Genomic DNA, 56,092 nt, shown 5'->3' with positions numbered 1-56,092 from the left:
CACCACGGACACCCTTGCTCTTGGCTAACCTCTACTTCTGTCTTCGGGGTTCGGGACTTACACCCTATAGTTCATACGCATGCCGGGCGCACTTAAAAAGATGTTCAAAAAGGAGAGCCTTTTTGAACATCTTTACTTTATTTCAATGGAATATTCAGTTCGATATTTTTTCCTATAGGATTGAAGTAATAGTTTATATATATTTTTGCTTTCCCATTATAATTTTCAAAGTTCTCCGTCGCAAATAGGTATTGGTCATCATCTGAAAACGTGCTACCTGTATAATTTAACGGCGTGCCATCAGCTTTTACAGCACTATTTAAAAACGAATATGCCCTTCTATCATCCCATTTCTTTGCAGCAACTGATACACCTTGCTCCGTTACAGAAATATCCCAATCCAAATATTCAGGCTTCGCGAGTACTTCTTTTGTGCCAAAATCAACTTCAATAAAATCCTTGCCCTTTGGAACAGCATGAACAGCTCCAATTAATAGTTTGAGTGAATCTGTATCATGGAAATAATTACTTTGTAAATTTAGCGTAAATTTGCCGTCGCGACTTTTTCTGCCAAGGGACAAGCCTTTTTTAACGACTTCTTCTCTTCGCTCTCCATTTTCCGTCTCGACCGCAATATTTTCAAGTGATAAAATTTGCATCGTATTCGCTTCATCTAATTCAATATCGATGGCCATTCTTAATGGAGAATGGCGAATTTTTGTAATCGTAAACTTCTGACCATCGATATTTACAGTACGATTCACAGTAATAATTTTCTCCTTTGCGATTTCATTTTGCAGTGAAAACGGAATCGAAATTTCAACGTTCCCCTTATCTTTTTCATAAAAACGAAAAACTGCTTTAAAATCCTTTGAAGTATAAGCGAAAGGCTCTGAAAAACTATATTTCACTGAAGAAGAGATGCGTGTTTGATTTGATTGATGAATTGTAAATGAACCCCCTTTAATTTCTATATCCCCTTGAAACAAATGAACTTCCTCCAAGTATAATTCCGACATATCAAATGAGGCATCGGCGTCATAGTAAAGTACTAATCCCGAATTATCTGCAATCACGCCCTGCAATGTAAGCGATAAGTCATTTTTAGACTCCGTCACATTAATTTCTTCATAGTAGTCATTGTCCACAATATCTTTTATCCCTTTATCTCTTACAACCTCTAATACAATTTCTTTAAAGCCAGGTATTTTTGCAACATAGCTAGCAATCGTTGGAGAAGCACGAATTGAAAATAAAAAGCTTAAGCAAAACAAAAAGGCTATTGCAACCGAAACGATGCGCTTCTTTGCTCTTTTTTCTCGTTGAACTTTCCGAAACATATCCATACGTACTTGTTGAAGTTTCTCCTTTGGAACGTCAATCTGTAATTTACTCATAGCCAGTCCTCCTTTTCTCCAGCGAAGTTTCTAAGCTTCTTTAGTATGTGATGAAGCTTAGACTTTACAGTACCCTCGGGAATTTGATTTAGCTCAGCAATTTCTTTGTTTTTTAGTTGCTGAAAATATTTCATATAGACGAGTTGTTGCTCCGATAAAGATAAATGTTCCAATAACCGCTCCATATCAGAGTAGATGACCCATTCAACTTGGTGATGTTCCTGAATTGAAACGGTTGGTTGACGTTTTCGTAAATGGTCTTTACAACAATTGATTAAGACGCGCACGAGCCATGTTCTGGCATACTCGTGCTGTTTAACGGTATGCATTTTTTTCAGTGCCTTGTAAACTAGGTCCTGCATCACATCTAAAGCGTCTTGCTCATTTTTCAGATATGTAAAAGCCATGCGATATAAAATATCTTCATCCATTTCAATAAGTGAAAGTATCGCTTGATGATCCCCACGAATAGCACGCTGCACGATTTCCATTTCCATCCTTTTCGCCTCCTTCCTCCATTAGACGGAGCGATGCTTCATTTCGTTCAAAAATTTTAAAATTATTTAGGAAACTGTCTATGTAATTGCCTTTACTCTTTGCATCAAAATAAATGTTTTTAATTCCTTCTTCACCGAATCTACGCCATTGGATGAAAAACAATCTTTACGAAAACAGCATTTGTTAAACAAGGCATGAAAAAAATAGGTGGCCAAAGCAGTATTTTCACTTCTTTGACCACCCATATTTATTTTATAGATATTTCACAAACCAATCCCTAATATATTCTAATCTATTGATTCTTAACGCTGGTTTTCCGCTTCTAGAAAGTTCATGATTGGATTCTGGGAAGCGTACAAATTTAGTTTCTTTTTTGCGGTGTTTCAAGGCGATAAATAATTGCTCTGCCTGTTCAATCGGACAGCGATAGTCTTTTTCGCTGTGTAAAATTAACAGTGGCGTCTCCACATTGTCAACATATTTAAGCGGCGAATGATTCCAAAGCTTCTCTATATCGTTTAGTCCCGCTTGGATTTGCCAGTCATTGAAGTAATAGCCGATATCACTTACACCGTAAAAGCTAATCCAGTTAGAAATACAACGTTGCGTAACCGCAGCTTTAAAGCGATTTGTATGTCCGACAATCCAGTTTGTCATGAAGCCCCCATAGCTCCCACCTGTAACTCCTAGACGGTCTTGGTCAATGAAATCATAATGTTCCAATGCAAAATCCACAGCGGCCATGAGATCATTGTAATCATTGCCTCCATAATCACCACGAACCGCATCCACAAATTTTTGACCATATCCATGGCTTCCACGAGGATTCGTATAGAGGACCGCATAACCTTGTGCAGCAAGGATTTGGAATTCGTTAAAATATGAGTTGGCATACATAGCGTGAGGTCCACCATGGATTTCAAGAATAAGTGGATATTTCTCCCCTTCTTTATAGCCAATAGGCTTCATCATCCAGCCGCTTACTTTCCAGCCATCTGCTCCTTGATATTCAACTGCTTCAGGAACAGACAATTCTTTCGTCTTTAAAAATTCTTCATTAACGTTCGTAAGCTGTTCTTGGTCACCATTATTTAAATTTACGTAAAATAGATCGCCAGGATTTGTAGTAGTGCTAATTGCGACTACCGCTTTATCATTTTTTTGATCAAGCGAAAAACCATATACGTATTGATCATCATGAATCGCTGGATATAATTCTCCAGAAAGATTACCAAAATAAATCGCTGTATTTCCATGATCAGTCACTTGGAAGTAAAAGCTTTTATTATCCTCCAACCATTGCACACGCGGAGCAACGACACCTTGAAGGAAATCACCGACGACAAAATCACCGACCGGCGCATCAAATTCGCTCGTTACACATGTCGTATCGTTATTTTCCAAATCATAAATCCATAACTTTGCTTGTGTTGCATTTTCAAATTCTCGTTCACTTCCAACATAAGCTACGTAGCGACTATTCGGGGACCATGAAGTTTGGTAATACACCCCTGTTCCTTCCGTAAGCTTGCGGCCATGTCTTGTTTCTAAGTCCAATAAATAAATATCAACCACGAATGAAAAATCTAAATCCTCTGCTAAGTTAGCAATGTAAGATAGATATTTCCCGTTTGGAGACCATGCACAAAGTTGTAAATTATGTTTTCCTTCTGTAACTAGCTCTAATTCTCCAGATTCAAGATTGACGATGGCAATTTGAGAAAATTGCTCCATATCAATAAACCCAGCTGCATCTGATTTATATTTCATTTTTTCTATTTCAAGTGGTTTAAGTTCTTTATCGTCTTTCTTATCATTTTCAGCTTTATCATAAATGCTTTCATTTTCACCTAGCTTTACTGAAAATGCAATATTCTTACCACACGGAGACCAAACAGGTGATGTCGCACCGTTTTTACAATTAGTAACTTGCTTCGCTTCCCCACCTGCTTTAGAAAGCACAAAAATTTGTGGCTTACCCTTTCTCGTTGATACAAATGCAATTTTACTGCCATCTGGTGACCATATAGGCGAACTCGTTTTATCTTCACCAAATGTCCATTGTTGAGGCTTTTTTTCATTCAAGTCTATGTAAAATAAATTAGATACGTAGTCCTTTTTCTTCTCATCAATATGCGTTTCTATATACACTACTTCTGTTCCGTCAGGTGATACTTGTGGATCTGCCACTGATTTTAATTGATATAAATCTTCTGGTTGAATCCCTTGTTTCAAAGTCATATTTTAAAAATCCCCTTTGTGTTGAAGTTTCATTACATAGTACAATATTTCGACACTCTAAGTATTATTCCTTCTTTTAAGAAGAAATTATTTTTTATCAGAGAGAGGATTTAATAGTGGCGAGCAATTAGTGACCGCAGAGAATCAGAAACTTCGGAATATTCAGAGTTATTGTATATTAAATGTGCTAAAATAATAATAGGGAAATTATTCAATTGGGAGGCGTTTTTATGGCTATTAAAGCAATAGAGTTATTTTTTGTGATTGGCTCTATTTATTTCTTTTTTGTAATTTCATTCTTTTTTAGAAAAAGAGGTAAAAAAATTTTGTATAGCCTTATAGTTATAATCCTTTTAAGCTATGCATTATTCCTAACTGTTCGTCCACATATACAGAACGCAAAATATGATAAATATACTCAAATGGTTGAAGAGCATTTAGAAAAGAAATACCCAAATGCATCTTGGGAAACTAGTTTTGATAAAGAAGAATTATTAACAACGGCATTTGGATACGAAATAAAAGTTAAATTTGCGGACGAACCAACAGTACTTTATGGATATAAAATTGAAAATGGTAAAGTTATTCAAGCCTATTATTCATATTTAGAAAATTCCCCTCAAAATGACGGCAAGTATGTGGAACGAGATTAAAGATTTTTTATCTATCACTTGATATTTGGAAATCAAACAATTCAACAATGCAAAAGCTTATCTCCGCTTCTTGCGCCACTTAGAGCCAAGCGACGTCTCCAAAAAAGCACCCAGTCCTAACGGAAATTCCCCCCAATGGTCAAGATTAGGTCTTTTATCAGCAATTCTTTTCTGCTGTAAAATATATAAGAGAGATCATTCGGGCGAGAATGTTCTTTATCAAGACTAATAATTTTTATTAAAATACCTTCCATATCCCTTTTTTACGAACAAAGTCTCAGCTTATGCTTTTCTATCATTGGGAAGCCCCTCTTTTTGATAGACATAGGCATAGACACAGTCCTATATGTTAGAATATTGATAAAAGAATGAATAGAAACGAGGATTTTTTATGCATGTAACAATCGGAGTACTCGCTCACGTGGACGCAGGAAAAACAACATTTTCTGAGCAGTTACTATTTCACACAAACAGTATTCAAGCCCGTGGACGAGTGGATCACCAGGACACATTTCTAGATAATCATGAGCTCGAGCGTCAGCGAGGCATTACGATTTTTGCGGAGCAAGGTCGCATGACGATTGAGAATGATACATATACGTTAATCGATACACCTGGACACGTAGATTTCTCACCAGAGATGGAACGTGCGATTCGGGTTATGGATTTTGCCATCATTATTGTTAGTGCAGTTGAAGGACTACAAGGTCATACGGAAACAGTGTGGCAACTTTTACGTCAATACCACATCCCAACTTTCTTCTTTATTAACAAAATTGATCGTGAAGGGGCAGATGTTCAAGCCGTTATGGCACAGCTTGAAAAGGACTGTTCTGGGGATGTATTATTCGTCGATGAACCGCTCCGTTCAGACTATGTTTCAAATCGCATGATGGAGTGGCTTGCTGAACGTGACGAAAAGCTTCTCGACGATTTTCTAAATGAGACATTGGATTGCTCTAGCTGTCTTACTCGTTTACATACGATGATTCAACAGGAAAAAGCCTTTTTATGTTTTACTGGCTCTGCTTTAAAAGATATTGGGATAAAGGAATTTATAACACAGCTCCCCCTACTTACTAAAACACATTTTCATAACAATGCTCCGTTCCAAGGTGAAGTGTTTAAAATTCGTCATGATGGGCATCAACGCTTAACTTTTATCAAGGCATTGCAAGGAACGTTACATGTGCGTGATGAATTTTCCTTTGAAGATAAAACAGAAAAAGTGACTGAGATTCGACTTTACAATGGCAGCCGTTATGTAACAGTTCAAGAGGTCGAGGCTGGGGAGATTTTCGCAGTAAAGGGGATTAGCGAAGCAAACATCGGCGATATCATTGGTTATGCAGGTAACCCACAGCCCTATGAGTTAGTACCAACTTTACAGGCAAAAGTACAATATGAAGGCGATCAGCATATAAAGGAAGTTTTAAAAATCTTCCGCACGCTTGAAGCAGAAGAACCATCATTACGTGTGCTATGGCATGAAAAATTCCAAGAAATTCATGTACATATTATGGGTGTCATCCAACTCGAGGTTCTTATCGACGTGCTGAACAAACGCTTCTCACTAAACATTTCATTTAGCGAACCACAAATTTTATATATGGAAACGATTGCAACAACGGTGACAGGCTATGGACATTTTGAACCTTTAAAGCATTATGCAGAAGTGCATTTATTAATGGAGCCAAATACACGGGGTACTGGCAATACATTTGTCAATGCTTGTCATGCGGATGATTTATCGGTTGGGCATCAACGACTCATTGAAAAACATCTATTCGAGCGCGATCATCATGGGTTGTTAACTGGCTTCCCTGTGACAGATATTCGCTTCACTCTCTTAAGAGGACGCGCACATATTAAACATACCGATGGTGGCGATTTCCGAGAAGCTACATTCCGTGCATTACGGCAAGGGCTGGAGCAAGCAGAAAATGTATTACTAGAGCCATATTACCGATTTAAACTTAAAGCTCCAAGTGATTTTATTGGTCGCATGATGACCGATATTCAATCAGCTGCTGGTAGATTTGACGCGCCAATCTTAACTGAACATGATGCGATTTTAACTGGTCGCGCTCCAGTCGCAACATTTATGAACTACAGTACAACCTTTGCAGCCTACACTAATGGTAAGGGCGTACTTTCTCTCCAATTTGATGGTTATGATGTATGTCACAATACAGAAGATATCATTGCACAAATTGGCTACGATAAAAACGCCGATCCCGAATATACATCCTCTAGTATTTTTTGCGCAAAAGGCAAAGGTTACTCCGTTCCATGGCATGAGGCAGAGGCGGCAATGCATTGTATTGACTGAAATCATAAAAACAGGACATGATTATCTATCATTGTCCTGTTTTTTATATTTCATCGATTCTCCGGCTTCGCACAGATTTGCTCTACTTCCGCGAGTATTCCGGCTTCGCGCGAATTCGCTTTACTTTCTGAAGTATTCAGCTCCGCGCGAGGATTTGCCCTACTTCCACGAGTATTCTGGCTCATACGAATAGTTACTCCCTCCGTGAATATTCCACCCCCATCCGCTCATATTCCCCTTCACCCAACGCGAAATCAATTTACAAAGCTTGTACGGCCTTCTGTGCCTGTTTGAAACTGCGATATGAAGGATCCACTACAACGTAACTATGGGGTTTAGAGAAATTAATTAAAACCTTGCCAGGTCGACTTTTCAAAAGTTGTAAATTATCAATTAATTCCAGTAATAGTTCATGACCGTTACCACGTGGGTGCCAGTTTAAATGATATTCATTTAGTTCCTTTACAGCTTCTAAAAATTGATGATTCTCGTGCTCTACAAAATTAATCAATTGTTTGTTTTTAGGAGCTACCTGTGATAAATCCTCTAAATATGTTTCATAAAAGCGCATCACTATCGAGCATAATAAATCATTGACTCGAGCAGCACTTAATATTGGCTTAGGAGCTTGGGATAGTCGCTCTAAATTTGGCTTTGCACGAGTCGAATCAATGCGTGTAATTAAATGATAATGCTCACCGTTCACCTCATAGATAATTGGATTTGTCGGCATATACATCATAAAACTATTTGTTTTTGTTTTAAGTTGATCTGTAGTATCCGCCTTTGCAAAAAGATGGCCATTAATATTGTCATTTTGAATCCAAATAATATCTTTGTTATATAAAATTTGCTCAAACAAGCGTTCATTACTAATTAGTTTGCTAGCTATTAATTGGTCGACAAGTGATTCTACAACCATTCTTGTTGCAGCTTTCTTGGTAACTTCAATGCGTGGCAGCTTACATATTTTCATATCTACATATTGCAATTCCTGTGCTGTACATACATGAATATTCGTCATATGTGCATCCTCTTTTCGTACATATTTTCAAAACGGAAGTCATCAGTAAAAAAAGGATTTCCCATTAAAGCGAGGAAATCCTTCATTCTATCCTTGTCGTTCATCATATAATGTCAAACAATCCCCAAATAAGAAAAAATTAGCACGATAGCTAATACCTCCTTTTATTTTGGGCGTTTGACGTACAGTGACGAACAGAGCATTCTGTTTTGTCAACATGCCACCTCCTATTCCTCGTAGGGTTATGGTGTGTACTCATAATAGGCAGGTATCCTGACTCATGATCATCGCTACTTTTCCCCTTCCCGTCGTTAAACAGTGGTCTATGAAAAGTCGCTCACATTTACAGTTGCGGGACAGTGTCGGATTTGCACCGACTTCCCTTTTAAGTAAATTGCACACAATTTACACCTATTACTCCAAGCTATTCAGTTGTTAAGAAACTGGAAAATACCGAATTTCTTACCCTTAATTGTAAAGTACTGTATTTTTAAAGTCAATTGAGCTGGTAGAATCTTAATACAACTTCGGCGCTTTTCGTAGTTTAGTTGCTTGCTCAAATGAAAATGCAAGTTTTATTAGTACATTCTCACTAAATGCAGTTCCTGCAAATGTTACCCCAAACGGTCTCCCATCTTTCATATACCCGGCTGGGACGGCAATAGACGGGTATCCAGCTTTCGCACTAATTGTTGAACCTATATATGATGGAAAGATAATCGCATCTAATTCATATTTTTTTAATGCATAATCGATTCCTTGCTCTTGAGAAAAATACAAATCCTCTAGTTTTGCATTTAAATAGTCAGAATCTCTTAACGTATTCGATAATTTCTCTCTCGATTCCAATTTATCCTGACCATATTTTAACGACTTTCCTTTTGATCGTTTATTAAATTGGATCAACTCAGAAATAGAATGGACAGGCATGTGGGAAGGTAGATTTATAAGGAAATTATTTAAACTATGCTTAAATTCATATTGCGGTACTCCCCATTTCCAGTCTCTATGAAAAGAAGGGATTTCGATGCCTTCAAAAATAACGGCTCCTTGCTCTCTCAAAACTTGAATGGCATTATTAAAAAGTGTTTCGTCATATTCCACTGAGTCATAATAATCTTTTGAGGCATTATTATAAACACCAATTTTAGCACCAATTAATCCAGTTGCATCTAAAAAATTGGTGTAATCTTTATATAACTTTCGTTCACTTTTATATGTAGCGACGTCGTCTTGATCTACTCCTGTTAATACGCCCAATAAAATAGCTGCATCTGTTACAGTTCTAGCCATTGGTCCTGCCGTATCTTGAGAGTATGTAAACGGAATAATGCCCTGTCGACTAATGAGCCCAACAGTTGGTTTTATGCCAACTACTGAATTTTGTATAGCTGGACTTAAAATCGAAGCGTCTGTCTCAGTTCCAATTGATAAAACAGAAAAATTCGCCGCAACCGCTACCGCTGAACCTGAGCTAGATCCTCCCACATAAAGTTCTGGATCACCATAAGGATTAAGTGTTTGTCCACCTCGAGAACTATAGCCTGCCCACATCGTACTCGACATACCGTTTGCTAATTCAGTCATATTTGTTTTTCCTAAAATAACAGCCCCTGCTTCACGAAGCTTTTTTACTAAAAATGCATCCTGCTTTGCTAAATAATTTTCTAATGCTATTACACCTGCACTAGTGTGCATAAAATCTTTCGTTTCGATATTATCTTTTAACACCACCGGAATTCCGTGTAGTGGCCCTCTAGCCCCTTTTGTTAATCTTTCCTCATCTAATGCTTCAGCAATAAATATCGCTTCAGGATTAATTTCAAGCATAGAATTAATTTTCTGTCCACCTTGATCATACTTAGCAATTCTGTGTAAATAATACATAGTTAATTCTTTTGATGTTATATCACCTTGTTTCATTGCTGTCTGAATATCATTTACTGACAACTCTTCTTTAAGAAAGCTATTAAAATTTATCCCCATTCATATCCCCTTATCTTTCAATATTATACCAAAAATATAAACTTATTCCTAAGTCATTTTTAACTATTGAAGTTTCAAAGTCGTACCCTCAGGATCGTTACTTCGTATATCTCTGTCCCAGTATTTGTAAATATGTTATAATTTAAATAAATAACTAATTATTCTGTTATTTAATTCGTTTTTGTGAGGTGAAGATTTTGAAAAATTATATTTTTGCAGGAGCTTTACTGTCAACTTTCTTTTTAACAGGGTGTATTAATGAAAAAACAGAAAATGTAAATTCATCCAAACCATCGACCGATGAACAAACAGTAGAAAAAGAAATACTCGTAGCTCCAACTCCTTTAAAATTAACTCAGGAACAAAAAGCAAAGTATTACAAGGAATATATTTCTCTTGTAGAGAAAGTGAATGAAGAATATCATGAAAACTTTGAAATAGAACCTATATCAAAGTTTACTGATGAATACTGGGTTGAAGTTAAGGATTTTAAAAAGATGCTAATAGAAAGAGTAAATGCTTCATTTACTGTGTTAAAAAATAAAGATGCGTATGCTCCAACTTCAGTCCCGAAAACAGTGGAAATACATACAGGTTCAAAGCTAGCGATTATTAGTTTTGAAGGCTCTTTTGAAACACAGTTAAATGCAAATACAACTGAAAGTAGGCAGTTGTTTTCAGCTATGAATTCTCTATCTTCGAAAATTGAAAATGGTAGTGGTAACTGGATCCAAAAAGGATACAAATATTCAATTAACGATGATGGTCGCTCTTATATCATTACTGTGGGTGGAAAATATTCTGAAAGTGGTGTTACTTCTTCTCATTTAATTGATGTAAAATTTTATTGCAATAAGAATGGTGGTATTTTATAACCCACAATATTTAAGAAAAGAGCATGCCTACGAGGTGATTGAAAATTGATTAATATCGAATTTGGAATATTAATACTTTTACTAATTATGCTTGTTTTAGTAATTAGTATTTTTGGATTTGTCATTAGAAAATTGTTAGGTGTCGAGAGAAAGAAATGGTTTTCTTATCATCACCTTAACGAAAGACATAGAAAACTCGATTGGTCGTTACGATTAATTACGATTCTATTTTTAATTAGTTCGTATTATATGATAGACAATAACAAAGTTGAAATTCCCTGGTATTTCAAAACATCGTTTATCATAATTGTCTTTTTAATAGTGTCTGAATTATTACGAGCATTTATGGAATGGAAATACGCGGAAAATAAAAGAGATTTTGTTGCTACTATCGCAGAAATGATGTTTATGATTGGCATAGTATTTTTGACGATAACAACAGATTTTTTCGGCTTACTTAATATTTAATTTCCGGCTCTACGCTAATCAATGCACCTGATAAAAAAATGGCTATTTTGCAGAAAATTTATTCCTGCAAAATAGCCTTTATTTATGGGTAATTTATTTCTTTCAATTATTGTCCACTAAATCTCTGTGTAAGCTTTTGTAAATTTTCAGCTTGTACACATAAGTCTTGCGACACCACCATGTTGACCGCTTGCATAGAGGCACTTTGCTCATCAACAGACTGCAGAATGACCCCTGTATAATTAGACAAACTATCCATTTCGTTAGCGATTGTCGATACTAAATTTGTAACCTCATTCGCACTACCTGTAAGCTCTTCTGCTGTTGCGGAAATATCCTCTAACTGGTTCGTCATTTTGCTAACATGCTGAGAGATCGTACCGAATGACTTTGTAGCCTCATCAATGACGTAGACACCCTGTTGAACATTTTTCAAGTCCTCTTCGACAGAGGTAGCTACTTGTTTTGTATCGCTTTCTATACCAACTACAAGCTCGACAATTTGAATAGCCGAATGCTTAGATTGCTCAGCCAGTTTTCGAACTTCCTCTGCTACTACTGCAAAGCCTTTACCATGCTCGCCAGCACGCGCTGCTTCAATTGCTGCATTTAATGCTAGCAAATTTGTTTGATCAGTAATAGCCGTAATCATATCTGTCATAGACTTGATATCAGTCATTTTGCTTGTTAATTGCTGCATTAATTCACTTGTTTTTTCAGTAGAAGTTGAAATAAACTCCATTTGATTTTTAGCTACATGTAAAATTTCCGCACCATTGCCTGCAATGTCATTTGCTTCTTTTGCATGATCGAATACATCTTGCGTTGCCACAGTAATACGTTCAATGCCATCTGCAGTTTCTTGCATAGCAATCGCACTTTCATTTGCAGATTGTGCTGCTTTCTTAAGACCCTCAGTCGTATTCTCCATTTGTGAATCAACTTCGTTAACTGCATCTGTAATTTCATTTGTACTTGCTGATAGCTCCTCTATGCTCGCTGATAAATCTGTAGAACTACTCGCAATTTTTTGTGTCATTGTATGTAATTGTTCCTTCATCTTTAAAAACGCTTTAGCTAAGTCTGATACCTCATCATTGGAATTAATTTCAATCGGAGCAGTACTTAAATTTCCATCAGCAATTGCTTGAGCGGATTCAGCTAATTGATTAATAGGCTTAATAATTTTAAATTTCACATAGAAAATACACGATAATGTCATAGTAATTCCTATTACTGTTAATAAAGTGGATAGCCATTTTAATGAAGTTACATTTGCTAGGTCAATAATTAAAATAACACCCATAAGAACATTTAAAGTAGAAAAGCAAATTATACTTCTTTTCCGTAAAGTCATACTAAATTCCTCCAACTATAATATTATTCCAACGTAGTTATTATAGTTTAATTTTACTGAAATTCATAGAAAAAAGACCAACTTTTGTAAGAGAAATGATATAGAAAAGTGAAAGTTCTTTCGCAGCATCTAAAAACTGTGGTTACTCAACGTATGATCTAAAAGTACGACACCTTCAAATATTAGTTTTTTTAAAACATAAAAGAGGCTGGGACATAACTAGCTTCAATTCATGAGAAATCCGACTTTGAATTCATTCAAAGTCGGATTTCTTTATCTTTTATGTTGTCTTCAGATAGCTTTTAGCTAATGGCTGTGAATTTTCTTAAATTCACGGCCATTAATGCGATGCCCATCTCGTTTTCCACCTTCGATTTTCCTCGTACAGAAAATCGAGTGAAACGCAAATTAGCCTTCAAGAATCCAAAAACTGGTTCCACGTCAATTTTGCGTTGACGATAAAGGGTACTCGTTTTTTCTTCTGAAAGCTTTGCTCTCACATATTCTTTTTGTTGTTCCCACTTCTCATTCACCATTAACTTACGATTATTTCCTTCTTTTGCTTTTGTACATAATGAACGGAGGGGACATCCGGAACAGTCTTCACATTCATATACTTTAAACTCACGCGTGAAATCATACTTATCCGTTTTCGTGGTACGATATTTAAATACAAGATGTTGTTGGTTTGGGCATGTGTATCGATCATTTTCTTCATCATAATCCCAGTTCGCTATATTGAATTCGTTTTGCTTATACTTTTTCTTCTGTTCTTTTATATACATGTTGTACGTGATTAAGGCTTCTCGCTTACGATTCGAAAGGATATCATCATAATTTTGTTCACTGCCATATCCAGCATCTGCGACGATATGTTTTGGTAGTTTAAAATAATGTTGTTCGATTTCATCTAAAAATGGGATTAATGTACGTGTATCCGTTGGGTTTGGAAAAATGCTGTAGGCAAGCGCATATTGACCTTCTGTTGCCACTTGTATGTTATAACCTGCCTTCAATTGACCATTTTTCATATAGTCATCTTTCATACGCATAAATGTCGCATCTAGGTCTGTTTTCGAATAACTATTTCGTTCGTCAAAGATTTCGAAATCTCTTTGATATTTTAGTTTGCGTTCAATATAGTCGATTAATTGTTTGCGGGCTTGCTTTGGGAATTTCCGTTCCGTTCTTAAAGCCTTTCGCTCTGCTACATTCGATGAGTTCTCAATTTTTTGATCATATTCAGAAATCACTTCATCTACTTTTTCGACCATTTGAGCGAGGTCTTCCAATGCCAGTTCCTTTTCATTTTCCCGTTCAATTTCTGGGATGATTTCTTTTTCAAGCAGCTCATCGTATAGCTGGTTTGACTTTTCAATTAGTCCGTTATGATATTTCTCAATCGACTTTTTCCACACGAATGTAAATTTGTTCGCATTTGCTTCAATCTTCGTTCCGTCGATAAAAATGGCTTCATTCTCAATCAGCTTTTCTTGCACAAGCTGACAACGAAATTGGACAAAGCATTGGCGTAATAATTCCTTTACCTCTGGATGAACACGAAAACGATTAATTGTTCGATAGCTCGGTTCATAACCTTGAGCTAACCACATCATTCGAACACTGTCTTTTACGAGATCTTCAATTTTTCTTCCAGAGAAAACAGATTGGGTGTAAGCACACAGAATAATTTTTAACATCATTCGTGGATGATAAGCTGGACAACCCGTGCTTCTAATAAATAAATCCAACGCTTCATTTGGAATACTTTCCACTAAATCATTGATGGCGTAGGCGATATCATTTTCTTGAAGTTTTATTTCTAAATCTAGCGGTAAAACAACTTGATTCATGTTATAATTTTTAAACATAAGGACCCTTCTTTCTGAGATTTAGTATGTGGTGTACTTTTATCTTACCAGAGGTGGTTCTTATTTTTATGTAAAAACAATCAAAGCCGTTGAAATTTTACTTGTCGTAAAATTTCAACGGCTTTTTAGTTTAGAGAGGGGTTTTGTCCCACCCTCTTTCATAATAAATTATTTTAATTTCATAATACTTGATCCAGCAATACCAGGATGTGTCATCTCATAAGGATCCAAAATTAAATCTAATTGTTCTTTCGTTAGTACGCCTTCTTCAATGCAAAGTTCACGAATTGAACGTCCAGATAAAATTGCTTCACGCGCAATTCGTGCAGCTACCTCATAGCCAATATGCGGGTTTACTGCTGTTAACACACCAACGCTTTTTTCCACATATTCTTTCATGCGGTCTTCATTTGCTTCAATATCCTTCAAGCAATTTTGTGTAAATGCTCGGAACACATTATTCATAATGCTAATAGATTGAATTAAGTTAAAGACAAGCACAGGCTCCATAACGTTTAATTCTAATTGTCCTGCTTCAGATGCTAAAGAAATTGTATGGTCATTACCAATTACTTGGAATGCCACTTGGTTAAGAACCTCTGGCATAACAGGATTTACTTTCCCTGGCATAATAGAAGATCCAGGTTGACGAGCTGGTAAAATGATTTCCCCTAGACCCGCACGTGGACCGGATGCCATTAAACGAAGGTCATTAGCGATTTTCGACATATTAATCATACAGATTTTTAATGCGCCTGATACTTCTGTATAAGCATCTGTATTTTGTGTTGCATCCACAAGGTGTGTAGCGCCTTTAAGCGGCAATCCTGAAATTTCAGCAAGATGTACATCAACTGATTGAATATAGTCTGGGAATGCATTTAATCCTGTACCAACAGCTGTTGCTCCCATATTTACATCATATAAATTGGGGCGAGTTTGACGAATACGCGCAATATCACGAGTGATAACACGGCAATATGCTTCAAACTCTTGTCCTAATCGAATCGGTACAGCGTCTTGTAAATGCGTACGACCCATTTTAATAACATGTGCGAATTGCTCCGCTTTTTGATGGAACACTGCTTGCATGTTTTCCATTGTAAGAAGAAGTTCATCTATTAAATTCAACACAGCAATATGAATTGCTGTAGGGAAAGCATCGTTTGTTGATTGTGACATATTAACATGGCTGTTTGGGCTAATTGATTTGTAGTCCCCTTTTTCTTTACCCAAAATCTCTAAGGCACGGTTAGCAATAACCTCGTTGGCATTCATATTAATAGATGTGCCAGCTCCACCTTGGATTGGGTCAACGATAAATTCAGCATCCCATTCGCCATCAATAACTTCTTGTGCAGCCTCGACAATTGCATCCCCGATTTCTGTTGAAAGTAGGTGCACTTCCATATTACTCAAAGCAGCTGCTTTTTTTACAATACCCATTGCTTTAATAAGAGCAGGGTGAATTGTATATCCTGTAATCGGGAAGTTTTCAGTAGCACGAAGCGTTTGAATCCCGTAATAAGCATTGCTTGGTAATGCACGTTCACCTAAAAAGTCTTTTTCTATACGTTGTGTGGACATAATTGTCGTCTCCTTTTATGTAATACTCACACTTGATAGTAGCTAATTAATGCAGTATTGTAAACAGTCATTTGTCTGGAAATTGAAAATTTCACAAACTAAGCGTTACTATTAACATTAATGACCAGTAAATACAGCTTATAAAAGAAGATTTGATGAGGAGTTTAAGCAATTGAACATTACGTTGTAAGACTAAGTAAGATTTCAAGCGAGTTGACACAAACTAGTCAACTCGCTTGAAAATTGCGCATCGTTATTGATTAGAAGAAACTGTAAAACGGCTGTTAACATGCTGCGGATTTTCAATTTCATCTAATACCGCAACAGCATAATCTGCATAGCTAACATAACTTTCACCAGCAGCATTTACTAATAAATGATCTTCCCCAGTTGTATAGCTACCTGTACGTGGACCTTCTGGATCAAAGAAAGCAGAAGGACTTAAAAATGTCCAAGTAATAGTTGATTGTTGTAAGTCACGTAAATTTTCACCTTGGTTTTTAGCTGTCGCATAGAACATTTCTGGAAAATCTGGTGTATCCATTACTCGAATAGTTTTTTCAGGGTCTACAAAAAGACTACCCGCACCGCCGACAACAAATAATTTAGTAGGAATACCAGTAAAAATATCAATTAAATGACGGCCAGTTTTCACATGTAATTCCTCCTGACCAGAAGGAGCCCCAAATGCATTTACGACTACGTCAAAGCCTTTCACATCTTCTTGAGCTAATGCAAATACATCCTTTTCAATTACTGGTATATTCGCTGTTATTTTGGAAGCTGAACGAACAATCGCAGTGACATCATGACCACGTTGTAGTGCCTCCTCTACAATTTTTTGTCCTGCTTTCCCTGTTGCACCAATTACTGCTATTTTCATACTTATAATTCCTCCTATTTTTCATTTGTAACCATTTAAGTTACAGGTTGGATACAAAAGACCGACTTCGTTGATTTTAACGAAGTTGATCTAGCACATTCTGTAAAGTTTGTGCTTGTAGTTGTTCTTCCATTGCATGCCAAACGGATGTATAAACACCCTCCAATGTCCGTTGGATTTTTCGACCAACCGCACATGCTGGATTTGGCTCATCATGAATCGCAAAAAGCTGCTCTGGCCCATCAATCGCATGGTAAATGGCTAATAGCGTTAAATCTTTTGGCTCCACTAATAGATCATAGCCTGCAATTCCTGGTTGTGACGAAAGCAAGCCTGCTTTTTTAAGCACCCCGATCATTCGTCGCACGACAACTGGATTTGTATTGACACTACCTGCGATGAAATCAGACGTCAGCTGGCTTTTATCAGATGTTGTTGCAATGAGCGAAAGTATATGGATCGCTACCGAATATCGACTGTTCACCATATGTATCACCACCTGTTGTAACTATTATAGTTACAGGATTAAATAAAAACAAGCAAATTGCTCTATTTGCACCTGTATTTATTTTTTACCATTATCAGAGTATTATACGATAATTATAACTGCTTTACGTAAATAACTAATTCTTGTCGTATTTCTCCATCTTCCTCATAAAAGTCTAAGTTATGAAATTCATACTTAAAATGACCAACTGGAAACGTCACACTTTCACCTTGTGCCGCAGCCAATATACCCGCCACATCGTGTGACACCATTTGCAAAAGCTCTGTACCTAAAACCGAATCTACAAAGATCACGTTCATAATAAAACACCTCCTCAGCTATTATAGCTTAGAAGGCGCTTACATTTATAGTCTTTCTTTATAAGGTTTCAGGCGAATTTCCTCAACGACTTGCATCATTTTATGTATTTGCTCCTGTGTTAATTTTGTAGAGATGTGTGGTAGCTCATGTTGAAGAGTAAATTCCTCTTGTTGTTGAGGAGTATTGGTCAGCAATTTCGTCCTTAAACGCTGCTCACACCCTCTTCCGTCTATTTGAAAAATCAACGATCTCCTCACATCATTCACCTCTAAATTTTTATTAGGACTTCCAGATTAAAACTTATATCGGTAAAATTTTCATGAATTTAAATATCCTTCATATAAAGTGCTTAGGGTTTTAGCTTAAAATAAATTAAGACTCTTTCTTTTGGCGGTAATATCCTGCTATTTGATAGTTCTATCCGTCGATTGGCTAGTTCTTTCCGTCACTTCGACTCTTCTTTCCGTCGTTTGAGCTATTCTTTCCTTCGCTCTGATCTCTTTCCTTCGCTTGGCCTCTGCTTTCCGTCGATTGGCTGGTTCTTTCCGTCACTTCGGCCCTTCTATCCGTCGTTTGGGCCATTCTATCCACGCTTCGGCTCTTCTATCCACGATTCTATTGGTTCTATCCACGACTTCAACTCTTCTATCTATCACATTGCACTTTCTTTTCGTGACTCTGATCTCTTTCCTTCGCTTTGCCTCTACTTTCCGTCGCTCGGCTAGTTCTTTCCGTCGCTTCGACTCTTCTATCCGTCGCTCTAATCTCTTTCCGTCGCTTAGCCTCTGCTTTCCGTCACTCGGCTGCTTCTTTCCGTCGCTTCGACTCTTCTATCCGTCGATTGAGCTATTCTTTCCTTCGCTTTGCCTTTACTTCCCGTCACTTCACCTCTACTCTCCTTTCGCTCTGCCCGCTATTCCTCACTCTGCCAGTTCTTCCGTCGCCCCATCTATTCTACTCGACGCTCGTAGTTAGTTTGTTTTAAAAAAACAGCAACCAAAATGGCTGCTGCTTTAGTTTAAACGGCAATTGGAGCTTTAATTGTCGGGTGTGGATCATAGCCCTCAATGGAAAGATCTTCGAGTTCCATGTCGAAGATTGACGTTTTATTTGGATTAATTTTTAAGGTTGGTAGGTCCTTAGGCTCGCGCGAAAGCTGTTCTTTTACTTGCTCCACGTGATTTAAATATATATGAGCATCCCCAATGCTATGAATAAATTCGCCAACTTCTAAACCACATTCATGTGCAATTAAATGTGTCAGTAATGCATATGAGGCAATATTAAATGGACAGCCTAATAATGTATCAAGGCTTCTTTGCATTAGCTGACAGCTTAATTTTCCATTTGCGACATAAAATTGGAACATTACGTGACAAGGAGGTAAGGCGGCTTTACTGCCTTTTGCTCCTGCATTAATAACATCTTCTGGATTCCATGCATTGACAATAATGCGTCGTGAATCTGGATTGTGTTTGATTTGATCGATTACATCTTGTAATTGATCGATGCTTTCCCCAGTTGATGTTGTCCAATTACGCCATTGCTTGCCATAAACATTCCCTAGTTCTCCGTATTTACGTGCAAAGTCATCGTCTGTTAAAACGCGCTCACAAAATGAGGCTAACTCTTTTTTGTAGTCTGCATTGAAAGACTCGTCCACTAAGCAACGGCGACCAAAGTCTGTCATGTCAGGACCTGAATATTCATCGGACTCAACCCATTTTTTAAAAGCCCATTCATCCCAAATATGATTATTATTTTGCAGTAAATAACGAATATTTGTGTCCCCTTTTATGAACCAAAGTAGCTCACTTGCTACAAGTTTAAATGGTACACGTTTAGTCGTTAAAAGAGGAAAGCCCTCGCTTAAATCAAATCGCATTTGATAGCCAAATACACTATATGTACCAGTACCTGTTCGATCTTCCCTTTTAACGCCACTCTCTAATATATGTTGTAGTAAATTTAAGTACGCGATTTCTGGATGCGCCATGTTAATCAACAGCTCCTTCAAGTATGCTGTTGACCATTATAACATCTAGGACGCCCAAATATAAAAACAATATTTACATATCAGAGCCAAAGTAATTGTTTTCTAGCTCTTTTGCGATTTCACGCTCAATTGTGAAAAAAAACGTTGGTAATAAAATAATATTAAATAAAATAGGGACGATAATCAGTAAAAGATCTATCCCTGGAGTAAAGTAGACACTAAATGCAGTCAATAAGCCTGACATGACTAGAAATATAATTTGCACACCGATAATCATTAACGGAATGATTTGGTACATATAGTTAAGCTTTCGAAACTGATGCATGTTTTCTGGATCTTCTATAATTTTCTTTTTTAAACGTCTTGATAAAAATATACAGGCGAAAAGCTGTGCAATAATAAAGCTAAAATAAATAACACTATGTAGAACCATTTGCCCTTTCATAACCGTGCCATTAAAATGTCCGACCCGCTGCAGTAGTAGGTTGTTAACCGCTCCCTCATAAACATATTCCTGCTTACTAAAATTAGTGGGCGGTTCCACAAAGCCGAGCGTTGCCCAATCCTTTGAGTTGGCTTCCCAGTCGATTAATTTGCTTGCCAAAATGCGTAATTGAATAGCATCATTTTCACCAAACATCCCTACTAAAAAAGTATAGGGTATCGCTACCTTCATTTGCCCATTGTGTTTTTCATTAATTAAATCTTTAATGGAAAAAGTATACGTAACATCTGTTTGGTGAGCTTCATAACGAGCATCCCCGATCTTCCAATGACTTTCTAAGGAAGATTCAATATTATTCTTCATCTCAGCATACGGCGTATCTTTATGTAAATGCTTAGGAATCTTATAGACAAAACGATTGTCCCCCCCAATAATGCAAACATCAACTTTCACCGCATCATTCTCAAAGTCCTTAGCGATTATTGTCATCGGGTACGACATTATGCCGACTAGAAAAAAAAGGATTATTGGCAATCCTTTCTTTTTCATGCAACGCTCCTCCTTTTCGTCACATATGCTAGATTTAAACTATCATAGGCAACACCGAAAAAACTACTTCGTTTTTCCGAAAAGGCAATAGTGGTTTTCCGAAACTCCTTATTTCGGTATTCCAAAATTACCAAAAATTATGGATAATAAATAGTAATTAAGATTGAAATGGGGCCATATTATCATGCAAATAATTGAGAGAAAACGATGAGTAAATGGACTTATAGTATTTTCATAACCTACCTATTACTAGGTATTTATGTGCTCATAGTGGCAATGCGAATCCCTTTACTTGGTATTTTAGTGGACACAACTAGCCAAAAACCAGTCATAACTGAGTTCTATTACCCAACATGGGCACAGCAAAATAACATTGAAAAAGGTGATATGTTACTGACAATTGATGGCATTCCTGCAGAAAATATACGTTCAATCCAACTCGATTCAATCGTTAGAGGTGCTAAGGAATTAACGTTTATGAAGACGAATGGTGAATTTCATTCGGTTAAAGCTAAGCATAAAGATAATCCGGAAGAATTTTATTTGCAAATTATTTTTCCGCTGTTTTATTTTGTTCTTTCTTTAGGTGTTGCCATCTATTTATTGCAAAAAAATAAAGAAAATCAACTAACTAGTCTACTAACATTATTTTTATTAACTTGTTCTTTGACCTATATAAGTTGCGGGGCCTCGAGTAGAGGAAATTTAATTGGAGAAGCAGTAATAAGTATTGGTATCGTATTATGCATATTACTTTTTATTCACTTTTTACAATTTTACTTCCGATACCTACATCTAGAATGGCCGTACCTCAATACCAAATGGCTTTATTTATTACTACTTATTATACCTTGCTGTAATTTCATAATGAGAATGAATTCTGATTTTCGGGTAATAACAGCATTAATTTATTTAACGATATTTGCTGTTCTTGTTCTTTATGCTATCTATATTTTACTAACGAGTTATTTACGAACTAAACTGGCAAAAATCCGTCTAATCACCATTGCATTTATTACGCCTTTTTTGCCATTTTTACTATTATTCGTTATACCCGAAATTTTAGGTCAAAACCCTATTTTACATGCTGAGGTAGCTGCATTATTTTTATTGTTTATTCCTTTTTCTTTTATTTTCATTCAAGTGAACGAACGATTATTCGATATTGAATATCAATTATCTCGTTTGCGCTATTATTCAACACTTGCTTTTTTCAGTGCATTAATCTTAACAACAGGCATTACCATATTGGTTATTGACACATTATCAATTATTCAAATTACGAGCGTCTTTATCCTTATATTCCTCATTATCATTGCTAGTTTTTATATAAAGGAGCAGCTTGATTTTAAGTATCGAAAGATTATTTTTTCATCTACTGGTAATTATGTACATAATTTATATGCTGCCGTTAATCGTATGGGTAAGGCAAAAGATCAGCAAGAATTACTAGAGCAATTCAAATATGAGATAACAGAAAAGCTCGGTACTACAGCTTTTACGATTACAACAATAACAGAAGATACGCCATTCTCTCGCGGTGAAGTCAACTTAGTGGATAACATGACGCATCTGTTATTACATGATTCAGGTGAAGAGAAAATCATGTTAACCATTCGACATGCATTACAAAAAGAGGAGCTTCTTTGGTTAGAGTTACTTGCGCTCTATGTTTCAATGTTTATTGATAATTTAAAGCTCATTGAAGATTTAATAAGTGAAATAAGGCTTATGAAGGATAGCAATGATACTCAGCTTCCTTGGCTCGATAAGTTATTATGGAATATCATTGAAAAGGAAAAAAGTATTTTAGCGCAAGAATTACATGACACTATATTACAGGAACAACTTCATTTAGGGAGAGAGTTAGATGTAATTGCTAGTGCGCCTATTATCAATAAAGAAAAGGTATTAGATATTCGAGAGCAATTGCTAAATGCATCGAAGGATTTACGTGAGTATTGTGAGAATTTAAGCCCTCCATTACTGGATACATTTGGGCTTCAAATCGCCTTAAAAAAACTCATTCAAAAGGTAAAAATACGTGCCGATTTTTTATTAAACGCCCAAATAGAACGCGTCCAATTTCAGGATGCAACCTTACATTTAGTTGTCTATCGACTTGTGCAGGAGCTTTTAAATAATGCCATTAAGCATGCCGAGGCAACTGAAGTATCACTAAAACTACAAGTGATCGATCGCGGCTTTACCCTTCAATACGAAGATAATGGTATTGGCTGCGATATTGAAGATTTAATGCAATCTTCCGCTTCAATGGGCATTAATGGAATTCGAGAACGAGTCCGTGCTTTTAATGGCGACATCACGATAACCTCCAGTCAAAATGAAGGAATGCAAATTTTTATTCAAATACAAGAGGACGTGGAATCATATGATTGATATTCTTATTGTAGATGACCATCCTGTCGTTTTAGATGGTACAAAAACATTATTACAGGATTTAACAAATGTCCAAATAGACACAGAGCAGGATAGTGCCGCTGTTCTGTCTAGAATGGACGCTCAAGCTTTTCAATTATTTTTAATCGATATAAATATGAAGCCAGTCAACGGTATCCAGCTTTCGGAAATGATTAAGAAAAAGCAACCAGAAGCACTGATTATACTCTACACAGGCTATGAGCTTTCCGATTATTACGAATTACTAATTGAAAAAAAGGTCGATGGATTATTATCAAAGCTTGCCACGAAACAGCAAGTTATTCAAACCATTGAAGCCGCACTAAGAGGCGAGATCCTGCTAGCAGCTGATTTTTTAGATTTTGTACAGCAGCGCATCAATTTACCAAATATGCAGCAAGAGATTTTACTAAGCGACAAGGAGCAAGAAATATTACAGCTTGTCGCACAAGGTTGTACGAATAAAGCAATTGCTTCAGCTATTGGGGTCACGCAGCGCACTGTTGAAAACTATTTATCCAAACTTTTTGTCAAACTAAACGTAGAATCACGTGCTGAGGCAGTCATTGTCGCTAAAGAGAAGGCGTGGATCAACTAATTATATTGAAAATAGCTTTAATGTAAATTTTTTCTTACAAAAAGCGGAATATACTGGATAAATATTGGGTACTGTTATATAATAAAAACAATAATTACATTACTTCATCTTAGCCGTTAAAATCACGTATTCAAAAGTAATACGAGCTTTTGAATACGTGTTTTTTTGCAAGTGATCGAAGCAATATGATTGTTTAATTTTTTTGGGAGGTTGTTCACATGACACAAGGTACAGTAAAATGGTTTAACGCGGAAAAAGGTTTTGGCTTTATCGAGGTAGAAGGTGGAAATGATGTATTCGTACACTTCTCTGCCATTCAATCAGATGGCTTTAAAACTTTAGAAGAAGGCCAAAAAGTAGAATTTGGCGTTGAAGAAGGAAACCGCGGACCACAAGCAACTAATGTTGTAAAGCTTTAATTTTAGCTTTAGAATAAACAGTGCAAAATCCAAGAGACATCCAAATTATGGATGTCTCTTTTTTACGGTTATTTTATTTGTACAGCTTCAAATTTGAAAGATCGTATATCATAGTCAACGTTCCAAAATGCAGAAAGAATTAGCCCTTATACAAGTGCAGGCATATCTCCCTAATGCGCTATCCACTTAAATGAAAGCTACTATAGCACAATCGTTGCTACAACAAAGACAACACCATGTACAAGTAATGCGAAATATTGACCTTCCGACCGTGTGAGACTCACAATGCTTAATCTTGCATTTCATGAGAAATACAGAACATTAGCCCATTCAACATATTCACTACATTCCATTTACAACATCCTTACGCGTAAGAATGTAAACCTGCAATGATTAAATTGACAAATACTTGATTAAACACGATAATGCCAAAGCCAATAATCGCTAACCAAGCTGTCCTTTCCCCTTCCCAGCCTTTGGAAAGACGGAAATGAAGGAACGCTGCATAAAATAAAAATGTAATAAGTGCCCATACTTCTTTAGGGTCCCAGCCCCAATACCTACTCCAGGCAATTTGCGCCCAAATCATGGCAAACAAAAGTCCACCTAAAGCAAACAGCGGAAAACCTATCACAACAGCTCGATATGTAATTTCATCCATTAATGTTGGTTGTACACGATTGGTTAATGGCTTTAATAAAACAATTAACGGTTTTCTCGTAATGAGGAAAATCACTGCATATAAAATTGTACCGGCGATAAATGCCCATACGATTGAATTTAATTTCTTCGCATCTACCTTATTTGTAATCTGTAAAAGGCCGACCTGATCCCCACTAGTTGTTACTGCATCTTTATTGACAATTAGCGGTGTCATCGTATAAACGGCTGTTTCCACCTTATCTAGCTTATTTTCAAATTGAACCTCGACTTTATCTACCGCTATGTCACAATATGTGGCAACAACTATAAAGCCAATCACAACAACTAAATAATACAGAACAATTTCTAAGAAGAGTGCACTAAGCGAGAATTTAGAAATATCTAATGTTCTTAATAAATAAATAATACCAGTTGCGAACGAAATCGATAAAATAGCACTTGAAAATGCAACTGTCATAACATGAATCGTTAACCAATTGCTTTGCAGTGATGGAACAAGTGGTGAAACCGTTTTTGTAAAAACACTTCCATAACCGATAATAATTAATGACACAGGGATGGTAAACAAACCGACAACAATTTGCTTATATAAAAAATGAATGATTAAATAGCTACCAGTTAGCATGATACCAAAGAACGTCATAAACTCATACATATTACTTACAGGTGCATGATCAACAGCAAGCCACCTTAATATGAAATACACTAGTTGTAAAGCAAAAGCAATATATGTAAGTAGAAGCCCGACTTTTCCAAACATTTTTCCTTTTGATTTTACGGCAAGTCCAATCGGTATAATAGCGATTAGTAGTAAAATAAATGCCACGAACAATGAATTACTACTTAAACTTAATAATGATTCTTTACTCAATGCAACATCCTCCAATGTATTTTTTGGGAAACCGCATAATTACTCCCAATAAAAATAACGTGATTCATGAAAATAAGTGCCATCATTCTCCTTTAAATAATATTATTTTTCAGAATTGTTACATTTTTGTGGCGAAAATACAGAAAAGACTTCTTCATATCAAAAAAACCATCTATACAATCCGATAGATGGGAAATTACAAAAGTTGGCATCATTCTACCTACATCTTACTAAAAATTGAAATAATAGTCTATTTCTTTTTTGGTTAATATGTGACAATAAATATGCGCAAATGTTACATAACGTTATGTGAGACAAGTGGAGGTATACCATGAAACAAAATATATATGACCATCCGGAATTTTTCCATCAATATAAAAAGCTCCGTCAAGCACCGTATAACTACAATAACTTGCTTGAACAACCAGCGTTAAAATCCTTACTTCCTAATTTAACTAATTTACAGATACTTGATATCGGCTGCGGAATGGGACAATTTGCATACTATTGTATAGAAAATAACGCACAGCATGTAACAGCTATTGATGTTTCAGAAAATATGCTGGCAATCGCTCAATGTGAACATGCTCATCCGCATATAGACTATTATTTGCGAGCAATAGAAGATTATCAGGCAGCTCCTGACAGCTTTGATTGTATAACAAGCTCTCTTTCCTTACATTATATAAAGGATTTTAGTGCAGTCATTGGTAAAATCGCTAGAATGCTTCGTCCTGGTAGCATTTTTATTTTTTCTGTAGAGCATCCGATTGTTACTGCTCGTAAAACAACGGAGGATAATTGGCTTTATGATGACAGCGGCAATAGGAGCCATTACGCAATTGACAATTACCATGATGAAGGTTTGCGTGAGCGGCCATGGCTTGTGGATGGTGTTGTTAAATATCACCGTAGCATTTCCACAATCATCAATACATTGATCGAACATGACTTGACGATAGAAAAAATGCTAGAGCCAATTCCTGATTCAGAGGCTGTTGAAAAACTGCCTTCCTTAGAAAAAGAGCATCGTAGGCCTTCTTTTTTATTAATAAGAGCAAGAAAATAACTTTTCAAGTCTCGTAGTCGTAACTCTACTGCGAGACTTGCCTTTGTCTAGTCTTTACTTAAATTTCACAAAAATAATTTCTGGGTCACCATCATCTAAGTTTTCAATATACCCACTTTCTATAAATCCCGCCATTTCAAATACCTTTTGCATACTAGTATTTGATTGGTTAGTAGAAGAAAAGATTTTTGGAGTGGCTGCCATTTCCACATAAAAGTTTAATAATGTTGTGGCAATACCCTTTCTTCTCTCAGTTGGTTTGACAATAACTAATGAGATGAAGCTATTGTCAAAAAAATCATTTGTAAAAATGAGAAAACCCGCAATACCTTTTTCAGTTTGTTGAATGATACATCGTTTTTCATTAATAGCTGTATGCAAATAGTCCCTTCGCGAAAAATCTCCAATTACTTCTTGATCAATTGCACAAATTTCATCAAAATGCTCTATACGCGCTTCCAGCAAGTCTGTCAAATCTGTCCCCTCATTTCTTTTATATACGAGAAATTTTTTAAATTAATTAGACTCCTTCCTCTTACAAGTACAGCATTTTTAATCAAGCGTGTCTCTACTATTTTTACTTATGTAATAACTCATCACTTTAATCTCACCCCTAAACCCCTTTGCCAGCTTTCCTTCATCGACAAATCCGCATTTTTTATAAAGTGACTGTGCAGCAGTATTCGGCAAATTAACCCCTAGCACAAGCTCATTGATATAAGGAAAATGCGTCAACACAAAGTCCGGCAAAAGTTGTAATGCTGCTTTCGCATAGCCTTTCCCTTGTTCATAAAAGTCTGTCGAAAAGGCACGGATTAAAATCGCCTGTTCGTTAGAGGAATATGGCTTGACACCCTCATGTTCATGCAATACAAAAAATGTCACAAGCCTGTCTTCATCTAATACAAGAACGGCATGACGATTTTCATCCTGCATCACTAGTTCAATGCTCTCTTTCGGAGACATCGTATAACGAAGCTGCTCCTTTGTAATCGTATATCGTTCAATTAAATGCTCATCTTTTTCTTCATAAAATTGTAATCTCATCAAAGCTCTCCTTTACATCTTTAATCCTAGTAATCTACCTCATTAATCTCCCCTTTAAAAACCGCTCTTAGTTCTGTTTCAACACGTTCATGGGAGATTTTACCCTATAATAAATGACAAATATAATGTATTCTAACATGATTTACAATTTTATTGTGAGAGTAGGTGTAAATTTAGAGAGAGCTTTAAAGCGAAAAGAAACTGAAAATAGCATACAATTGGTCAAATGTAGTCGCACTACAGCGTATGATTTACTAGTAGATTAAGATATCGATATCGAAACATTTTGTGTTTGTCCAAATGCAGTGGAAGCCATGTCGATATTAGCGGACGAAAAGGTCCTCTTTCAAGGAATTTAATGTCGTTAATGAACGACTTCTTAACAATAGTGAGTCGAAAGAAGAACTACTTAAGAATGTCTGTTAGATTGAGATACTTGGTGCATAGACGATTTTGTGAATTGGAAATGATAGCCAAACGCATTAAGCCCTACTAGCAAAGCTATAATTAATAGATTCATCACTAAAGAGATTACATTTATTTACGCTGATTAGGATGAAGACTAGGCTACTCCTTGAGAACAGATCTTAGCGTCACAGATGAGACCGCCTGTAGCGAAGCAAATGTTTTCTGTGTAAAAGTTTAATGCTAACGCAGCGTCAGTACAAAGCACCAGTTCGAACGGAAATCAAGTCCACATGATGGTAAAGAGCATTTAAAAACAATTGTTTCTACTAATTACCAAAAATGCTACTATAATGATAGCTAAACTAAAGGAGTTGGGCATATGAGCGCAGAGATTGCAGTAGATGTTTTGTTTATACACCAAATAATCCAAGGGATGTAAACTCTAACTGCAGCCCTTGAACAAGGGAGAAAACAAATGGAAAATTATTTTAATGAATTTCTTACAGGACAATCTATTACTTTACAGCAAATGACTTCTTCGGACTTGGAGGCATTTGTAAAAATCGAAAGCGAAAAAAATACGTTGTTACTTGCCAATGATGATATTCCCTTTCCAAACACCTTTGAGGATCACGCTTCATTCTTTCAAAGTATTAGTGGAAAAAAAGAGGAGTTTATTTTCGGTATATTTGAAAAGTCTTCAAATGAGCTTATCGGCTCCTGTGGCGTCTATGGAATCAACTGGAAAAACAGTACTTGCTTTGTAGGTATCTCGATTGGCGAGCAATGGCACGGCAAAGGGCTTGGAACCGATGCTATGAAAACTCTTATTCATTTTATTTTTAATTATATTTCCATTAATAAAATTAAGCTTCAAGTTTTCAGCTTTAATAAAGGAGCTATTCGTTCCTATGAAAAATGCGGCTTTACAAAAGAAGGTTCTCTACGCAATGAGATTTTCCGCTTCGGTCAATTTCATGATGTAGTTTTATTTGGTCTATTACGAGAAGATTGGAATCAAATAGGATAATAGTTGTTGAATATATTTTGTTTTCTCGGTAAATTTAGAATATTTCTCAATAAAATGAACCAAGAGGCCGAAATGGATCCTTTATTAAGTCGAATAATTTCTAAATTCACACAACACGATAACTAGAAAAACCGAACTATTCCGAAACCCTTCATAAGAGTTTCATTGGATAGTTCGGTATTTTGTCGGCTTAAACACATTTGTCCCAGCCCCTCCTACACGAAATGGATTGAAAGTTTTTTTAAAATAAACATCCCAAATATTGCACCATTAAGACCATAATATTGCAAGGTGGTAATAGCTCGTTCCTTTGCAATTTCATTGGATTCTCTACCCTCAAATGCGAAATTCGAGTGACTCCTCACTTGATGAATGGCAGCGTCAAAAATCAAGGGCCCTCCATCGTCTGAATGGCCATTTTATATGATTGAATATATCGTATGAATATTTTTATTTTCAAATAATCTAGGTACACGATCCCTATCCTCAGCCCTTTACTAGAAAGCGGGTGATTGACCTCATCAGCGTTATAGTGAGAATGCGCATGTCTTACAAAATATAGGCAGTCATTGTAGTTCCCGCTATTGTTCTTCAGACTTTGCCTTCTTTTCTTTTATATAATTGTATAGGTCAACCTTCCACATACCATCCTCTCTTAATAAGGCATATGTCTTACCGTAGTGCGAGCTTCCAAAAATTATCTCTAATTGAACAATTGCTATACTTTCAGTGCTAGAATCCTTATTCAAAGAAATACTATCGTAGTATCTGTACATTAAATAATTTTGAATATCCTCATCTAATAAATAATCTATATATTCTGCTATAAAAGTTTCTTTATCTGGTAGCTCATTGTTATTGTAAGTAATAGCATAGAGTTTATCAAAATTATGCTCAAATATTAAATTCATCATAATTAACACTATTTCCTCTGGTGTAAAAGTCTTTAGACTATTACTATTTCCTTTCTTCAAGAAGTCTTCATATAACACTCTTTTTTCCTCCGGCAATTTCTCTAAATATGTAAAATCATAATGCTTATCGATAGTTGGAAGCGTTTGTTTTGATTGTTCCACGTATTGAACCGAATCGTTAGTAACCACTGTTGATTCTGAAGATTCTCCTGCTTTTCTTTTCTCTTCTGAACATGCTAATAGCATTAAACTAGTAACGATCATAATACTTAATAATGGCAACCTTACCTTCAACATCATAAACCTCCCCTATCATAGCAATTATGCAAACTCTATTCACCCATCATTCCATTTATTTCGAAAATTCTCAACATGATCAACCAACATGAAATCTCCTCAATAACAAACAACAAAGAAGTTTATTTGATAAATTGTGACAAGATACGAAATGCATTAAAATTCCAATAAATATCGACATAGTTTTCAATAGTAAAAAAGGAGCAAATCTATTAAATTTCAACCATTGCCTATTCTTGAATACAGCCAAAAAAAAACCGTAATATTTTAATGCTATGGGTAATGAAATATATTATTAATACAATAAAAGGAAATATTTATAGACCAAAATACTCAGTACTGGATTTCCTTATTTTTCGACTATATAATTATGAATATATTTTTCTATGACTAAATTACGAATTTCTCAACCTATACACAATGTGACATATTTTTCGTTTTAGGTGAGATACAATGAAAAAGTTGAATCGAGGTCAATGTATTTCAAGAATATGAAGAAAAAATTATAGGGGGAAAAGATTTTGGTTAAGATATCGTTTAAACAATTCTTGAAGATGGAGATTGAAAATAAAAGGAAAGATATGTATAAAAAGGCTATGGATTTAGGTTTTACCCATCCTAGCGTGGTAGATTGTAGTCAAGAATTAGATGTCCTACTAAATAAATATTCAAAAGCGATCAATAAAGCTAGCTAAAACTATTTTCAATAATCTGTATAGTAGGTTCCGGGTTAAAACACCCAATTCCTATTGTTGTTGTAAAGATACGTATAAGTAACATAAAAATGGGATATCTTCTTTATGACAGGAAAAGGAGGCCGAAAAATGCAGATGTTTTTATTATCATTGGTCGTTTCAAGCTTTTTACTACAGCAGCCTCAAGATTCAGTAGAAAATTCAGCACCGATTCTTTGCAAATCTTCTGGAACTACATCTTATAAATATCCTAATAATCAATATCAGACATTTCGTACTAAGAATGATTTTTACCATCAGTTAGACAGGACAATCTATGAGGAATATAACGATGCTACCTTAAACATTCGTCAAAAAATAGCCTTTAAGGACGTACCGAAGGCTGAAGAAACATTTCATCTAAAAACAAATTTTATACGTAAAAAAATAGACCTCTCTCAACATACTTTTATTCATCCCAATCGACAAGTATATTTTTTAGCATCCTTTAAGCAAAATAATCAGGAGACTTATCATAAATACCTGGTCATTGACGCTGAGACACAAACTATCCTTTTAGGAGAAAGTAATTATCAAAAGAACAGCGCCAATTAAATCTATTTCGTTTGTTGTTTAATTTATTGTATGCTTGAAAATTGATTAATAGTAGCAAAATCTAAGAAAAAACCAACATTTTTAAGTAAATTTTACAAAAAACAAATATTACAACATTTATTTCATATTTTTAGCTCGCCTTTAGAGGGTTATGACTTCCCTCTAAAGGCGAGCTAAATTGTTTAATTCCCTTTGCTTTTGCTGTTGCAATGGTTTTTCAATTAATGCTTGCTACCCATATTTACGGAACAGTGACATGTTGACGATCCATTTCTTTATTACTAAGCACTAAAATATAAAGTATTTTTTCATTTGAGTTTCACAAATTTTATTTCCATGTCGATCGTCAATACTTACACGGATTTGTTCATTTTGTAAAGCTTCCACTTTATGCTGTACATATTCTTATGTGTATATCTTTTACTTGTTGAGGTGAAGCCACGATCCCATAATGCTCAATTAATATTCTTTTTGTGTAACAACCATGTACTTGCTGCATATTCTATTTTTAGCACTGTCTGTGTTCAAGCGAAGGTATATATCACAGAGCTCATCTTCATTTCGCTCCCCTCATTCTCTATACTAAGTTTTCATCCACTTCGTACTTCTAACGTCTCATTGTGAGACTGCCACTTAATGTGAATGGTTGGGGCAGCATCCTTTTTAAATATTTTCGCACTTTCTTTTTTCTTTAAAATTAACTGTTTATCTTTATTTACCTGGTAGTCAATATAATTTTGTGATTCTTTAGACCCTTCTATCGTTATTTCTAAACCACCTAAATCTCCCTCTTCCCCAAGATAGAAAAGTTGTAAGCCCTCGTCGGTATTACTATGATATACGGCCTTCCAGTGCTCACTTTTCGCTATGTAATGGATCTCTTGTTGTTGGTTCATACTACAAGCAACTAACACAAACATCATTAAAATTAGGAAGCATAATTTTTTCATTAAATATCGATTTTCCTTTCTTTGAAAGTTATCTTATTAACTTCGCTTTATCCTTCTTAATTCATAGAAAAAGCTGTTATTAGGCTTGAATAATTATCATCAATGTATATCCCCCTTACATGAATTGTGTAAACCAAGCAATATATTTTGCTCCTGGTAGAAATAATAGCTGTGCCAAAAATGTGCCTAGCAGTCTTGATGCCATCATCATTACAGATGCTCGTTTAAGACTCAAGTAGCTGCCTCTTTGATTGATCACATCATCTGCCAAAATGGAGATCTTAGGGTCAATAAATATAATGAGCAACATTGTCGCTATACCATTAATAAGTCCTGATGACATCACAGCAGTATTCGATCTTTCAGGAACTAATAAAGAGGCGTAAAGTGCAGACAAGACACCAATTGTATAGATGGCCGTTATAACGACATTCACGATAAATAATTTAATGGGGATGTTACGCCAGCTAATCTCCTTTAAATAAGAAAAGCTTGGCAAATGAATATGTTTTATTCCCCGTTTGAGATAGTCAATACTAAAACCCTTTTTAAATAATGCTGGAATGGAGCCTCTTTCCTCAGACAAATGAATAATAGCCCTTGAAAATAGCGCTACAAATGTTGGCAATAATAGAATACCTACCAATGTACCTAATGAAGCTGCGCCAATAAGAATACGGAATTGCTGTTCCACAAATGCCAATGTGTTTTCCTTTGATGCTGTGTCAGTCAGACTTCCGGTAAAAGGCTGCTGCATCATGTTTGCTAGCCTTGAAAACATGACCATGACATTGAACAATGATAATGCAGAGGCTAATAATTTTACACGTGCACCCGATAATCGCACTGCATACGCAAGTGTCTCTATCGAGTGAATGATGAGAATAAACAAACCAATCATTATTAATTTATCTGTCAAAATATCCAAAACTAGTCCCTTCTTTTCGGTTGATGATTGGTATTCACTCTTGTATTATTTTTAGTAATCGTTTAAGCCAATCTCGTACATATACTTCCGATTCTTCACGAGGAGTTGTCGCTGATAGAGAAAGCGTTTGCATTTTACTTCTTAACAACTCCCTATCATCTGACTCCTCTTCCTTAAAAATATCTCCCTTCTACTGGCTCTCAGTCCTTTGTGATGAATTCGGACATGTGTACCATCTAAACATTGGATCGTCGCTTCAAAAAGCTACTCATCGTCCATCTGAATTCAAAAATTTAATTTTTTCCTTTGGGAACTTTTCACATCGGCATGGATATGTATCGTTCCTTATATTAAATTTATTTGAGTCGTCGCAACTTTCCTCAGTTGCAATTAATTCATCTAACTGATTGCCATAAATTAAGATAGCGATGTGCTTTTGAACCTCAGCAGCATATTTTATAATTACTCTTAATTGTCTATTTCTCAAGGTTTTTCATGATAGTAGAGGACCGAATACAACAAAGATACTCCTTCCTTTTAATATTCTACGAAATTAACTTGAATAGGTTTCATTATTACCCTACCAAACATAAAAGCTATTCATTAGGTACTTTAATCCTAACGAATAGCTTTTTTAGTTTTCGTATAGATTGTTGCTCTCTTGAAAATACTGAATAATGCATTTTTAGGAGGCGTTCAGTAATGGTCTTCTTTGTGGAAGTACTGCCGTAAATCGTAATGGTAAATATCGTTCTAGACAAAGATATTTATGTAATGATTGTGGAAAAACATTTATTGATATGACAAATACACCTTTTTCAGGTTCGCATTATCTGGAAAATGAATTAAGTACATTAAAATGATGATAAACGGTGTTACATTATCGAAGATTTCAGTCTCTTTAAAAATTCGTATATCTACCAATTGAAGCAATAAGAAAAGGCAAAGAGCACCATTTATCAGATGCTTTTGAAGCGGATTCAGTGGTTTACTGTTATTCAATTAGCGAAGCAAAAAGAGATTTTCGCTGAATTAATACGGTAAATTTGCTAAAAGGTGGAATTTTTTATTGTTTCTCCTTTTAATATAATATACAATATGTTTTTATACTACTAGATTTTTTGTAAGTAAAAGTGTGGGGTGGTTAATTGAATTTTATTACTTGGTCAATTATCGCAGCAGAAATTGGTTTTTGGATTGTTATAATACTCGGTCTAACTTTACGTTATGTATATAACTTTAAAAAAATGGGATCGTTCTTTTTACTTCTAACACCCGTGATTGATTTGTTTCTGTTAATCGTAACCGCTATAGATCTATTAAAGGGTGGAAATGCAACTACGTCTCACGCAATTGCTGCTATCTATTTAGGTGTGTCGATTGCTTTTGGAAAGAGTATCGTTCGTTGGGCTGATGAAAGGTTCTTATACTACATAAAAAAAGAGGGAACAAAACCTGAAAAAAAGACTGGTTTCGCATATGCTCGTAATTCTTTGAAAGGGTCTTTTCAGCATTTGTTCGCATATATCATCGGTGCAGGATTTTTATTAATATTGATATACTTAGTAAATGATGCGGACCGTAGCTCTAAACTTTTTGAAACACTAAAAGTATGGTCTTTAGTACTGGGAATTGATTTTATCATATCTATTTCATATTTCATTTGGCCACGAGGAAAATAGTTATTTTACATAGAAGTAAGTTAAGTAAGTTAAATATTTTAAAAATAATGAATGTTTTTTCTTCTACTAACCAGAGCCTTCGTTAAATTTTCGATTCACGAAATATCAACCGAAAAGACAGATTTATCCTACACATTTTGTAGATTAAAATCTGTCTTTAACAGCAACAATCTTTGAGAAAACAGCTTTATTATTTAATGATTAATTGCAAAGTCATTATTCCAGCTAGTTGAATCAGACAGCTGATAGGTCACCATATTGGCTGTTACTACAAGAATCACACCTGCGCTAGATTTATCTGAAGAAATAGGGTCCTCTAATTTTAATACAACATACCCCTCACCTCGTCCCAGAGGATCTATCGCGTTTGTAGCGTTGATTTCGAAGGTTGTATACGTTTTCTCATTTGTAGCAGAGAGTAATCTTTCGTTCTTATAGACTCCATTTTCCTTCAAATTATAGCAAACAGGCATCCATCCTTTTGACCAATCAATACTGCCCATTATTTCTCTTTTACGATGTGCCAGTTTACCTATCGAAAATGTAAAATATATCTTTATGATAGCTTGATCTAATTCATTTTTTCCTTCACATACAGCCGTTACTTCCAATTTAATATCCCCGTTTGAATGCTTCCTATTAACCACTAAAACCACAGTAAAAATACAAATAACAAGTACTATGCCGAAGACGACAAACCCCATTTAGTCCCTCCTAACATTTCAATGAATGTTACTATTAGATTATCATATATTAGTAGTAATAGTATTTTTTCATCAAACAATCTTATGAAATGACACGGGCATAATTGATAAGACATAAAACGAGTATATAGCTTATTAGCCATTCAAAGCTTTATCCCTCTTTAACGGTTCAGTGGACTTCCCCAGCAAAGTTTTATGGAACCCGACACTTATCTTTTTTTCTTTGAATTTCCAACTTCTCAACTCCAATATTTCCCGCTTACTTTTGGAAGTATTCTCAACTATACTAAAGGGAATTCGTTTTTAAGGAGATTTATTTATGAGAACATCTATACCTTGTCCAGACTGTCAAGAAGCAATAACGCTTGAAGACTTTGAGGATTTTTCATCACCATTTACTATGGAATGTCCACATTGCCACGTCAAATTAAAAGAGACAAAAGTAACCCCATTTCTATTAATAGGTACGATTGCAATCATTCCTTTATTTATTTTCTTAACAGAAACATTAAGATCTTTCCTATCAGGCGTAATCCCTGTTATCGAAAAAATACCTTCCTTTATCGTATTCCTTGGACTGTTATATCCGCTATATGGTTTTTATGAGCGATTCAATGGACTCGTTATGTTTAATAAGGGCAATTTACAAATAAAAAAAAGAAAGTGATATGTTGAACTATAATAAAGTTTGAATAAAAATCACTCTAAACGCCTGATTTCACTGTATAAAATAAAGCCAACGTTTTGAAGTTTGAGCAAAACATTGGCTTTCTTTAAATTAGGAACTGTTTTATTTAAAAGTTTGATTATTAAGATCCTTCTTATTCCCCTAAAGCACCCCGTTAGCCATCATGTAGCGCGAAAATAATCTCTTCTCCTCAAAAAAAGTTTAAGAAAACAGCGACATTTATTAAACAATCCCGCCTATTGTTTATTAGTTAATTTACACTTGACACCTCTTTTTGTTAACTGGTAAACTATTTTTATTAACCGGTTAACAAAAACACAAAAAGTTAGGTGATACATTTTGAATCATATAGACAAAAAAATGGAAGCGTTAAATGCTTTACAACAATTTATCAAAGAAAGAGAAGCCGTCCAAAAGAGGAAAAGCTTCCGTAAAAAAAATGAGGAAAACTCCATTGTTATGGATTGGACGCTTACTCAATTACACATTGTTTCTGCCATCAACGCACAGGGAGCTGCGAATAATACATCCCTTTCGGAAACGTTAAACGTCTCCAAGCCAGCCATTACAAAGGCAATCAAAAAAATGCTAGAGAAGAATGTTATTGTCGAGACGAGACAGGAGACCAATCAAAAAGAAGTTCACTATCTCCTTACTGATTTAGGAAAGCAACTTGCCTCTATCCACGATCAGTTGCATGAGAAGGCAAGAAATCAATACCTGCGCCTATTGGATAGTTTCAATACCGACGAGTTAGAAACCATTATCACTTTTTTAGAAATGATGACTGACAAACTTAAAGGTGATGACGTTCCATTTGGAGACTAAATATGCAAAAAAATCGTTTGTCTTATATGCCTTGAGTATTAGCACGTTTTTTGCTTCTTTAAGCCAGAACATCTATACACCAATCATTCCCCTTATACGGGATTCATTTGAAGTATCCATCAGCTGGGTAAATTTTACGGTCAGTAGCTTTATCTTTATTATTGCAGTGATCCAAATTGTTCTGGGAACTGTGGTTGAACATCAAAATAAAAAAAGATTATTGCTCATTAGTCTTTTTTTGATGGGCGTATCAGCAGTCTTTTGTGCTTACACCAACAGTTTTACGTTGTTCTCGCTGTTCAGAATGATTCAGGCAATCGGGGCCGGGATAATTCCTTTAGTTGCAATTAGTATGATTGCACAGTTATTTGAAGGTGAAGCAAGAGGAAGTGCCATGGGAACGTATCAAATACTGCTAACCCTTGCACCAGCTGTTTCACCTGTAGTTGGAGGTTTTATTGGAGAGTTTTTTGGTTATGAGGGAATTTTCCTTTTTCTTTTGATCATGGCAGTTTCCTTGCTGATGTTCATTGTTTATCTACTGCCAAGTGAAAAACAGAATGAAGCCGACAAAATACCATCCAACGGATTTATCCATGCATATAAGGCCGTCTTTTCCCATTACATTGGAACAAGTATTATGATCATTAGCTTTTTAGTATTTTTCATCTATTTTGCAATTCTTGTCTATCTGCCTGTCTTGCTCCATGATCATTATCATATAAATTTACAGTTCATTGGATTATTATATTTACCTTTGACAGTCAGCATGATTGTCGGAAGTATGTTATTTAAAAGGTTGCAGAAAAAAATATCCTTAAATACTTTGTTTATCTTACTGTTAATGGTTATGCCTTTGCAGGTCATACTATTTGGTGTATTTCACACTCAATCACTTGTGGGGTTAAGCATTATCTTATTTGGTTATGGAATTATCGTTGGATTTTCCGCCCCCCTTTTCTCGACGCTTATTAGCAATGAGTACAGCGAGCATCGAGGAACAGCTTTAGGCGTTTTTAACTTCGTCCGTTATTTAGGTATGGCGCTTGGTGGAATGTCCCCCGCACTATATCATGTACTGCCTAGTTCTGCTTTATTTGTGCTGTTTGGTGTTTTACTGCTCTTGGTTTCCATAATACCTTTTAAAAGATTTCATAGCAGGAGTGCTTCATAAACAAATAAATAGACAACGGATATATAGCTTCAATAAGGTAAAGATAAAACTTTAAAAAGCGCAAGAAATCACTTTTAGAAACGTTGATTTCTTGCACTTTTCTAGAAAATAAAACCCCGCTAATTATAGTTGCATTCTATTTAGTAGCTTGTAACTCAGCCGTTAAAGTAAATGGCATTTTTAAATACTCATATTTAATCGTGATTTTTTTTATTTTAGGTGCATTAACCTTCACTGCATAATGCTGCGGCTGCTTTCCGATGGCCTTGCGATCTATGTATTGACTTGGAAAAATATTTACTTGCCTTAATTTATGATATGTAATATTCGGATTACCTACTAGCTTCGTTTCGGCTTCAAACGGTTCCGACTTACTCACGACGAGCTCAACATTTTCAGCCACTTTATTGTCGATGAGTATTTGCCGAAGCTTTATGTCACGTAGTCCTTTATTCTCTATTTCTACGATTTTTGTAGTTGAACCATCTGTAGAATTCGTATAACTATTCATGACAAGTGGTGGATTGCTTTTTAAATAAATAATAAAGGCCGCTCCCACTACTAGAACACTAAATAATAAAACAAATAATAATTTTTTCATTTCATTCCTCACTTTCTTACTCCCATAAGTATAACGAGAAATCGTAGGTGATGAAACCTCGAAAATAAACAGTGGGAATTTTTCTTTACCTATCAACTTCTTCACATAGAGAAAAAACAACCTGACTCATGATAAGCCAGATTGCTTTACTAATCGTATTTCATCACGTATCGGAATCCCATCATTGCCGAGTAAAGGAATTTCAGGTTTATATGCTCTTGCTTGCTCGACTGCGTTTTGTATGATTTCGACTAACTGATAGCCCCTTTTTTGGTAAAATTTTAACGCTTGCAAATTATCATTTGTCGTAATGAGCGTAATCATTGTGCAGTCATGTTCGAATGCATGCTGTTCAACAGCTTGGACAAGTAATGAACCAATCCCCTTTCCCTCCATAATACTATCAAGGGAAATTATTTCACATTCTTTATCACGAATGATATACGTCACGAGACCTAACAGCATGTTTTGTTCATCCACATAGGCGAAGCCATCTAATTTACTACAGTCATATATCCCACTGGAAATAACCATTTCTGTACTTCCCCAATGCTCTTTAAAAAACTGTAACACATTATTTTGATGTAATTGCTGAATTGGAATGACTGTCATCTACTATTCTCCTAAATTGAAAAATTAAATACACTAGCAATGGCTTTTTGAACACCTAGAAATACTGCCCACGAAGCAATTCCTAGTCCAATGGCAAACACGATATGGATCGATGATTTCATCGCCATATAAATAACAAATAGCATAAACATTGTAGCTGGTAGTCCAACGATTACTCCAACCGTAAAGCGCTGAATATGTTCACTCGACTCGCTTTGTACAGTAAGCCAAATGATACTTAAAATACTGACAAGAGGTAGTGCAGCAATAATACCGCCATAGGAAGGAAATCTTCTAGCAACCTCTGTAACAATACCAATCACGGCTGCAGAGCAAAGAATTTTTACTAATGTGTACATTATTTAGACACCTCGCTTAATAGACGAAACGCCTGTAAAATTGTTTGCTGTTGTTCTTCTGACAGCTGCTTTAGGGCATATTGTAGTTTGTCATCATCTAATTCTGTGTTTTTCTTTAAGATATGAAGCCCTTCCGTTGTAAGATGTAGATATACTTTGCGTTGATCTTCGATATATCGCTCCTTTTTCACCCAGCCATTACGCTCTAGCTTTTTTATATGTTCTGACGCTGTGTTTTGAGAAATATTCAGCAACTCAGCAATATCACGGACAGTTACTTCATCTTCCTTGTGAATCATCTGTAAAATACGTACGCTTTGATGCGAAATAGACTCTTCATGCGTTGTATGTAGATGGTAATAAATTGATGTAAAATAGTTATTTAATTCTTTAATCATTAAATTTACTCCTTTTAATATATCGTCTAAATAGATTATATCGAAATGAACGATATATTTAAAGAGATAGCTAAAATTTTATATTTTCAGTTTTTTCAATCTAGATTTTGTTCAGATGGTTACGAAATTTTTTGTAAACCATTTTGCCTAGATGATCGGAATAGCTGTAAAAAGAAAAAGGGTTCCAAATTCATGCTCCATAAAGACAGCTAGACAAATCAACAATAGTCTTTATCTTTAGTAAATAAAATAAACACCTAAAGCATGCTCTATTTCATGTATAAGTACTGCAAGTGGTACTTTCAAAGCTGTTAGCAAAAAAGCGAAGGGGCTGTCTACTGACACCCCCTTCCTTGTTCTACCGAAAAAGTGCTAATTTATCGATATACTTATATAATTTTCACAAACACACCCTGTTGAAATTTTTCTTCAGCAGCATCGGCTTACTCAAAAGAAGTTCCGCTAACACATCATCTATTTCGAATTCACCATATAAATAATCAGAAATAATCATGTAAGCATCTTCCTATGCAAGATTCGAAAGTACAAAAACTCCACCACAATGCGAGATTGGATAAAAATCTAATTGGCATACTCCTTTTAATAAGGCGCTAATTTCCTCATGGACAAAATAAAATTCATCATCATCCCAATAATCAATACTGTCTTGACGACATTTTTCAAGCTGCTTTCTTGATTCAAACGCGATATCGCCGATAAAAATTTTGCCTGCAGGTGTTAGTTGCTGCAATAGCGCTGTAATGTAGTGCCCTTTCATTTCATCGGTAAAATGATGAAGCGCATAGGTGCTAATAATAGCGTCATATTTTTGACGAAGGAGCTCTGATGGCAGCCCTTGTGCTAAATCCCACTCCATTAAGTTAGCCTCAGGCATTTTTTCTTTGGCGATTTCGATCATTTTCGAGGAGAAATCGAGTCCATGGATCGTATGACCATTATCATAAAGCTTTGCCGTTAATACTCCTGTCCCAAATCCAATGTCTAATACAGTTGAATTTGGAATGGACATGACCTCGTTAAAAATCATATTTAATACTGCTTTATATCCTGCAAATGGATATTGATGGCTTTCTTCACTTAGCTGAACCGTTTTATCATAACCATCTGCCCATAAATTAAATCCTTGTTGATTTAATAGCATAATAGTCCTCCTAAGTTTTCCAGCGATTACGAGTTTGATAGTGGAATAAATTAAAAAGCCCCCGTTTTTAAATGGATATGTGTATTAAAGAATTCGAGTATTTTCTCATACACGTAAATTTCATTCGCCTTTTTCGTGAATCCATGACCCTCATCCTCTAGCACAATATATTCTACTTCTCGCCCCTTATCTTTTAAAGCAGCAACAATTTGGTCAGATTCCTTTTGCACAACACGTGGATCGTTCGCCCCTTGAATGACTAACATAGGTTTCGTCATACCATCTAAATACGTAATTGGCGAATCGGCTGTTAATCTTTCCTTGTCTTTTTCTGGATCTCCTATCCATTGCTTCATATATGGTGCCCAAAAATCCGGGACAGACTCAATAAATGAAAACAGATTACTTGGGCCAAAAATATCGACAACTGCTTTAAAGTAATCTGCATGGCGACCATGTAATAGCAGTGCCATATAGCCACCATAGCTACCACCTAAAAGCAGCATTTTATCACGATCAGCATAGCCCTTCTCAATAAGCCAATCAATCCCAGTAGTATTATCAAGACGTGGACCATGACCCCAATCGCCCTCAACCTTTTTCTTAAAGTCTAGGCCATAGTTCGATGAGCCTCTAAAATTTGGTGCAAAAATAGAGTATCCCTGGCTAACAAGAAATTGGAACATCGGTCGAAATGATTTGCGTTCAATTGCTTGCGGACCACCATGTGGCCATAAAATAACATGGCCATTCGAATTTTCCTCCTTCGCCTTGAACAACAGTGCCTCAATTTCCAAACCATCAAATGATGGATAACGAAGCACTTCAGGTTCTACCAAATCCTCATCTCGAACACCCGGTACTCTATAGTGAGTTACCTCTAACCATGAACTTCCCATTTCCTTTGACACAAAAATATTATTTGGCTTCGTAGCCGATTTTCCAAGCAAATATAAATGTCCGCTTGGCATAATAACCATTTTCTCAATAATATCAACAGGTGTTTCGAGTTTTTCATTTTTTCCATCTACAATTGTATAACGATAAAGCCGATCCTCTACACCATAGGAACCGACAATATATAGTGCATACTCTTCTTTTGAATAATAAATACTTGTAAAACTTTCTTTTTCTAATTGAAGCAACTTTGTAAATTGTTTCGACTGAATATCGAATTTTGCTAAATAGCTAAAATCTTCATCGTAATCTGTTAAAAAATAAATTTCCATTTCAGAAATATACACAACATCGGCAACTGTATGCTGCTTATCCGTTAATGGCGTGAGCAATACTTCCTCACCATCAATTTGTACATATGCTAGGGAATGCGTATTTCCAAACTGTTTAATATAAACAAATGATTTTTCCTCTGGGCTAACTGTAGCGATAAAAGTAGGTGCATCACTACCCTCAATCAGTAACTTTTCTTCTTCACTCTCAATGTCATAAACTAAACTATTTAAATACGTTGAATTTCCAGCTGTAGTTGAATAATAAAGATGTCTACCATCATCAGTCAAATGTCCGTAGAAATGACGTTCTCCCTCTTTATAGCGAATTGGTACTAGGCTTCCTCCCTCAGGTGGAATTGCATAAATTTGACTATTCTCATCACCATCTTTATCAAATCCAACTAAAAGGAATTCACCTGTTTTCGAATATTTAATAAAATCCGAAGTTTGATTATGAAAAGTCATTTGATACGGAAACTTTTTCTCTAAATCCATTCCCCAAAGATTAAAATATCCATTAAAATTCGTACTTAATACCATCTGCTTTTCATTAGGACTAATCGCAAAATCACTTACCGTAAAGTTTTGCAAAAAATGCTTTGTGTTCATCTTTTCAAACTGAATCATAGACATTCCTCTTTTCTTAAAATTTTTCTCTGGTAACAGTACAAAGGTTTCCATCCCTTTTCCTGTGATAACGTCTTAACCATCTACATCCAAATCGACTTATCGGAGGAAAGCACCTATTCATAACGGGAATAAATCCCATGCCATGATGGAAATCCCAATAAATATAATTATACCATTTATTTAATATTGATATCTGAATATTTTAATTTTATATTTTCCCCAAAAAATGTTATAATAAAGCTAGTTTTCTTTTCAAGGAGGAATCGAAATGGACGCATTCTTTTGTAATGCTTGCTCTAGACCAAACACATTACAGGTCAAAGAGGTCTAGAAAAGTTAACCCGAATAACATAATTGAATGATCTCTTTAGGCCATAAACCTTTATGAAAAGCCTACAATACAGGAGTGAATTCAAATGGAAAAACCAACAATCCAACCGTTTTTAACGGTCGCAAACTATCATTTACTTGAGCAGCAAATGAATAAAATCATATTAACCCTTGCTACGACAAAAGATAAGGACGTTATCCTTGCCGTACAAGGTATCGTTGAAAGCGAGATTACAACAAAATTAGCGCTGTCGGCTGAGCAAGCTGAGTTGATTGAACAGCTTTTTGAAGTGACGAATCGTGCACAAGGTGATGAGTATATAGAGCAATTAAAACGATACGTCATCCCATTCAAAGCAGTCACTACCAGTGCATTAAAAAGCCTTTTTAAAAAGGAAAAAAAGCTAAAACTACCGAAGCTTGAAGAAATTGATTTTCAGGAGATTTGTTATTTAGCTTGGGATGATCCTGGAACACATCGAAAATACGTTTTACTAGAACAAGATGACAAGCTAAAATCGATTAAAGGCACATTCTCTAATGATACAATTCGTGGAATATGTGCAATATGTAATCGCCATTCCGACGTTGGCCTATTTACTACATCTGTAAAAGGGCAAACCGTTGGTACGTTCACGAATTATAGTAATTACATTTGCGCAGATAGCCAATTATGCAACCGGCATGTTACGGATATCGAAAAAACAAAAGCATTTTTCGAGCGCATCACTCAATAAAAAGAAGCCTTCTCCATTGTGGGAAGGCTTTTTATGATCATTTTTATTATTAATAACGAAGCTGATTTTGATCCACTTTTATCGATGATGCAATGATAACAAAGCCGAGCATTAAAACAAAAATTAAATCCAGTAAACCTGTATGCATCGACACCGTAAATACCGTAATCGTAAAGGCATAGGCGACAGAATGGAAACTACGAATGCCTTCCTGCTTCACTTTATTATAAAGAAGCGAAATTAAAGCACCGTATAAAAAGAAACCAATTGCAACTAATAAATAGCCCCCATCTAAAAATAATTGACCGATAAAGGTTGGTGTAGTTGTACGATTTCCACGTGTAATAACCTTGCCCTTCTCTATACTTACGGAATTGACAACCTCCGTGACCATCATGCGAGGTGAAATTTGCTTACCAGGTAATATCGTACTAAAGATACCTTTATGGACTTCACCGTTTAAATAACCGTTCTCCTGCGTATACTCCATAATTGTACTTAATACAATATGCCCTGTTACACTTTCTTCATTTAATGCACGCACCCATAACGGCGTTTGGTTTACCTTTTCTTCAGCCGTTAACAGCTGGTCTCTCGCCTCATCCGTTAGCTCCACATCTGGCTGATCTCTTCTATTAAATTCTAGTGACCGGTCCTCCGTTAACACACGAATAAAACTAAACATAGAAAAAGCTACACCAATAACTAAAAGCGTTGTTAAAAACCACGCCAATTTCACTCGTTTTACTACATAGTGGATAATGATGATCCCTGTAAATAGGATAATAATTAATGGCGTTCGATAGGCAACTAACACAAATAAAAAAATGATAAATGCATAGATAGAACCGTAGATAAACCCTTTCTTCCACGTCATATGCTTTTCTAAAATCATTTTATAGGATAGTAGCAATAACACGCCAAACCATAGTAATTGACTAAAGAAGTTCAGCTTTGGATTTAAATTTCGGCGATTTGATTCATCCGAAATACCAAGTCCGCTTCCAAAAACCATCCATATGTACGAGCATAAACCAAGTAACGTAAGAAACACGATAAAATGAATCACATATTTGCCTAAAAACGACAGACCAAATGAAGGAATTGTCCATTTCATCTTGTCTATAACATAAACACCTATGTAATAACAAAGAACTGCTAAAATAACTGCGGGCCAGATGGAAACATGTAAATTGAACATTTCAAATCTATGCCAATCAAACATGCTCGTAAAGAAATATAGCAGTAAAATAAATGGTAAAAAGAAATACGGCGAAAACGTATCGATTTTATTTAATTTTCTTAAAAATTGTTTCATATCCTTTTACACCCCAAAATGCTTTCTCCCCCATACTTTATATTAATTTCCAATTATGTAAAACAAGAATAGTATACCATATTAACAGATTATTTTATATATTCACTCACTACTTTTGTTAACAGTATTCAAGGAAAGTATCGAATTATTAAAATTCTAATAAGTGTTTCTGTCTTCGTGGTTCGGGATACTGCTATGTGTAAAACAATAGCTCTTCCTATCAAAAAGGAATACGAGTACAGTGCTTTTGTGCTGCCTGTACTCGTTTAAAGGTTTTATAATTTAATTTCCGAGAAGCATAACCTTCATATCACCGAAATGGAATACCATGGACGGATCTGCAACAGAAAGACCAGGATTTGTAGGACTAGAAAGGCCTGATCCACCGACCACTTCAATCTCAAGTCTGCCACGTAAAGGGCGCTCTCCTACTAAATAATCGCCTGTAGATTTAACATGAAGAATCCCATTTACAATCGAACTAATATCAAATTCCAATCGTGTACAACTCCTTGGAGGTATAACCGTTAATGGAAGACCTTCTAGAAAAGGTTTTTCATTCTCATTCGTTATAAAAGGAAGTGATATTCCTTCCGTTGAAAGTTGTAAAGAAGGACAATATTCAATCACAACATCAGCTTCTAATGGTTTGCTTGTAGGGTTTTTTATCAGAATCACAAGTCGATTATTAGGCTGTCCAACTGCAGCATCTAATGGAACAAGAAATGGTCCTGTAGTTATCGTATACTTTCTAGTATTTTGACATGTTGATGTTTGATTTGACAAAGTTTCACCTCCTATTAAAAAGAAATTACTTTCTGTATATCTTATTAAAATACAAAAACAATTGTTAGACGGTTGTAGAAAGAATTCCACTATATTTTTGATTGTAAATGTAGTGATTGGACGCAATCCAATTTCCCTGTAAAAAACAATACAATTCATTTAAACCAAACTATTAAAAAGACTTTTTAATAGGTGAAATCTATAATCTTGAGGTACTTTCTGGGGTACATACTTTTTTCTGCTTTCCCCTATTATAATGATAGCTGAATACAACAACTTAACATCGCACTATAAACGTTGATACACGAGTGTTTATAAACAAAAAAACACCCGCGTTTTAAACGAGTGTTTCGTAATTTTTTAGGATAACCATTTCGGAGGTGTGTTTTTCTCCCAGTATATATCCCCTAAATTGTTATGTGCCATAAAGTCGTCCTCGGCACTATGGTAGTGGAAGTTGTAATAATAACCTTCCTGTGGTCGTTTTTCGGTGCGGACATGGAAGCGAATTAAATCCATCCCTGTTTCATTGCTACTAATATTGAAAATTTTTTCTCCATAGTTGCCACTTGGCTTTTCTGAAATTGTTAACGATGCTAATGATGCATCGTCTAAACTAGCTACTGTCATCGCAATGGCTTCCTCCATTTTTGGGAAGATAATGGAATCAAACTCATTGCTAATTTTCGGGCCAATTTTTGAGCCGAATTTAATATAAGATTGCTCTTTAGCAGCGTCGACGAGCAATGAACTGTAGTCGACCGGTTCTTCTTGTATTTCTGTCTCTATCGGCAGAGCAGCTGCTTCTGCAGTGCTTGTCCCAGGTGATGGTCCGATAGAAGCACGATTCGATGGATTTTGATCAAATGCTTCCCATATCTCATGTGTTGGCGTAATTAATCCAAAAGTTAAAAACGCAACCATTATGACGATACTTTTTTGAACCCATTTCTTCATTAATTAACACCTTCTCTTTATGTACAAATTGGTAATTCTATTACTTATATATACGCATAAGCCTATAAAAGGTTTCATATTTCTATAATTCATTGTACAATATTTATGTATAAAGTAAAAACTTCACATCTTGTGAAAACGTTTGTATAACCATCATCCTGTTGCCCAAACTAATCGGGTATTTATTGACAGTATGCGGGTTAAATGTGTCGTTTTTTTAAAAGGAGGTACAAAACATGGAAATCGCAATGGGTATTGGTCTTTTATTAATGTTAGGTTACTTATCATCTTTATGCTTCACGAACTAATACAATTCCTTTGTAAAGAGCAATAATTAATTCCCACAAAGCCTACTACATCAATATTCTGTAGGCTTTTTACTTTTTATCAACAATGCATATAAACACTTTAAATAACATTAAATTGGGGCTAACTTTCGGGGCTAATTTGGGGCTAGTTGGGGCTAATTATTAACGCTTTGGTGGGCATGTTTGTATAGATGATGAAATACATAGATTGTGGCTATTTGCTTCAATCTTTTTTTACTTTCTATAATAAAAGCACCTGCCGTAGCAAGTGCTCATTTTTATTACTTTTCCTTATTCGCATCTTGTTGAGATTCCATTTCTTTACGTTTTTGTTCTTCTTCTAAAAGTTCTTTATAGATACGTGGTGCTGATGTTTTCATAAAGAAAGCATGCATACGTTGTTGTGTTTCAATAGATGGTATGGTTTTCAATTACATTCCCTCCTTCCCCCAAACACTTTGAACTTCCGGTTCACTAATTACAATATCATACAAATCTTGTGCGTGAACGTTAAGTGTTTTGACTTCTTCTAATATTTCCTTGAACAACGGAAATAAAGCCATATCAATAAGACGCACTGTATCTCGTATCTCATCAATTGCGCAACACGCCATTCCAGGGTTTTTATCCCAACCTTTATGAGTGATCTCGTCTATTCTGTCCATTAAACGAGCTACAGCACCTTGTACAACCTCTAATTGAATCATCTGTGCAGATAGGATAAATGCTTTGCTACTATTCTCATGTGCGACTGTTCTTAAAGTGTTTTGCGTTTGTTGCATGTAGATTCCCCTTTTCCTATTTATTTTGTAACTCAATCAAAGTGAGTTACTCTTTTTCAATACCGATTTCGTTAAAACGTACAATGTATCTAATGCCTTTTTGTTGTCAATTTGTAACACCATTTCAACTATGCGCAGATGATCCTTTGCATTATCACAATTATTCACTTTTATTAGAGCCTGTAATTTGTTGTTATCCATATAATCACCTCATTATTTTTATTAGTGGAAATATGCTTACTGTACTTCTATCTATTGGCGACCGCATTTAACAACAGTTGTTTATTGTGGTCAGACATGACACGCCATTCTTTTGCTGTCACCTTCATGCGTCCTCACTTCCTTTCAAAGATACGTTTCCAAACGCTTTATACAAGTGCTGGCGCATGTAAGCTACTTCCACATAATAGATTGTGGTACTTCGTAATGCGTGCTAAACGGCATGTATGCTTATGAGCGTCTTTCACCAGGTCCAATTGCTTCATTTTATTGTGGATGTATTCATACGCTGCTGAATAGTTGTTGATTGGCCACGTCCACACATTAATATTCTCTCCCCTTTCACCATGTCGGCTATTTCTAGTCCATTCTTCGACTAACCTTTGATGGTTATTAAATAGATTTGTACTAACTTCATTGTACTTTTTACTAACTTCATTGTACACACTAATTAATATTTAGTCAATAGTAATTATGAAAAATTACCAACTTCATTGTATAATTGAATTAGGAGGGATTATATTGATAAAAATCACTTTGGATAGAATCATGTTTGAAAGAAAAATTAAAGTTCCACAATTAGTGGAGAAAAGTGGATTAAATAAGAATACTTTATACGCTTTGCAAAAGAATGAGGTAACACGAATTGATCTAAATACTATAGAAGCGTTATGTACAGCTTTAGATTGCGATATCTCTGATTTAATCGAATACACACCAAATAAAAAAGAGGACGCCCAATAATCGGGTGTCCTTTCACTTTGTTCGAAAAATAAAAACACTCTCGGCTAATCATACAGCCTGAAAGTGTTTTAAATTATTTCGAAAATATTAAATAGAAATTATCTTCAAGAAACTTTGACATTTTCGAAGCTAAGAATGCCCATTTCTCTCCACTCTTTGTTGGATAGTAAACGAATCCTCCGCAATTTACATCTAGCTGCTTTTTAAATCTTGAAGGATAAAGAATATTTTCTTTTAGCCATGCTTGCTTTTTATTGGTACGTTGCTCCAGGTCTTTCATTGTCCAATAAACACCAGTCAAACTTTGCTCATTTAATTTCTCAAGTTCAACTTTTTTGATTAAAACCATATCTTCTGGTATTGAAATTGAAAGAGTTACGTTTAGATGCTGAGTTTGCATAATTCTTCTCCTTTATAAATCCTTAACGTTAAAAGGGTCTGTTAAATCTTTACCAGCGTTTCTAACTAAAAAATCATACAGCTCAATAGTTGATACTTTCATTCGACCAAGTTTTAATCCTACGAGTTGGCCGCTTTTAATAAGGTCATACACTTTATTTCTATTGCATTTAAGTCTTTTAGCTACTTCTGCAACTTCTAAAAGTTCATTCATGAAGGATCACCTCTTTAAATGGTATATTACTATTTTAGTTATTAATTTCAACCATTAAAACTGTAAAAAATTAGACCACCCATCACGGAGTGGTCTTTGTGTTATCTTTATTAATCTTCTAGATTATTTTCTGGAAGCTCATCTTCTTCTGGTGCTCTAACAAATTCTAGTAACCTCTTTTGAGAAGCACCGAATTCTTTATAATTTTTTTGTGCTTGATGTAAAGAAACACGATTTGGACCAGTTGCAACATCAGGTTTATCTAACCCTATTGTATCCTGTTGCCAATAACAAACATCGCAAATATCATATTCATCATAAATTGTAAAGTAACCACAACACGGACAGGGATATGGCTTTATTTCCATTACTTTCACACCTTTCTATTTTGGAGCGTATTTTCTAATTTGCTCTAGCCAATAAAGAATTTTATCATCTGGTTTAAAATATGTTGATATCCCTCCATATTTATTAATAATACCGAATTCATTTGTAGCAGAATCATATCTAAAATATGTTCCTTCCTCAGATACAAAAGTCTGTGTTGTTGATGTTGGCGGTTTTTCTAAAAAATCCCTTGCGTTGTGTAAATACTTATCCGATGAGACATTTCCATGGTCATTAGCATGTTTATCTAAAGTACATTTACCTTTGCGATTTCTAAAGTCTAGATCAGGATTTCTATCCCCTTCATAAGGCTTACCTGCATATTCACCTGTCTCTTCTCTAGCCTTTTCCTCATCTTTGGCTTTAATCAATACATATTCTGCGGTTGATTCATCAACACCTGTACCAGATGCCATTTCAGGTACTGTTGCATCACGTATTTTCTTACCTGTAGTAACATCTATCCAAGACCCAACAGCCGTATCTAAAACTGCTGTAGTACCATCTACGGTATTTAAAAGTGGTTGCTTCCAATCTGCAGTACCTTCCCATGGAATCCCGTCCGGAAGCTTTAAAAGCGTTTGACCATCACTTGATAAACCAAGTCTATAGCCATCCGGTGTATATGCTTGAGCACCTGGATTATAAACTCCAAGTTGACCATTAGGGATAGCACGTTCACGTATCCAATCATCCAAACGATTATAAGTATTTGCACCAGGAGTAACAGTAGTACCATCCGGATAATACATACCTAGATTCACACCAATACTTGCAGCAAAAGCAAGCATATCTCCAAGAGATTTCACATTACCTGATTGTTCATATAAAGATGAAAGAAAATCTGTTGGCTTATCATAGAAATAAACAGAACCTCGAGTAAAACCATCAACAATTACATCAACGTAAAAAACAGTACTTGAATATTTTCTAACCCGTAATACCATAGAAGTTCTTGCATAATCTTTTTTACCATCTTCATCGATATAAGTTAATCGAGGAAAAGTAGGGTTGTAATCATTTACAGCTAAATAAGCATAACCATTACCGGATTTAGCAATAAAATAACCACTACCACTACCAGTACCTGTATCAGCACCAAACTTAGGTTTAAGAGCATCCAATGCACCTGTAATCCAATCTCCTACAGTAATTATTCCATCTTCCATTTTCTCTACACTTGATAAAAAGTTAGCTTTCATATCAGCGGACATTTTTGGCCATGTTTCTTTAGCCGTCTGATACATCGCGTCCACATTGTCCAACAAATATTCCTGTGTATGCATTGCTCCAGCACCTAACGCAATTACACCTACTGCTACACCGGCATAAGTTGCTGCGGCCCATTCTTCAAAAGTTGCAGCCAATACATTGGCATGAGCTTCTGAAGTTTTAAAAGCACCATAGTTCGTATTAAATAAAAGTAACAGTGCCATTAGAGTAATTAATACTTTGTTTAATAACTTTGTACTATGTAACATTTCTAACTCTCCTTATTAAAATTAAACATACATCCACACACCAAAATTATCATACATAACCTTAAAAAGGAATATATCCTATACAAAAATACCTCCTTGACAAACACGTCAAATTACTCATTCTATTTTTTTGATTGTGGAAGGCTATTATGTTTTAACAAATGCAAAAAAACCACTCGTCGTGGAGTGGTCTTAACTTATTCTGTGGTCCCTATAATCAAATAACACTACCATTTTTCAAGAGAATATAATACTCTTCTTCATCTGTAGATAATCTTAATGAATTACCCTCTAACCTATAATCTGTAATTACATCGCTAGTATGCTCCCATAGTTTTTCTCCGCTATAAGTAATACATGTAACACCTAACTCACATAAAATAAGAAGAGAAAAGTCAGGTGCTTTAAGAATTTCATAAACAATAGAATCAAATTCCTTCAACCATAACATTTCATAATTCTTTAATTCTACACAATAAACTTTTTCATCAATACTTATCAAAATACAATTTTCTGTTTCAACTTCCTGTAATGATGGTATAATTCCATGTTGCCCACCAACAACACCGATAAAAATAGAGTCTACTGTATCAGTACCTATTCCATAAAATATCTTTTGATCTACACAATTATTATTGAGTAGATTGAATTGATTAACTCTAAGATAGTTTTCAATTTCTGATTTTGACTCGAATTCAAAGAGATTATAATTATTGGTTACTTTCATCATTTACCTCCATAAAGTTTAACCGTTATTAATTTTTCCCTATCCCATACAGATTCAATTTTTAATACTCCATTAGGACCTGAAAGTAATGATTCTCTAACTATTCTACCATTTTCTTGTGTTTTTAGAATACTAGAAGGATTATCGAAAGCATCTGATAAGTTATCAAGCACAAGTTTTCTACCTGTAGCATCATCAAAAATCCCAATACTATTTAACTGCCTTTCCATAGCAATAGAACGATCGATATTATGCTTGTTTCCGGTTGCATTCCCAAAAATGTACTCCAATTTTTTACCGAAATAAGGTAAGCCTTCACATGACTCTGAATCAATATCCATCTCTTCATCTGATATGTTACAACTAGGGTCACTTGGTTTATTATCTTCATCAGGATTATCAACTTTTTCTTCAATAATTTTTCCTGTCTCAGCGTCTTTCCATTTGCCATTCGGCGTTTGTATAGCTGCACGATTGTCGATATATTTAATAATTGGCTTGTCCCAACCTAATTTACAAATAGTGCTATCTACTTGAGCTGTACCATCCTTATTTACAATCATGGCTTTACCATCAGCAATAAGACTGAAGTTAGTGCAATTGTTAAAATGGATAATTTCGCTTTATTATTAACATCTGATAATGTTCTTAAGGAAAATCATTATTTTAAAAATGGCGGTTTAAGACAAAAAGGAAAAGGCGTTAAAATAGTGATACTACTAGATAATATTGAAAAAACATTTCAACGTGTTCTAGATAAAAATTATCCAGTTGAATCAAGTCTTAAAGCGCAATCTTGGGGAATGAAAGATTTTCGTATTATTGACTATGATGGCTATTATCTGAGATTAACTTCGTATAAAGATTAAAAAAGAGACCAAGATAGCCTGTCTTGGTCTTAAATTAATCACCTCTATTTAATTCTGTTTAAAGCGTGATCTAATTCATTTAGCCAATGTTTCCCACCATATACGACAAATGTTGTTTCATTCTCTTCATCATCAAAAACATGAATTCTTTGTGTAATAATGAGGTTTAGGCCGAGTTCAGTTCGATCTACTTCATCTAAACTAACTTCCCAATATAAATTAGGGTTTATATTTATAGCATGAGCGCAAAAGATCAAGCGTTGATTTGTTAACAACAAACGGCCTCCGTCAGATTTGGTTGCACTGTAATACATGTTTGCTACACCTGAGCGTATCGGGAATTCATTTTTATTCATTTCAATCTCATGGAAGAAGATTTTTTTATTTGAGAGTTTGGAATCATCCGTATCATAAGTAATTTGTTTTGCTTCTGATGTAATAATATAACTACCGCAGTACTCGCAAACATTTTCCTTTGGATCAAATGTTGCAGCACAGTTTGGACAATTTAAAGCTTTAGCCATAGCTCATCGCTCCTAATTATGTATATATTCTTACTATAGTATACTTCCAATTACTAAATATACCAATAACGTTAGTTGTAATGTTTGATTTACGAGCATTTGTTTTGCTAATATTTTCTATATATAATATTTGAAAGGAGTTAATTTAATTGGCTTTAATTAAACTGGATAATTTATCTGAATTACACCTCTCAATGATTCAAAATAATTTAGATTATCAGGTATTCGGTTTTAAATATAATAAAATCGAATTTAGTGCTTTATTAATATATGAAGTTAAAGATTTTAATAATTTGAATTCTATAAAATCATACACACTCACTATTTTTAAAAAAGAAACTGCCGAAAATATGAGATTTGATTTAGTAAAACAGAAAAACGCCTTATTTATAAACTCATATTTTCCTAATTATAGAGAAATTACAAATTTCCTTGAACACAAAAATATCAACTATGATCCTAACAATCCATTCAAACCTAAGGATTTCTTCACGTATGTTGATAAAAATTCACCTATCAATGCAAATAACAACTATCTTGATAGAAAAATATGTGCAAAGTATTATCCTACTATTAAGGATAATGAACAAGATAAAGTTTACTTCTACTCATTTAGAGATAATAGAAAACATGGACAAAATAGATCTCCAGAAAATTACTGGAAAACTGAAATGCTTATTCCTGAGGCAAATAAAGTTATTGGTAATAGAAATATATCAGTCCGCTTTACTGCAGATGAAAAATATAAGTACAATGAATCAAAAAATATTAGAGAAAAAAAACTGAATAACTTCATAAAGGGAAAAAAGCCCAGGCTCACAAAATTAATTGAGTACCTGGGCTTAAGTGTTATTTATGTAAAACAAAATTAAGCATAATGATATTCACAGATATCTTTATTTCCATAGTTTTTTCTAATAATCGTTCTTCCTTAAAATCTATAAGTTCTTTTTCTTCTACATTAATAATTTTAGACAAGTTTTCAATCGTTAACTCATATTCAGTTAACAAAGTGTTCAATATTACTTTTACCCTTTCTTTTGCATCAAAACCTTCAAAACCATAATTCAACATTGCTAATTTATTCTCTACATCTTCAAACTTTTGGTTTGTAATGTTATTTGAACCATTCATTAAATCTTCTATCTCATATATGGGCATATCAAACATTTTTGAGAGTTGTTGAAACTCTAAATTAAATTTTTTAATTAAATTTTGAAATTGTTCTCTAAGGTAATCAGATTGATTTGATGGAGTGGAAAGTAAAGATACTTCTATATTATCCTGAAATTTATCCATTATATTACACCTCTTCATATATTTTCAATAATGACTTGTTTTATTATTGTAATATTATATACTAAAT

The 56,092-nt window shown here is 35.1% G+C and carries 62 protein-coding genes, 1 pseudogene and 1 riboswitch; of the genes and pseudogenes, 20 read left to right on the top strand and 43 right to left on the bottom strand.

Annotated elements, in window-relative coordinates; all coding sequences use genetic code 11:
- Positions 1-137: 137 nt before the first annotated feature.
- The 3 genes from PVA17_RS12390 to PVA17_RS12380 form a co-directional block, all read right to left on the bottom strand.
- Positions 138-1,397, bottom strand: a complete 1,260-nt coding sequence (locus tag PVA17_RS12390) for a DUF4179 domain-containing protein (protein WP_274067858.1) — start codon at positions 1,395-1,397, stop codon at positions 138-140.
- Positions 1,394-1,894 carry a sigma-70 family RNA polymerase sigma factor gene (locus PVA17_RS12385; RefSeq protein WP_248719019.1) on the bottom strand — a complete coding sequence of 167 codons (501 nt, stop codon included), beginning with the start codon at positions 1,892-1,894 and terminating at the stop codon, positions 1,394-1,396. The genes PVA17_RS12390 and PVA17_RS12385 overlap by 4 nt, the downstream gene beginning before the upstream one ends.
- Positions 1,895-2,147: 253 nt before the next feature.
- Positions 2,148-4,136: a S9 family peptidase gene (locus PVA17_RS12380; protein WP_274067857.1), complete on the bottom strand. Its 1,989-nt coding sequence runs from the start codon at positions 4,134-4,136 to the stop codon at positions 2,148-2,150.
- Between the two features lie 230 nt (positions 4,137-4,366).
- Here PVA17_RS12380 and PVA17_RS12375 point away from each other — a divergent pair, with 230 nt between their 5' ends.
- Positions 4,367-4,789, top strand: a complete 423-nt coding sequence (locus tag PVA17_RS12375; protein ID WP_274067856.1) for a hypothetical protein — start codon at positions 4,367-4,369, stop codon at positions 4,787-4,789.
- 391 nt (positions 4,790-5,180) lie between these two features.
- Positions 5,181-7,121, top strand: a complete 1,941-nt coding sequence (locus PVA17_RS12370) for an elongation factor G (protein WP_274067855.1) — start codon at positions 5,181-5,183, stop codon at positions 7,119-7,121.
- Between the two features lie 259 nt (positions 7,122-7,380).
- Here the strand turns inward: PVA17_RS12370 and PVA17_RS12365 are convergent, their stop codons facing one another.
- The 3 genes from PVA17_RS12365 to PVA17_RS12355 form a co-directional block, all read right to left on the bottom strand.
- Positions 7,381-8,145 (bottom strand): hypothetical protein, encoded by a 765-nt coding sequence (locus PVA17_RS12365; protein WP_274067854.1) that lies wholly within the window; start codon positions 8,143-8,145, stop codon positions 7,381-7,383.
- Positions 8,146-8,232: 87 nt separating this feature from the next.
- On the bottom strand, positions 8,233-8,361 hold the full coding sequence (locus PVA17_RS12360) for a hypothetical protein (protein ID WP_274067853.1): 129 nt from the start codon (positions 8,359-8,361) through the stop codon (positions 8,233-8,235).
- A 30-nt stretch (positions 8,362-8,391) separates the two neighbouring features.
- Positions 8,392-8,575, bottom strand: a riboswitch (cobalamin riboswitch).
- Positions 8,576-8,661: 86 nt separating this feature from the next.
- A complete protein-coding gene (locus PVA17_RS12355; RefSeq protein ID WP_274067852.1) occupies positions 8,662-10,131 on the bottom strand; it encodes an amidase family protein in 1,470 nt (489 codons plus the stop codon).
- Positions 10,132-10,328: 197 nt separating this feature from the next.
- On the opposite strand from PVA17_RS12355, the gene PVA17_RS12350 reads away from it, so the two are divergent.
- Complete coding sequence (locus PVA17_RS12350) at positions 10,329-11,006, top strand: hypothetical protein (RefSeq protein WP_274067851.1); 678 nt, start codon at positions 10,329-10,331, stop codon at positions 11,004-11,006.
- Between the two features lie 45 nt (positions 11,007-11,051).
- The gene (locus tag PVA17_RS12345) at positions 11,052-11,474 is read left to right on the top strand and encodes a DUF4181 domain-containing protein (RefSeq protein WP_274067850.1); all 423 of its coding nucleotides are present in this window, start codon (positions 11,052-11,054) and stop codon (positions 11,472-11,474) included.
- A 106-nt stretch (positions 11,475-11,580) separates the two neighbouring features.
- Here PVA17_RS12345 and PVA17_RS12340 read toward each other — a convergent pair whose 3' ends face one another.
- The 9 genes from PVA17_RS12340 to PVA17_RS12300 all read right to left on the bottom strand — a co-directional run bounded on the left by PVA17_RS12340 (position 11,581) and on the right by PVA17_RS12300 (position 20,970).
- Positions 11,581-12,831, bottom strand: a complete 1,251-nt coding sequence (locus PVA17_RS12340; protein WP_132358113.1) for a methyl-accepting chemotaxis protein — start codon at positions 12,829-12,831, stop codon at positions 11,581-11,583.
- Positions 12,832-13,133: 302 nt separating this feature from the next.
- The gene (locus tag PVA17_RS12335; RefSeq protein ID WP_274067849.1) at positions 13,134-14,702 is read right to left on the bottom strand and encodes an IS1182 family transposase; all 1,569 of its coding nucleotides are present in this window, start codon (positions 14,700-14,702) and stop codon (positions 13,134-13,136) included.
- Between the two features lie 168 nt (positions 14,703-14,870).
- Positions 14,871-16,289, bottom strand: a complete 1,419-nt coding sequence (aspA, locus tag PVA17_RS12330; RefSeq protein ID WP_248719010.1) for an aspartate ammonia-lyase — start codon at positions 16,287-16,289, stop codon at positions 14,871-14,873.
- Positions 16,290-16,542: 253 nt separating this feature from the next.
- A complete protein-coding gene (locus PVA17_RS12325) occupies positions 16,543-17,172 on the bottom strand; it encodes an NAD(P)-dependent oxidoreductase (protein WP_132358117.1) in 630 nt (209 codons plus the stop codon).
- Between the two features lie 76 nt (positions 17,173-17,248).
- Positions 17,249-17,659 (bottom strand): Rrf2 family transcriptional regulator, encoded by a 411-nt coding sequence (locus PVA17_RS12320; RefSeq protein ID WP_274067848.1) that lies wholly within the window; start codon positions 17,657-17,659, stop codon positions 17,249-17,251.
- A gap of 113 nt (positions 17,660-17,772) precedes the next feature.
- Complete coding sequence (locus PVA17_RS12315; RefSeq protein ID WP_142507970.1) at positions 17,773-17,979, bottom strand: thymidylate synthase; 207 nt, start codon at positions 17,977-17,979, stop codon at positions 17,773-17,775.
- 45 nt (positions 17,980-18,024) lie between these two features.
- A complete protein-coding gene (locus PVA17_RS12310) occupies positions 18,025-18,225 on the bottom strand; it encodes a hypothetical protein (protein ID WP_132358123.1) in 201 nt (66 codons plus the stop codon).
- Positions 18,226-18,998: 773 nt separating this feature from the next.
- Positions 18,999-19,976, bottom strand: a complete 978-nt coding sequence (locus tag PVA17_RS12305) for a thymidylate synthase (protein WP_132358125.1) — start codon at positions 19,974-19,976, stop codon at positions 18,999-19,001.
- 73 nt (positions 19,977-20,049) lie between these two features.
- Positions 20,050-20,970 (bottom strand): hypothetical protein, encoded by a 921-nt coding sequence (locus PVA17_RS12300; RefSeq protein WP_132358127.1) that lies wholly within the window; start codon positions 20,968-20,970, stop codon positions 20,050-20,052.
- Between the two features lie 207 nt (positions 20,971-21,177).
- Between PVA17_RS12300 and PVA17_RS12295 the strand changes: the two genes are divergently transcribed.
- From PVA17_RS12295 to PVA17_RS12285, 3 genes are all read left to right on the top strand, one after another.
- Positions 21,178-23,370 carry a sensor histidine kinase gene (locus PVA17_RS12295; protein WP_274067847.1) on the top strand — a complete coding sequence of 731 codons (2,193 nt, stop codon included), beginning with the start codon at positions 21,178-21,180 and terminating at the stop codon, positions 23,368-23,370.
- Complete coding sequence (locus tag PVA17_RS12290; RefSeq protein ID WP_132358131.1) at positions 23,363-23,989, top strand: response regulator transcription factor; 627 nt, start codon at positions 23,363-23,365, stop codon at positions 23,987-23,989. Before PVA17_RS12295 ends, PVA17_RS12290 begins: the two co-directional genes overlap by 8 nt.
- Positions 23,990-24,207: 218 nt before the next feature.
- Positions 24,208-24,408, top strand: coding sequence for a cold-shock protein (locus tag PVA17_RS12285; protein ID WP_053592785.1), 201 nt, complete (start codon positions 24,208-24,210; stop codon positions 24,406-24,408).
- Between the two features lie 364 nt (positions 24,409-24,772).
- On the opposite strand, the gene ccsB is transcribed toward PVA17_RS12285, so the two are convergent.
- Complete coding sequence (ccsB, locus tag PVA17_RS12280; RefSeq protein ID WP_132358133.1) at positions 24,773-25,942, bottom strand: c-type cytochrome biogenesis protein CcsB; 1,170 nt, start codon at positions 25,940-25,942, stop codon at positions 24,773-24,775.
- Between the two features lie 331 nt (positions 25,943-26,273).
- On the opposite strand from ccsB, the gene PVA17_RS12275 reads away from it, so the two are divergent.
- A complete protein-coding gene (locus tag PVA17_RS12275; protein WP_274067846.1) occupies positions 26,274-27,011 on the top strand; it encodes a class I SAM-dependent methyltransferase in 738 nt (245 codons plus the stop codon).
- Positions 27,012-27,065: 54 nt separating this feature from the next.
- Here the strand turns inward: PVA17_RS12275 and PVA17_RS12270 are convergent, their stop codons facing one another.
- Positions 27,066-27,485, bottom strand: a complete 420-nt coding sequence (locus tag PVA17_RS12270) for a GNAT family N-acetyltransferase (RefSeq protein ID WP_274067845.1) — start codon at positions 27,483-27,485, stop codon at positions 27,066-27,068.
- A gap of 78 nt (positions 27,486-27,563) precedes the next feature.
- Positions 27,564-28,058 (bottom strand): GNAT family N-acetyltransferase, encoded by a 495-nt coding sequence (locus PVA17_RS12265; protein WP_274067844.1) that lies wholly within the window; start codon positions 28,056-28,058, stop codon positions 27,564-27,566.
- An 883-nt stretch (positions 28,059-28,941) separates the two neighbouring features.
- On the opposite strand from PVA17_RS12265, the gene PVA17_RS12260 reads away from it, so the two are divergent.
- Positions 28,942-29,496, top strand: coding sequence for a GNAT family N-acetyltransferase (locus tag PVA17_RS12260; RefSeq protein WP_274067843.1), 555 nt, complete (start codon positions 28,942-28,944; stop codon positions 29,494-29,496).
- A gap of 581 nt (positions 29,497-30,077) precedes the next feature.
- Here the strand turns inward: PVA17_RS12260 and PVA17_RS12255 are convergent.
- Positions 30,078-30,710 (bottom strand): hypothetical protein, encoded by a 633-nt coding sequence (locus PVA17_RS12255; RefSeq protein ID WP_274067842.1) that lies wholly within the window; start codon positions 30,708-30,710, stop codon positions 30,078-30,080.
- Positions 30,711-31,261: 551 nt separating this feature from the next.
- Here PVA17_RS12255 and PVA17_RS12250 point away from each other — a divergent pair.
- Both PVA17_RS12250 and PVA17_RS12245 read left to right on the top strand, forming a co-directional pair.
- On the top strand, positions 31,262-31,402 hold the full coding sequence (locus PVA17_RS12250; protein ID WP_198516187.1) for an aspartyl-phosphate phosphatase Spo0E family protein: 141 nt from the start codon (positions 31,262-31,264) through the stop codon (positions 31,400-31,402).
- Between the two features lie 129 nt (positions 31,403-31,531).
- A complete protein-coding gene (locus PVA17_RS12245; RefSeq protein WP_248718998.1) occupies positions 31,532-31,996 on the top strand; it encodes a hypothetical protein in 465 nt (154 codons plus the stop codon).
- A gap of 590 nt (positions 31,997-32,586) precedes the next feature.
- Here the strand turns inward: PVA17_RS12245 and PVA17_RS12240 are convergent.
- A complete protein-coding gene (locus PVA17_RS12240) occupies positions 32,587-32,946 on the bottom strand; it encodes a hypothetical protein (protein ID WP_274067841.1) in 360 nt (119 codons plus the stop codon).
- 115 nt (positions 32,947-33,061) lie between these two features.
- Entirely contained in the window at positions 33,062-33,847 is a 786-nt protein-coding gene (locus tag PVA17_RS12235) for a lipid II flippase Amj family protein (protein ID WP_274067859.1), read from the bottom strand.
- A gap of 740 nt (positions 33,848-34,587) precedes the next feature.
- Here PVA17_RS12235 and PVA17_RS12230 point away from each other — a divergent pair.
- Together PVA17_RS12230 and PVA17_RS12225 are read left to right on the top strand one after the other, a co-directional pair.
- Positions 34,588-34,796: pseudogene (locus PVA17_RS12230) on the top strand (transposase); the annotation flags it as partial.
- 226 nt (positions 34,797-35,022) lie between these two features.
- Positions 35,023-35,556, top strand: a complete 534-nt coding sequence (locus PVA17_RS12225) for a hypothetical protein (protein ID WP_132358150.1) — start codon at positions 35,023-35,025, stop codon at positions 35,554-35,556.
- A gap of 194 nt (positions 35,557-35,750) precedes the next feature.
- Here the strand turns inward: PVA17_RS12225 and PVA17_RS12220 are convergent, their stop codons facing one another.
- On the bottom strand, positions 35,751-36,260 hold the full coding sequence (locus PVA17_RS12220; protein ID WP_132358152.1) for a hypothetical protein: 510 nt from the start codon (positions 36,258-36,260) through the stop codon (positions 35,751-35,753).
- 319 nt (positions 36,261-36,579) lie between these two features.
- Between PVA17_RS12220 and PVA17_RS12215 the strand changes: the two genes are divergently transcribed.
- From PVA17_RS12215 to PVA17_RS12205, 3 genes are all read left to right on the top strand, one after another.
- A complete protein-coding gene (locus PVA17_RS12215) occupies positions 36,580-36,927 on the top strand; it encodes a hypothetical protein (RefSeq protein ID WP_132358154.1) in 348 nt (115 codons plus the stop codon).
- A 360-nt stretch (positions 36,928-37,287) separates the two neighbouring features.
- Positions 37,288-37,776, top strand: a complete 489-nt coding sequence (locus PVA17_RS12210) for a MarR family transcriptional regulator (RefSeq protein WP_274067840.1) — start codon at positions 37,288-37,290, stop codon at positions 37,774-37,776.
- A complete protein-coding gene (locus PVA17_RS12205; RefSeq protein ID WP_274067839.1) occupies positions 37,766-38,950 on the top strand; it encodes an MFS transporter in 1,185 nt (394 codons plus the stop codon). Before PVA17_RS12210 ends, PVA17_RS12205 begins: the two co-directional genes overlap by 11 nt.
- A gap of 136 nt (positions 38,951-39,086) precedes the next feature.
- Here the strand turns inward: PVA17_RS12205 and PVA17_RS12200 are convergent, their stop codons facing one another.
- The 6 genes from PVA17_RS12200 to PVA17_RS12175 all read right to left on the bottom strand — a co-directional run bounded on the left by PVA17_RS12200 (position 39,087) and on the right by PVA17_RS12175 (position 43,941).
- Positions 39,087-39,551 carry a hypothetical protein gene (locus PVA17_RS12200; RefSeq protein ID WP_132358160.1) on the bottom strand — a complete coding sequence of 155 codons (465 nt, stop codon included), beginning with the start codon at positions 39,549-39,551 and terminating at the stop codon, positions 39,087-39,089.
- A 126-nt stretch (positions 39,552-39,677) separates the two neighbouring features.
- Positions 39,678-40,163, bottom strand: a complete 486-nt coding sequence (locus PVA17_RS12195; RefSeq protein ID WP_274067838.1) for a GNAT family N-acetyltransferase — start codon at positions 40,161-40,163, stop codon at positions 39,678-39,680.
- Positions 40,164-40,174: 11 nt separating this feature from the next.
- Positions 40,175-40,522, bottom strand: coding sequence for a DUF3147 family protein (locus PVA17_RS12190; RefSeq protein ID WP_132358164.1), 348 nt, complete (start codon positions 40,520-40,522; stop codon positions 40,175-40,177).
- Entirely contained in the window at positions 40,522-40,920 is a 399-nt protein-coding gene (locus tag PVA17_RS12185; RefSeq protein ID WP_132358166.1) for a MarR family winged helix-turn-helix transcriptional regulator, read from the bottom strand. Before PVA17_RS12185 ends, PVA17_RS12190 begins: the two co-directional genes overlap by 1 nt.
- A 526-nt stretch (positions 40,921-41,446) precedes the next feature.
- Entirely contained in the window at positions 41,447-42,082 is a 636-nt protein-coding gene (locus PVA17_RS12180; protein ID WP_274067837.1) for a class I SAM-dependent methyltransferase, read from the bottom strand.
- Positions 42,083-42,132: 50 nt separating this feature from the next.
- Positions 42,133-43,941: a S9 family peptidase gene (locus PVA17_RS12175; protein WP_274067836.1), complete on the bottom strand. Its 1,809-nt coding sequence runs from the start codon at positions 43,939-43,941 to the stop codon at positions 42,133-42,135.
- Between the two features lie 419 nt (positions 43,942-44,360).
- Here PVA17_RS12175 and PVA17_RS12170 point away from each other — a divergent pair, with 419 nt between their 5' ends.
- On the top strand, positions 44,361-45,011 hold the full coding sequence (locus tag PVA17_RS12170; protein ID WP_274067835.1) for a FusB/FusC family EF-G-binding protein: 651 nt from the start codon (positions 44,361-44,363) through the stop codon (positions 45,009-45,011).
- 49 nt (positions 45,012-45,060) lie between these two features.
- On the opposite strand, the gene PVA17_RS12165 is transcribed toward PVA17_RS12170, so the two are convergent.
- From PVA17_RS12165 to PVA17_RS12135, 7 genes are all read right to left on the bottom strand, one after another.
- Positions 45,061-46,329, bottom strand: a complete 1,269-nt coding sequence (locus tag PVA17_RS12165; RefSeq protein ID WP_274067834.1) for an oligosaccharide repeat unit polymerase — start codon at positions 46,327-46,329, stop codon at positions 45,061-45,063.
- 282 nt (positions 46,330-46,611) lie between these two features.
- Positions 46,612-47,115: a hypothetical protein gene (locus tag PVA17_RS12160; RefSeq protein WP_274067833.1), complete on the bottom strand. Its 504-nt coding sequence runs from the start codon at positions 47,113-47,115 to the stop codon at positions 46,612-46,614.
- A gap of 360 nt (positions 47,116-47,475) precedes the next feature.
- Complete coding sequence (locus tag PVA17_RS12155) at positions 47,476-48,072, bottom strand: YpjP family protein (protein ID WP_274067832.1); 597 nt, start codon at positions 48,070-48,072, stop codon at positions 47,476-47,478.
- Positions 48,073-48,661: 589 nt separating this feature from the next.
- The gene (locus PVA17_RS12150; RefSeq protein ID WP_274067831.1) at positions 48,662-48,811 is read right to left on the bottom strand and encodes a hypothetical protein; all 150 of its coding nucleotides are present in this window, start codon (positions 48,809-48,811) and stop codon (positions 48,662-48,664) included.
- Entirely contained in the window at positions 48,812-49,162 is a 351-nt protein-coding gene (locus PVA17_RS12145) for a hypothetical protein (RefSeq protein ID WP_274067830.1), read from the bottom strand. It abuts the gene before it with no gap.
- A gap of 36 nt (positions 49,163-49,198) precedes the next feature.
- A complete protein-coding gene (locus tag PVA17_RS12140) occupies positions 49,199-49,363 on the bottom strand; it encodes a hypothetical protein (RefSeq protein WP_274067829.1) in 165 nt (54 codons plus the stop codon).
- A gap of 167 nt (positions 49,364-49,530) precedes the next feature.
- On the bottom strand, positions 49,531-49,704 hold the full coding sequence (locus PVA17_RS12135; RefSeq protein WP_274067828.1) for a hypothetical protein: 174 nt from the start codon (positions 49,702-49,704) through the stop codon (positions 49,531-49,533).
- A gap of 199 nt (positions 49,705-49,903) precedes the next feature.
- Between PVA17_RS12135 and PVA17_RS12130 the strand changes: the two genes are divergently transcribed.
- Positions 49,904-50,125, top strand: a complete 222-nt coding sequence (locus PVA17_RS12130) for a helix-turn-helix domain-containing protein (protein ID WP_274067827.1) — start codon at positions 49,904-49,906, stop codon at positions 50,123-50,125.
- A gap of 73 nt (positions 50,126-50,198) precedes the next feature.
- Here the strand turns inward: PVA17_RS12130 and PVA17_RS12125 are convergent, their stop codons facing one another.
- From PVA17_RS12125 to PVA17_RS12100, 6 genes are all read right to left on the bottom strand, one after another.
- Positions 50,199-50,525, bottom strand: coding sequence for a DUF771 domain-containing protein (locus PVA17_RS12125; protein ID WP_274067826.1), 327 nt, complete (start codon positions 50,523-50,525; stop codon positions 50,199-50,201).
- 12 nt (positions 50,526-50,537) lie between these two features.
- Complete coding sequence (locus PVA17_RS12120; protein WP_274067825.1) at positions 50,538-50,738, bottom strand: helix-turn-helix domain-containing protein; 201 nt, start codon at positions 50,736-50,738, stop codon at positions 50,538-50,540.
- Between the two features lie 110 nt (positions 50,739-50,848).
- On the bottom strand, positions 50,849-51,106 hold the full coding sequence (locus PVA17_RS12115) for a CPCC family cysteine-rich protein (protein ID WP_274067824.1): 258 nt from the start codon (positions 51,104-51,106) through the stop codon (positions 50,849-50,851).
- Between the two features lie 15 nt (positions 51,107-51,121).
- Positions 51,122-52,606 (bottom strand): hypothetical protein, encoded by a 1,485-nt coding sequence (locus PVA17_RS12110; protein ID WP_274067823.1) that lies wholly within the window; start codon positions 52,604-52,606, stop codon positions 51,122-51,124.
- Positions 52,607-52,823: 217 nt separating this feature from the next.
- Entirely contained in the window at positions 52,824-53,333 is a 510-nt protein-coding gene (locus PVA17_RS12105) for a hypothetical protein (protein ID WP_274067822.1), read from the bottom strand.
- Positions 53,333-53,896 (bottom strand): hypothetical protein, encoded by a 564-nt coding sequence (locus tag PVA17_RS12100; protein ID WP_274067821.1) that lies wholly within the window; start codon positions 53,894-53,896, stop codon positions 53,333-53,335. Before PVA17_RS12100 ends, PVA17_RS12105 begins: the two co-directional genes overlap by 1 nt.
- Before the next feature lie 45 nt (positions 53,897-53,941).
- Between PVA17_RS12100 and PVA17_RS12095 the strand changes: the two genes are divergently transcribed.
- Complete coding sequence (locus PVA17_RS12095; RefSeq protein ID WP_274067820.1) at positions 53,942-54,202, top strand: VOC family protein; 261 nt, start codon at positions 53,942-53,944, stop codon at positions 54,200-54,202.
- A 44-nt stretch (positions 54,203-54,246) separates the two neighbouring features.
- Here the strand turns inward: PVA17_RS12095 and PVA17_RS12090 are convergent, their stop codons facing one another.
- Positions 54,247-54,726, bottom strand: coding sequence for a hypothetical protein (locus tag PVA17_RS12090; protein WP_274067819.1), 480 nt, complete (start codon positions 54,724-54,726; stop codon positions 54,247-54,249).
- A 149-nt stretch (positions 54,727-54,875) separates the two neighbouring features.
- Between PVA17_RS12090 and PVA17_RS12085 the strand changes: the two genes are divergently transcribed.
- Positions 54,876-55,598 carry a DUF6037 family protein gene (locus tag PVA17_RS12085; protein ID WP_274067818.1) on the top strand — a complete coding sequence of 241 codons (723 nt, stop codon included), beginning with the start codon at positions 54,876-54,878 and terminating at the stop codon, positions 55,596-55,598.
- On the opposite strand, the gene PVA17_RS12080 is transcribed toward PVA17_RS12085, so the two are convergent.
- Positions 55,576-56,025: an HTH domain-containing protein gene (locus tag PVA17_RS12080; protein ID WP_274067817.1), complete on the bottom strand. Its 450-nt coding sequence runs from the start codon at positions 56,023-56,025 to the stop codon at positions 55,576-55,578. The genes PVA17_RS12085 and PVA17_RS12080 overlap by 23 nt on opposite strands.
- Positions 56,026-56,092 lie beyond the last annotated feature (67 nt).

The sequence above is a fragment of the Lysinibacillus sp. CNPSo 3705 genome (assembly GCF_028674935.1).
GTDB lineage: Bacteria > Bacillota > Bacilli > Bacillales_A > Planococcaceae > Lysinibacillus.
This window is presented reverse-complemented; position numbering and strand designations above follow the sequence as displayed.

Excerpts from the sequence above, each read along its gene's own strand:
- PVA17_RS12390 (WP_274067858.1), bottom strand. The coding sequence starts at position 1,397 with ATGAGTAAATTACAGATTGACGTTCCAAAGGAGAAACTTCAACAAGTA.
- PVA17_RS12385 (WP_248719019.1), bottom strand. The coding sequence starts at position 1,894 with ATGGAAATGGAAATCGTGCAGCGTGCTATTCGTGGGGATCATCAAGCG.
- PVA17_RS12380 (WP_274067857.1), bottom strand. The coding sequence starts at position 4,136 with ATGACTTTGAAACAAGGGATTCAACCAGAAGATTTATATCAATTAAAA.
- PVA17_RS12375 (WP_274067856.1), top strand. The coding sequence starts at position 4,367 with ATGGCTATTAAAGCAATAGAGTTATTTTTTGTGATTGGCTCTATTTAT.
- PVA17_RS12370 (WP_274067855.1), top strand. The coding sequence starts at position 5,181 with ATGCATGTAACAATCGGAGTACTCGCTCACGTGGACGCAGGAAAAACA.
- PVA17_RS12365 (WP_274067854.1), bottom strand. The coding sequence starts at position 8,145 with ATGACGAATATTCATGTATGTACAGCACAGGAATTGCAATATGTAGAT.
- PVA17_RS12355 (WP_274067852.1), bottom strand. The coding sequence starts at position 10,131 with ATGGGGATAAATTTTAATAGCTTTCTTAAAGAAGAGTTGTCAGTAAAT.
- PVA17_RS12340 (WP_132358113.1), bottom strand. The coding sequence starts at position 12,831 with ATGACTTTACGGAAAAGAAGTATAATTTGCTTTTCTACTTTAAATGTT.
- PVA17_RS12335 (WP_274067849.1), bottom strand. The coding sequence starts at position 14,702 with ATGTTTAAAAATTATAACATGAATCAAGTTGTTTTACCGCTAGATTTA.
- aspA (WP_248719010.1), bottom strand. The coding sequence starts at position 16,289 with ATGTCCACACAACGTATAGAAAAAGACTTTTTAGGTGAACGTGCATTA.
- PVA17_RS12325 (WP_132358117.1), bottom strand. The coding sequence starts at position 17,172 with ATGAAAATAGCAGTAATTGGTGCAACAGGGAAAGCAGGACAAAAAATT.
- PVA17_RS12320 (WP_274067848.1), bottom strand. The coding sequence starts at position 17,659 with ATGGTGAACAGTCGATATTCGGTAGCGATCCATATACTTTCGCTCATT.
- PVA17_RS12315 (WP_142507970.1), bottom strand. The coding sequence starts at position 17,979 with ATGAACGTGATCTTTGTAGATTCGGTTTTAGGTACAGAGCTTTTGCAA.
- PVA17_RS12305 (WP_132358125.1), bottom strand. The coding sequence starts at position 19,976 with ATGGCGCATCCAGAAATCGCGTACTTAAATTTACTACAACATATATTA.
- PVA17_RS12300 (WP_132358127.1), bottom strand. The coding sequence starts at position 20,970 with ATGAAAAAGAAAGGATTGCCAATAATCCTTTTTTTTCTAGTCGGCATA.
- PVA17_RS12295 (WP_274067847.1), top strand. The coding sequence starts at position 21,178 with ATGAGTAAATGGACTTATAGTATTTTCATAACCTACCTATTACTAGGT.
- PVA17_RS12290 (WP_132358131.1), top strand. The coding sequence starts at position 23,363 with ATGATTGATATTCTTATTGTAGATGACCATCCTGTCGTTTTAGATGGT.
- PVA17_RS12285 (WP_053592785.1), top strand. The coding sequence starts at position 24,208 with ATGACACAAGGTACAGTAAAATGGTTTAACGCGGAAAAAGGTTTTGGC.
- PVA17_RS12275 (WP_274067846.1), top strand. The coding sequence starts at position 26,274 with ATGAAACAAAATATATATGACCATCCGGAATTTTTCCATCAATATAAA.
- PVA17_RS12265 (WP_274067844.1), bottom strand. The coding sequence starts at position 28,058 with ATGAGATTACAATTTTATGAAGAAAAAGATGAGCATTTAATTGAACGA.
- PVA17_RS12260 (WP_274067843.1), top strand. The coding sequence starts at position 28,942 with ATGGAAAATTATTTTAATGAATTTCTTACAGGACAATCTATTACTTTA.
- PVA17_RS12255 (WP_274067842.1), bottom strand. The coding sequence starts at position 30,710 with ATGATGTTGAAGGTAAGGTTGCCATTATTAAGTATTATGATCGTTACT.
- PVA17_RS12250 (WP_198516187.1), top strand. The coding sequence starts at position 31,262 with ATGGAGATTGAAAATAAAAGGAAAGATATGTATAAAAAGGCTATGGAT.
- PVA17_RS12245 (WP_248718998.1), top strand. The coding sequence starts at position 31,532 with ATGCAGATGTTTTTATTATCATTGGTCGTTTCAAGCTTTTTACTACAG.
- PVA17_RS12240 (WP_274067841.1), bottom strand. The coding sequence starts at position 32,946 with ATGAAAAAATTATGCTTCCTAATTTTAATGATGTTTGTGTTAGTTGCT.
- PVA17_RS12235 (WP_274067859.1), bottom strand. The coding sequence starts at position 33,847 with ATGATTGGTTTGTTTATTCTCATCATTCACTCGATAGAGACACTTGCG.
- PVA17_RS12220 (WP_132358152.1), bottom strand. The coding sequence starts at position 36,260 with ATGGGGTTTGTCGTCTTCGGCATAGTACTTGTTATTTGTATTTTTACT.
- PVA17_RS12215 (WP_132358154.1), top strand. The coding sequence starts at position 36,580 with ATGAGAACATCTATACCTTGTCCAGACTGTCAAGAAGCAATAACGCTT.
- PVA17_RS12200 (WP_132358160.1), bottom strand. The coding sequence starts at position 39,551 with ATGAAAAAATTATTATTTGTTTTATTATTTAGTGTTCTAGTAGTGGGA.
- PVA17_RS12195 (WP_274067838.1), bottom strand. The coding sequence starts at position 40,163 with ATGACAGTCATTCCAATTCAGCAATTACATCAAAATAATGTGTTACAG.
- PVA17_RS12190 (WP_132358164.1), bottom strand. The coding sequence starts at position 40,522 with ATGTACACATTAGTAAAAATTCTTTGCTCTGCAGCCGTGATTGGTATT.
- PVA17_RS12185 (WP_132358166.1), bottom strand. The coding sequence starts at position 40,920 with ATGATTAAAGAATTAAATAACTATTTTACATCAATTTATTACCATCTA.
- PVA17_RS12180 (WP_274067837.1), bottom strand. The coding sequence starts at position 42,082 with ATGCTATTAAATCAACAAGGATTTAATTTATGGGCAGATGGTTATGAT.
- PVA17_RS12175 (WP_274067836.1), bottom strand. The coding sequence starts at position 43,941 with ATGATTCAGTTTGAAAAGATGAACACAAAGCATTTTTTGCAAAACTTT.
- PVA17_RS12170 (WP_274067835.1), top strand. The coding sequence starts at position 44,361 with ATGGAAAAACCAACAATCCAACCGTTTTTAACGGTCGCAAACTATCAT.
- PVA17_RS12165 (WP_274067834.1), bottom strand. The coding sequence starts at position 46,329 with ATGAAACAATTTTTAAGAAAATTAAATAAAATCGATACGTTTTCGCCG.
- PVA17_RS12155 (WP_274067832.1), bottom strand. The coding sequence starts at position 48,072 with ATGAAGAAATGGGTTCAAAAAAGTATCGTCATAATGGTTGCGTTTTTA.
- PVA17_RS12145 (WP_274067830.1), bottom strand. The coding sequence starts at position 49,162 with ATGCAACAAACGCAAAACACTTTAAGAACAGTCGCACATGAGAATAGT.
- PVA17_RS12140 (WP_274067829.1), bottom strand. The coding sequence starts at position 49,363 with ATGGATAACAACAAATTACAGGCTCTAATAAAAGTGAATAATTGTGAT.
- PVA17_RS12125 (WP_274067826.1), bottom strand. The coding sequence starts at position 50,525 with ATGCAAACTCAGCATCTAAACGTAACTCTTTCAATTTCAATACCAGAA.
- PVA17_RS12120 (WP_274067825.1), bottom strand. The coding sequence starts at position 50,738 with ATGAATGAACTTTTAGAAGTTGCAGAAGTAGCTAAAAGACTTAAATGC.
- PVA17_RS12115 (WP_274067824.1), bottom strand. The coding sequence starts at position 51,106 with ATGGAAATAAAGCCATATCCCTGTCCGTGTTGTGGTTACTTTACAATT.
- PVA17_RS12110 (WP_274067823.1), bottom strand. The coding sequence starts at position 52,606 with ATGTTACATAGTACAAAGTTATTAAACAAAGTATTAATTACTCTAATG.
- PVA17_RS12105 (WP_274067822.1), bottom strand. The coding sequence starts at position 53,333 with ATGAAAGTAACCAATAATTATAATCTCTTTGAATTCGAGTCAAAATCA.
- PVA17_RS12100 (WP_274067821.1), bottom strand. The coding sequence starts at position 53,896 with ATGATTGTAAATAAGGATGGTACAGCTCAAGTAGATAGCACTATTTGT.
- PVA17_RS12095 (WP_274067820.1), top strand. The coding sequence starts at position 53,942 with ATGGATAATTTCGCTTTATTATTAACATCTGATAATGTTCTTAAGGAA.
- PVA17_RS12090 (WP_274067819.1), bottom strand. The coding sequence starts at position 54,726 with ATGGCTAAAGCTTTAAATTGTCCAAACTGTGCTGCAACATTTGATCCA.
- PVA17_RS12080 (WP_274067817.1), bottom strand. The coding sequence starts at position 56,025 with ATGGATAAATTTCAGGATAATATAGAAGTATCTTTACTTTCCACTCCA.